Consider the following 43614-nt stretch of genomic DNA (forward strand, 5'->3'; position numbering starts at 1 on the left):
CGGCGCTTCGACTCCGTCTCGCTCGCCCGCATCCAGGCCCTCAGTGAACTCCCGCCGGGGGAGGCGCTGTTCGACAGCATGACGGTCTTCGAGAACTACCCCTTCGACGAGGCGGCCACCACGGAGGCGGGCATCCGCATCCAGGACGTCCGCGCCGAGGACGCCACCAACTTCCCGCTGTGCCTGCGCGCCTACCTCGCCGACCGGCTCGGTTTCGACCTCGCCTACGACGGGACGCTGTTCGACCGGACGACGGTGGAGCGGGCCGCGGCCCACCTGGAGACCCTGCTCACCGCGCTCGCCGACGGCACCGCCCGCTCCCTGGACGACCTCGGCCTGCTCACCGCCGCCGACCGTGCGGTGCTGGACCGGTGGAACACCACCGCACGCCCCGCCGCGGGCGGCTCGCCGGTGGACCTGTTCGCCGACCGGGTGCGGCGCACCCCCGACGCCACGGCGCTCGCCCACGCCGACGGCACAGAGCTGACCTACCGTCAACTCGACGACTGGTCGGACCGGGTGGCCGCCCGGCTGGTGGCGGACGGGCCGGCCCCCGAGAGCCGGGTGGCGCTCCTCATGGACCGCTCGGCGGAACTCGTGGTGGCCCAGCTGGCGGTGCTCAAGGCGGGCGGCGCCTATGTGCCCGTGGACGGCCGCGCGCCCGACGAGCGCCGGCGGATGCTGCGCGAACAGGCGGGAGTGACGGCGGAACTGACCGCGGAGGCGGTGGCCGCCGCCCGTACCGGTGGCCCGGCCGGTGCGCCGGAGCTGCCGGCCGCCGACCCGGACCGGCTGGCCTACGTGATGTTCACCTCCGGATCGACCGGCGTCCCGAAGCCCGTGGGCGTGCGCCACCGCGACGTCGCGGCGCTCGCCACCGACAGCCGCTTCACCGGCCCGGCCTGCGCACGGGTGCTGCTGCACTCCCCGGTGGCCTTCGACGCCGCCACCTTCGAGGTCTGGGCGCCGCTGCTGAACGGCGGACGCGTCGTGGTGGCCCCGCCCGGCACGGTGGACGCGGCCCTGCTGCGGCGCCTGGCCACCGGGGGAGAGGTCACGGCCCTGTGGCTGACCGCCGGGCTCTTCCGGCTGCTGGCCCAGGACGCGCCCGACTGCTTCGACGGGCTGCGCCAGGTGTGGACCGGCGGCGACGTGGTCCCGGCGGCCGCCGTGCGCCGGGTGCTGGCCGCCTGCCCCGGCCTGACCGTGGTGGACGGCTACGGACCCACCGAGACCACCACCTTCGCCACCTCCTTCCCCATGACCGACGCCACGGCGGTCCCCGGCACCGTGCCCATCGGCCACCCGCTGGACGACATGCGCGTCCATGTCCTCGACGCCCGGATGCGGCCCGTACCGCCCGGCACCGCGGGCGAACTCTTCCTGGCGGGCGAGGGCGTGGCCCGCGGCTACCTCGGGCGCCCCGGCGCCACCGCGGACCGTTTCGTCGCCGACCCCTCCGGCCCGCCCGGCACCCGGATGTACCGCACCGGTGACCTGGCCCGCCGGCGCCCCGACGGCATGGTGGAGTTCCTCGGCCGCGCCGACGACCAGGTCAAGATCCGGGGCTTCCGGGTCGAGCCCGGCGAGGTGGAGGGCGCCCTCGCGGCCCACCCCGGCGTCGTGGACGTCGCGGTGGTGGCCCGCGAGGAACGCCCCGGGACGAAGCGGCTGGTCGCCTATGTGGTGGGCCGCGACGGCCTGGACACCGAGGCGCTGCGGACCCACGCCCGGCAGACGCTGCCCGACTACCTCGTCCCCGCGGTGTTCGTGCCGCTCGCCGCGCTCCCGCTCAGCACCAACGGCAAGGTGGACCGGGCGGCCCTGCCCGCACCCGCCGCCGGTACCGGCCGGCCGGCGCCGGTCGCTCCGCGCACCGAGGCCGAACGCCGCACGGCCGAGGTCTGGGCCGAGGTCCTGGGTGTGGCGGACGTCGGTGTGGAGGACGACTTCTTCGCGAGCGGCGGTGACTCGATCCTGAGCATCCGGCTGACCTCACGGCTGGCGGAGGCGTTCGGCACCGAACTCACCCCGCGAGCGGTGTTCACCCACCCGACCCCGGCCGCGCTCGCCGCCCTGCTGACGCAGGGGGAGGGGGCCGCCGTACCGCGCGCCGCCATCCTCCCGGCCCCCCGGGACACCGCGCCGCCGCTGTCCTTCGCCCAGCAACGCCTGTGGTTCCTCGACGCGTTCGCGCCCGGCAGCACCGAATACATCACCCCGCTGGCACTGCGCCTGCGCGGCCGGCTCGACACCGCCGCGCTCGGCACCGCCCTGACGGCGCTGGTGGCCCGGCACGAGTCGCTGCGCACCACCTTCGACTCCGTGGACGGCCAGGGCATCCAGGTCATCCACCCGCCCCAGGACGTGCCGCTGCCGCTGCACGACCTGTCGGCGCTGCCCGCCGGCGAGCGCACCACGCGGCTGGACGAGCTGCTGACCGAGGACCGCACCCGGCCCTTCGACCTGCGTGAGGGCCCGCTGCTGCGGGCCGGACTGATCCGGCTGGCCGACGACGACCACGTCCTGACGCTGACCCTCCATCACATCGTCACCGACGGCTGGTCGACCGCCGTCCTCACCGGCGACCTCGCCCACCTCTACCGGGCCGCGCTCGACGACACCACTCCCGCACTGCCGCCGCTGCCGGTCCAGTACGCCGATGTCGCGCACTGGCAGCGCACCGCCCACGGCACGGCCGCCGAGGAGCAACTGCGGTACTGGCAGGAGCGCCTGGCCGGTGCCGAGCCCCTGAACCTGCCCACCGACCGGCCCCGGCCGGCCGTACAGACCAGGAGCGGCGCCACGGTCCCGCTGGTCCTCGGGCCGGACACCGCCCGACGGCTGGCGGAGTTCGGCCGGGCCCGGCAGACCACCCTGTTCACCACGCTGGTCGCCGCCGCGCAGACCCTCTTCGCGCGGCTGTCCGGACAGCGCGACATCGCCGTCGGCACCGTCACCGCGGGCCGCGACCGCGCCGAGACCCAGCGCCTGATCGGCTTCTTCGTCAACACGCTGGTCCTGCGCTCGGCCGTCGACCCGGACGAGCCGTTCCCCGCGTTCCTGACCCGGGTGCGGGACACCGTCCTCGACGCCTTCGCGCACCAGGACGTGCCGTTCGAGCAGGTGGTGGACGAGGTCCAGCCGGTCCGCGACACCAGCCGCACCCCGCTCTTCCAGGCCATGGTCGTCCTCCAGAACGCACCCGGAGCGGACCTGGACCTGCCCGGTCTCCGGGTGAGCGACATCGAACCGGACACCCACCACGCCGGCTTCGACCTCACCCTGGAGTTCGCCGAAACGGGCTCCGGCGCCCTCCACGGGCTGCTCACCTACAACACCGACCTGTTCGACGCGGTGACCGCCGCGCGGATGGCCGACCAGCTCACCACGCTGCTGACCGGCATCGCCGAGGACCCGCACCGCCCCCTCGGCGCCCTGCCGCTGGCCCCGGACGGCGAACTGCGCCGCCTGCTGGCCCACGGCAGCGCCACCGGCGGCGCGGCGGCCCCGGCCACCCTGCCCGAGCTGTTCCAGCGGCAGGCGGCCCGGACACCCGACGCGGTGGCGCTCGCCGACGGCACCCGCGAGCTGACCTTCGCCGAGCTGGAGCGCGCGGCCAACCGGCTGGCCCACCACCTGATCGGCCGCGGGGTCGGTCCCGAGAGCGTGGTGGCGCTGGCGCTGCCCCGCTCGGCGGGGACGGTGGTGGCCCAGCTCGCGGTCAGCAAGGCGGGCGGCGCCTTCCTGCCCGTGGACCCGGCCTACCCGGACGGGCGGCGGGAGTTCATGGTCCGCGACTCCGCGGCCACGGTGGTCCTCGACGACCCGGCCGCCGTCTGGCGGACCGACGGCCCCGACGCCGCGCCCACCGACGCGGACCGCCGCACACCGCTGACCGAGGCGCACCCGGCCTACGTCATCTACACCTCCGGATCGACCGGCACCCCCAAGGGCGTGGTGGTCACCCACACCGGCCTCGCCGGCTTCGCCGCGGCCGCCGCCGACCGGTACGGCGTACACGAGGGCGACCGGGTCCTGCAGTTCGCCTCACCGAGCTTCGACGCCTCCGTCCTGGAGCTGTGCGTCTCGCTGCTCGCCGGAGCGACGCTGGTCGCGGGCGAGGAGGGACCGCTGCTCGGCGACCGGCTGGCCCAGGTGCTCGGCGACCGGCGGATCACCCACACCCTGATCCCGCCCGCCGCCCTGGCCACCGTGCCGCCCGAGGCCGCCGGTGCCCTGCCCGACCTGCGCACCCTGATCGTCGGCGCCGAGGCCTGCCCCGCCGACCTGGTGGCGCGCTGGGCCCCCGGCCGCCGCATGATCAACTCCTATGGCCCGACCGAGGCGACGGTGGTGTCCACCTGGACCGGCCCGCTGACTCCGGACGCCGGCGCCCCGCCCATCGGCCGCCCCGTCGACGGCACCCGGGCCTACGTCCTGGACGCCGCCCTGCGCCCCGTACCGGTCGGCGTGACCGGCGAGCTGTACGTCGCCGGACCGGGGCTCGCCCGCGGATACCTGGCACGTCCCGGGCTGACCGCCGCCCGCTTCGTCGCCGACCCGTTCGGCGCGCCGGGCGAACGGATGTACCGCACCGGCGACTTGGTGCGGTGGGGCGCCGACGGCGAGCTGCGCTACGCCGGCCGCGCCGACGACCAGGTCAAGGTGCGGGGCTTCCGCATCGAACCCGGCGAGATCGAGAGCGCGCTGCGCAGCGGCCCCCATGTGCGCGACGCGGTGGTGGCCGTACGCGCCGCGGCCGGCCACCCCCCCGCCGGCCCGGCCCGGCTGGTGGCCTACGTCGTCCCCGCCGACGGCGCCCCGGACCCGCTGCCCGTCCCGGAGCTGCGCGCTCACCTGGCCGGCCTCCTGCCGCCGCACATGGTGCCGTCGGCGTTCGTCCCGCTGGCGCGGCTGCCGCTCACCCCGAACGGCAAGACCGACCGGCAGGCCCTGCCCGACCCCGGCCCGGTCTCCGGCACCACCGGCCCGCACCTCGCGCCGCGCACCGACACCGAACGCCGGATCGCGGAGATCTGGGGCGACGTCCTGGGCCTCGACACCGTCGGAGCCGACGACAACTTCTTCGAGCTCGGCGGCGACTCGATCCTGAGCATGCAGGTGGTGTCGCGGCTGCGCCGGGACGGACTGCACCTGGCCACCAAGGACCTGTTCACCCACCAGACGGTGGCGGCCCTGGCCACCGTCGTCACCACCGGCCCGGACCGGACCGACAGCGGCCCGGTGACCGGTGACCTGCCCCTCACCCCGATCCAGCAGTGGTTCCTGACCACCCCCCGGGCCAACCACCACCACTTCAACCAGTCGGCACTGCTCGAACTCGACGGCACCCCCGACCCGGCCGCCCTCGGCCAGGCGCTGGCCGCCCTGCTGGAGCACCACGACGCGCTGCGGATGCGCTTCACCGAGGAGGACGGCCGCTGGCACCAGCACAACCCGCCGCCCACCACCCCGCACCAGCTCCTCGTCCGGCACGACCTGACCGGCCTGCCGCCCGAGGAGGCCGACACGGCCATGGAGAAGGCCGCCGACGACCTGCACACCGGCTTCGACATCGGCCACGGCCCGCTGCTGCGCACGGCACTGTTCACCGGTGACCCCGGCCGCCCCGCCTTCCTGCTCCTGGTGGCCCACCACCTGGTCGTCGACGCGGTCTCCTGGCGCATCCTGCTGGACGACCTGGAGACCGCCTACCACCAGGCCACCGCAGGGCAGACCGGCACCCTCGGCGAGCGGACCACCGCTTTCCGGGACTGGTCCAGGGGCCTGGCCGCACTCGTCGCCGACGGCGGGCTCAACCACGAACTCCCGTACTGGGAAGAGGCGGTCACCTCCGCCCCGCTGCCCGTCGACCACGACACCGACACCCCGTCCGGCACCTCCCGCACGGTGTCCGTGACCCTCGACGAGCCGGACACCGCGGCCCTGCTGCGCGCCGCCCCCACCGCCTACCGCACCCGCATCAACGACGTCCTGCTGGCCGCCCTGGCCCTCGCCCTGGCGCGCTGGACCGGTCAGGAGCGGGTCTGCATCGACCTGGAGGGACACGGCCGGGAGGACGTCCTGGACGGCGTGGACCTCTCCCGTACTGTCGGCTGGTTCACCACCGTCTACCCGGTCGGCCTCCAGGTGCCGGACGCCGCGGAACCCGGTTCCTCCCGGGACTGGCGGGCCCTGGTCAAGTCGGTCCGGCGCCAGCTGCGCACCGTCCCCGGCAACGGCCTCGGCTTCGGTGCCCTGCGCACCCACGGCCCCGACGAGGTGCGCGAACGCCTGGACCGCACCGGCCGCGGGCAGATCGTGTTCAACTACCTGGGCCAGTGGGACGCGCGGCCCGACGGCTCCGCCGGTGCCCTGGTCCGTGCCGAGCACGGTTCCTTCGGCCAGGACCACGACCCCCGCGACGGCGGCTCCCACCTGCTGGAGGCCGTCGGCGCGGTCCAGGACGGCCGGCTCGCCTTCACCTGGCACTACCGCCCCGACGTCCACGAGGAGACGACCGTACGGGCGGTGGCCGAGGACTTCGCCGAGGCACTCCGCCACATCGCCCGGCACGCCAGGGACAGCGCATGAGGGGCCACCCGTCCGGGCGTTGCCCCCCGCATCGCGCCGTGCGGGGGCGGGCGGCGTTCTTCCGAAAACCGCCCCCGCACGGCCCGGTCGCGGCAGCCTTGGGGGAGACCGAACTCCCGCACCACACAAGGCGACCGCACACCAAGACCACACACCCCACGACCACACACCACGACCACCACCAACACCGCACACCGTGACCACCGGTACCGGCACCGGCCCCCGCGGCCGCCCGCCGCACCCACCCACCAGACCCGCCCGATGAACAAGTCAACCCACGATGGGAGAGCGTGACATGGACGAGAACGCCCGCTACCAGGTGCTGCGCAACGACGAGGAGCAGTACTCGCTGTGGCTGGCCGACCTGGAGGTCCCCGACGGCTGGCACGCCGTGGGCAAGGAGGGAACCCAGGACGAGTGCTCCGCCTACGTCGACGAGGTGTGGACCGACATGCGCCCCCGCAGCCTGCGCGAGCGCATGGAACACGCCGGCTCCTGACCTGAACCACCCCGCAGGGCGCGGCCGACCGCCGCGCCCTGCCCCTTCCCACAACACCCGGCGGTGTGGGCCGCGGCCACGGCCCGCACGGCGTGGCCCCACGACACCACCGGGTGCGGAGACTCCCCCTGCACGTCACCAGCCCCACCCGCACGTCACCTGAGCGCGCCCCACACCGCGCCACAGCACCGGGCCGTACCCGACACCGCCCGGACCTCCTCGCGCGGCCGCGCCTCTCATGGCTGTCACGCCGTCATGCCGCCGCAGAACCCCCGCCGCCGCCCGCCGGATTCACCGTCCGGACGGCCGCCGCCGCCTCCCTCACCAAACAAAAAATAACAAACAGCGTACGCCTCAATTACCGGTCATATCGGATGTGGCGCCAGGTGATGACGATAGGCGATTATTACGCTATACCAGTCATGTGCACCGGGCAGACCGGATGTCCGAAAGCGAAGTCCGGGACTTTTACGGGGTGGGGGAACTGTGATCGCGGGGGAATTTCTCAGCAGCCGGTCCATGCCGTGTCCCCATTCCGCACGGCCGCGGAGCCGTCCACCGCTCCGCACCGCCGGCGGCCCGCCGCGCCCGACGGCCTGAGCGCACCACAACTCCGGCCGCACGCGCCCACGTTCACACAGGAACGAACACCCTCGCGCACACCTCACGCACGCCCGCATACGGCCGCGTACCCACGCGCGGACTGCGCACATTCCGCAATCGCCAAAGCGCCTGCCGCCTATCGGCGCCGCTGCTCGCCCCACCGAGATCATTTGGCTTTCCTCATGAGAAGGGACCACGGAAATGACCCCGATCTTGCGCACCGACCGACTGATCCTTTCGCCCTACCGGCCCGAGGACGAGGACGCCTTCGTGTCCCTCCTCGGCGATGAAGGGGTCTGCCGCTGGATGGGCCAGGAGCGAGCACCCGAAGAAGAGATCCGGGCGATATTCCAGTCGATCCTCAACGAGGTCTACACCAAGAACCTGTTCGACATCTGGGCCGTCTGGGCCGACGGCGTCTTCGTGGGCCACGCGGAGCTCAAGAAAACCGGCAACGTCGACGGCTACGAGGTGATCGCCGCCCTGGTCGAGGAGAGCCGCGGAAAGGGCGTGGGCAACGAGCTGATACGCGGCCTGCTCCACTACGCCGCTGACACGCTCCAGCTCACCGAGGTCTACGGAATGGTGGGCGCCGAAAACGCCGCCAGCCTGGCCCTGGGCAAAAAACTTGGCTTCGCCCACGTCCGCGACGTCGTCGCAGAGGACGGCACGGTAACAAAAATGCTGGTCATGCCCACCGGCAAGGCCCGCTCCCCGGGCGCGACACCGGCGCCCGTCTCGTCTCCACGCTGAGTGGGCCCCTTCACCGCTGCTCTTGGTGAAGGGGCGCCGGCCGCCGCTGAACCTCACCGCGGCGGCCGGCCTTCCCACAGTGCTTTGCAAGGGGGCTCAGCGCTGCGGGGGTTCAGGGCGGCGCAACCGTCTCGGGTCGCCAGGGGAATGGACACCGGCGGGTCGTGCGTGCACGCGCGCTACGCCGTCCGGGAGCGGGGGCCCGGCCGACTTGGGGTCGCAGGCGCCGCAGCAGCTGACTGCCCTTGCAGGCCCGTCGCGGTGTCGACCTCCACGACACGGAGAACGAGAGCAGAACCGCAGGCGCATCGGCTATCCACGATCGCCCCCGATGCTGCCGACCACGATCACGCACACGATTGCGGAGACGCTCATCCAGTACATGAGGGTGCGTCGCCGGCGGAGCGTCACGGGGCTGTCGCCGCAGTGTGCATGGCCAGCAGGTACTGGCAGTCGCGGGCGATGATGCCGACCTGCGAATGGGCTGCGAGGATGTCGGGGCGGAGCGACTGCCCCGCGCGTTCCGCGATCCCGGCCAGCCGGGCGGCCACCTGGTGCGCAAGGGTGCTGTCGGGCGGCAACTGGGCCTCATGCTCACGCACCAGAGGGAGTAGGAGCGCGACGTGGCCCCGCAGATCCTCCTGCGTGGCGGTGAGTTCGTGCAGCTCGGGCCGGGCGGCACCGAGGCGTAGAGCCCGACGGATCGTCGCGCTGATGGTCTCTGTGTCCACCGCCTGCGCATCAAGAGTTGCTGGTGGATTGTCCTGCGAGACTGGTTGCACAACGAACCCCTAGCGTCTGAGGTGACCTGTTTCATTGACGTTAGGGGCCGCTGAGTGACTAAAGGGCTACGGTTTGTAGTCCCAGGCTTCACACGACACCGAGACGGATTCCCAGTTCGGCCAACCGTCCTCGCTTCTGAGTGCGAATCATGGTGCCTACTGTTTCCCGGACGCCGACGTGCATCCTCGTAGCCTGAGGCGCCAGCCGCTCAGCCTTCAGGAACGCGTCCAGCGCCAAATCCCGCTGCCCGTTGTAGAAGTGGGCCCGCCCCACGTCGATGTAATGGTGGCTGCGACGCTCGCGACTGTACGAGTCAGGCAACTTGACGTCCTTCGCGCGGTCCACCGCAACCCGCCCCCGGCCCAACTCCACGGGCAGACTGACGCCCCAGATTGCCACGTTGGTGGGCCCGAACTGCAGGTGCCAGTCGTCACGGTCCTCACCCAGGAGATCCGCGGCGAGGACCGCACGCTGCCAGTGCTGCTCGGCAGCGTCCTTCTCCGATGCGCGCGCGTGGTTCAGCGCCGCCTTCAGCTCGAACGCGCCTCGCAGGGAAACCGCTTCGGGCGACGGCGCCCGACGGCGGGTCAGGCCGGTCAAGGCCTCGTCGATGATGGCGCCTGCCTCGTCATGCTCGCCAATGCTCAGGAACTCCCCTGCGTGGTACCAGCGCGCCGCCAGCACCCGCAGCGGGTCGCCCGTGGCCTCCGCAGACCACAGCACCCGCTCGGTCGCCAAAGTGGCGTCCGAGACATGACCAAGCTTGTACAGGTACTGCATGGCGCACTCATAGGCCGTAGCCAGCAGCGAGTAGACGTCCCGGCGCTCGGGCCCATCCGTTACCTCGGTCGCCACCTGCAGATCCCGCAGCAGCGCAGGTAGCGTCTCACCGGCCTGAGCCAGCCGTGCGGCATGCCGATCGGAGTTCGCCACGGTGGTGCGCACCCGCAGCTCGTCCACGTCGACGCTCGCCACCTCCTCGTCGCTTGGGCGAGTCGGCCGGTCATGTCGGAGCAGTGCCCGTCGCACTGGCGCCACAGCGGCCACGGCTGCTTGTCCATCAAGGTCTGCCTGGGGCGGGATCACAGGTCCTCCGGTGACCTCTGTTGGGTGGCAGTCGAGCGCCCGGCAGAGCGGCAGGATGGTTGCGGGCCTGTCCAGGGCGCGCCGCCCCTGCTCAAATGCCTTGATGGCCGCCAGGCTGTATCCGGTCTCCGTAGCGAGGCGTTGCTGTGTCCAGCGGCGCCGCATACGGACCCGCGCCAGGCGCTGGCCGTTGCTGTCGCCCTCGTGGGTGTCGGTGAAGTACGCCATAATGGGCCTCCGTTCTGACCTCAGCACTCAGAACGGTACGCCTGGCTGGGCCTGGGGCGCGGCCAACGGCCCCCGCGTACATCGCGGAGGCCGCTTTCGTGAGTGCGTGTTTCGGTGGCTGGCCGTACGATCTCGGCACGGCGCGACCCCTACGTCCCCGACGCCGCCGAGGTGATACGCCGGTCCATGACCTCTCTCGCGTCGGATGCCCCTTCTTCGCGGTGAGCAGTCCGAGTACGAGCGGCTGCTCGCAGCGGTGGCCGCTGCGGGTGTGACGGCCCCCACCCGTCAGGCGTCGACGATTTCCTGAATACGCTTCAGGCGCTCGTCGGCCGTCAGCGCGGACAGGTCCCCGCCGGCGAGCCCGTCGAGGACGGCGCGAACGTTTGCCTTCTCCGGGTACAGGACGGCATCCAGCACGCGGGCCCGGGTGCTGTTGTCCCGCACGTAGATCCAGATCTCCTGCCATTGCCGGGGTTCGGTGTTGCACCGAGGGTCGAGCGTGGCGCGGGGGAAGAAGCCCAGGCCCTCTGATTCGAGGCTGTCGCCGATCTCGCCCAGGATGAATTTGCCGAGCTTCTTGTAGCCCAGCTCCTCCCGCAACGCACCCAGCGTGATCCTGGTGAGCCCTCCGCCCTCTTCGGCCGCAGCGAACGCACCCGTCAACTCCGCCATATTCAACGCCCCCTCATGTTCTGTTGTGTGGTGCTGCGCACCATATTGAGGGGTTGAGGATAAAAGCTAGAGGTGTGCACGACGAAACGCCCCACCCCTGCACACGTCAGGAGTGGGGCGTTGTCACGTGGGGCAGTTCGTGGTTCCTACAGGCAAAGCGGTCTTGAGCACTTCTCGGAGCACTCGCCAGGCTCCGCGATGGGCCTGACCCCCAAGCCGGTCAATTGGTTGATCGAAATCCTAATTCTGGCCGGGTGAGTCAGTCACGATGCGACAGGTCTACCGCTTGGGAATCAGATCAGAGCCGAGTTTGGTTACCGGCGTCATGCGGTCGTAGATCGTGGGGTCCAGAATGCCTGCGACGAAAGCAGCTGCGACCATAAATGGCGCCGCCGCGGCCGGGCTACTGAGCCCCTGTGTCCAAAAGAAGGGGCGTACAAGAACGGCGAGAATAGCTGCAATGAGCACGGCCAGAGCAAGCACTCTACGGAGAAGTTTCATCAACCGCTTGCTGAGTACCTCGCGTGCCGACACTTCGCTAGCAAGTAGATCCCAATCCCCGTCCGCACAGTTGACTACGGCAATCGAAAAAGCATCCCTCATCTCCTTCAGGTTGATAGCGCCCCCTACTGCCGCAGCACGCTTCCATCGACGAACGGCAGCAGCGATACCCTCTGCGACACGCTGCATCTCAACATTGACGACATGGTCTGAAACGCGAGCGGTCTTACCCCAGTACCCTTCGGCGAAGCGAGCCGTGGTTTCGAGAAGTCTGATGACGTTTTCTCGATCCGGTAGCCATAAGTAAGAATGTGCGGTGACGCCATCTCGCCCCGGTGGGCCTGCGGGTTCTCGATCGAGACGACACACCAGCGTTTCGAGCTGCGCGGCTATCTCCAGTACCGAATTCAACAGTGTCGCAGATGCGTACTCCATTGACTTCGCTGTCTGTCCAGCCATTACAATGGCGCGCCCGACCTGATAAATGAGGATTAGGGTGGCGATCCGGAGAAGGGCAGTTGAAGACCTTTCAAGCATCGCCGACCCTGCCATGTCAGCGATGGGTCGCGCGCCCGGCTGCCAAGCTTGAACGGCGGGAATGGCTGTTACCTTCAGCACCTGCTCGATCCACCATTCACGCGTGGCAGCAAGGGCTAAGGTAAAGCAAAAAATGCTGGCTGCGACGTGAATCTTACCCGAATACCCTTCGCGGCGGCTAAGTAATCTGCGCGCCACGAAGAATAGGATGAACAGTGTAACCGCCGTTACGAACATGGCATTCGACTGATCCGCCTGCGGGATCTCCTTTAAGGGGAGCGAAAGGGACCACCAGAAAACTAACCAGTAGAAAAGTAAGGCTACAGCCACATTTGAGATCCAACGAAACCAGCGGTGTTCGGACTGGAACTCTCGAAATGTGGACACCCGATTCTCGCGCATATGCGCATTTCGGGCTGCGCCCGAGACTACCGGCTCGATACGCGACCTTGTTTCGGCGCTTATAGAACTCAGCGACCTGAGCCTCTCCACGCGCTCGATGGCGTACTCCTCCAGCCGCCGCTCTTCTTCCTGGGGAAGCCCCATGAGTTGACCTATTGTCGCTCGCGCCTGGGCGGGCAAGGATCGCACCCGCTGAAGAACGCCCTGTCGAGGGTCGCCTGACGCCCCGCCTGTGTCGACCAAGTCAGAACCTCGCTAACACGATCGCCTTGTTCTGGTGAGAGTGTGCTGTGCCGAGAGCGAGCGCCGCAGCCCTTCTTGAGAAGTCTTCGCTGGAACTCGCAGGAGGACTGGCCTCCAAGCACGATTCACCCCGCTCCAGTCGGCGCTTCTGGCGGCGCTGTCTCCTTCGGTGTTCGGTCCCGGTAGATCCGTTGACGTCCGTCGAGTTCAGAGAGTTTGACTGACCGGCGCTGGTGCGCATTGGGCGGATAGCCGCGGACGTGCTGGCCGCGTAGCGAGAAGAGAGCTGTGCCTCGGGTGGGAGGCGTGTGGGTGGCGCGATCAGCAGAAGCCGCACCGACGGCACGGCCCCCGTCCGACCGGCCAGGGGGTCGTGCTGTCGCTCGCTCGGCACTTCTGAATACTCATGCGTCGGTCTGCGGCACCCAAGTACGATCCCCTCGCCGCTCGTACGTCAGTGCGTATCAGCGCACTGCCTGCGGGCGCCAAACGGGAGGGATCACTTGACCATGTCCTTAGGCGCGAGACCCCGTGCCGTCCTCGCTTTTCTGGGAACCCTCGGTCTGGCCCTGGCCGCCGCGACGTCCCCCGCGAGCGCGGCCGACGCGAGGCCGACCACACCGACTCAGCTGTTCAACGGATACCAACACTGCTCGACCGATGCGAACCGGCCCTCGTACCACTCGACCGGCGACGGCCTCGTCGTCGAGGGCATCCCCGGGATCACCGACACCACTGACACCACCGGCAACCCCCGGGTCGGCGTGCGGTATCAGGCCTGGCCGGTCACCGATCCGACGCGGATCACGACGGTCACCCGCGACCGCGTCCACCCTGGCTTCGAGGCCCCCGCCACCCTGCCCGCCAGTGCCCTCGCCGATGGGCAGACGTACGCATGGCAGGCGCAGACAGTGGCCGGGGGCGCGGCCTCGGACTGGTCGGCCCCCTGCTATGTCACGACCGACAAGACGTCCCCGGCCAATGCGCCCACCATCACCTCGCCGAACTACTCTCCGGACGCGTGGAACAAGGGGGGCGAGCCGGTCGAGTTCACACTGAGCGCGGGCGGTGCCGACGATGTCGAGGGGTTCGAGTTCTCCTGGCAGCAGCAAGTGCCGGTGATCGGCACGAACATCGGTGACCACGGCATTCCGCAGCCCGTCGACCCGTACTCCCGCACGGAATACTTCAAGCGCGCCGACAAGCTCGGCGGTTCGGCCACGCTCAGGCTCGTCCCGCCGGGCGGCGACGGCCTGAAGACGCTGTGGGTGCGCAGCCTGGACCGGGCCCACAACTGGTCGCCGATCGCCCGCTACGACTTCCGCATCAGCTCCACGACGCCCACCGTCACCCCGGCCGTCCCGGAGCCCGAATTCGGTGAGCCGACCAAGTTCACGTTCCGTCCCGACCCCGAACTCCAGGCGAAAAGCCCGGTCGTCAGCTACTCCGTGCGGACCAGCGGACTTCAGAACGACAGGACCTTCGAGGTGGCTGCCGCGGCGGACGGCACGGCGACCGTGGATCTCACGCTGGACGGTATCTACGGCGGGCACCTCCAGGTGAAGAGCAAGAGTGCGAACGGCTGGGTCAGCGATGAGGCTTGGTGGAGGACCAGCTACGACACCACTGCCACCGTCGCCTCGGAGGCCTACCCCGAGAACGGTTCGGGCGGCGGTGCCGGCGTCCCGGGCACGTTCACCTTCACGTCGAAGGTGAAGGATGTCGTGAGCTACACGTACACCTTCAACAACGGTGACCCGGAGGTCACGGTCCCCGCGGACGCCCACCACACCGCGAGCATCGACTGGACCCCGGCCTCGGACGGCTGGCACAACCTCACGGTCTACGCGACAACCCGCTCCGGCATCCAGCTGGCACCCTACGACTACTTCTTCACCGTGAAGTGAAGCCCCGAACCAATCACGAATCGGCATGGCCAGGGCCCATCGGAGCCGCCGGTGGGCCCGGACAGCCGCGATACACCGTCATCAGCCGTTCAGCGTGAGTCTGGCCGTCGCACCCATCGACCGCGCCACGCCCTTGGTGGTCCGCGGCCTCATCGCCCGCTGTCACGTCAGGGGTTGGGCAGGCCGGCGAGATGGCGGGTGAGGGTGGCGAGGGGCTGGTAGGTGGCGCCGAGGAGGGCGACATGCTTCCAGTGGAGGACGCCGTCGGCTCCGAGGAGGAACACCGCCCGGCGTACACCGATGCCGGGGGCGGCGATGCCGAAGGCGCGGGCCACCCGCCGGTCGGTGTCGGCGAGCAGCGGCATCCGCAGCTCGTGCCGGCGGGCGAACCGCTCGTGGCTGTCCACGTCCTGCGGGCTGATGCCCCAGACCTCCGCGTCCTGGTCCTGGAACTGCTCCAGGCCAGTGGAGTAGGAACACAGCTGCTTGGTGCACACGCTGGTGTCGTCCCCCGGGTAGAAGGCCAGCACCAGCGGGCGGCCGCGCTGGAGGGAGAGGGTGTAGTCGCGGCGCTCGAAGCGGTCGCCGGTCAGTACGCCACCGGGCAGGGTGAAGTCGGTGACGTGTGTGCCGATGTGGGGGGCAGAAGGAGCCATCGGGTTTGTCCCATCCGGAAGAGGCGGTGTGCCTGAACGGTGTGGTCGTTCTCTGCTTCGCTGTGGTGTTCTGGGCATGGAGCGCGGTGGCGGTCCGGCCGCCGACGCAGCCGATCCGCCCCTCTCCGGTTCTTCGTCGCCGGTCGCAGCGCGGATTGGTCCTTCCTGCGCCCGTCAGATCAGAAGAGTACGAGGTCCACGGAGGGGCCAAGTCGCCAGGTAGCGCAGCTGGTTGCCCTTGGTGGCGGGGTGTTCACGAGGTGGAGCGGGCCAGCGGGTTGAGCAGGGGGCGGCTTCTCCAGAGGGCGAGGGCGCAGCCGAGGGTGTAGAGGAGGGCGGCTTCACCGGCGCCGAGGACGGAGCCGGGTTCGTGGAGGGGCCATGCCCAGGGCTGGGCGGAGCCGCCCGGTCTGCGGCCGGCGGCGGCACAGGCGAGGGGGAGGGCCGCGACGCAGATCGCGGCGATGCCGGGCCCCAGCACCGTGCGCACGATGAGTGCCGTTCCGAGGAAGCCGACGCAGTTGCGGGCGAGGGACAGGGCTTCGGGCCGGTCCCACAGGAGGTGGACACCGCCCGCCGGCAGCAGGGCCAGCAGGGCGAAGGCACCGCAGAGGGCCAGGTCGCGCCGGCCCTTGTGGCGCAGTGCGACCTGTTCGGTGAGGGGGTCCCCGCGGTCGAGCCCGTGCAGGAGCAGGACGACCGGCAGCACCCCGAGGATCTGGGTGACCAGGAGCTGCCCCGAGGGGCCCGCCACCGCGGGTACCGGAATGGCTTCCTGACGCACCACGAGGGCCACGAGGTACGTCGCGAGCAGGGCCACTGCGACGCCGAGGGCGCCGGTGGCCTTGAGCCACCAGATCATCGTGACGTCTCCTGGGTGCGGCGCGGGGGGAGTGGCGCGGGGCGCGTCGTGCAGTCCCGCAGGGCCTTGTCGTTGCGCTGGAACCAGGCCAGTTGGGTGCGGTGGGAGGACTGACGGACACGCGCGGCCATCGCGGTTTCCTTCTCCCCGTGGTGCCGGGCGACGTCGTGCGCGGTGGCTCCCGCGGTCAGCGCGAGCCACGCGGCGGTGGGCCCGTAGGCGTCGGCGCCGGGAAAGGAGCCTGTCGACCGGGCACACGCGGGCGGGCCGGACGACAGCAGCGCGGTGCCGACACCCGCGCGTACGTCGGAGGGTGTGGGGTCGGGCCAGGAGCCGATGAACAGGGCCCGGTGGCCGGGGTGTTCCTCCATCGTGAGCTTTCCGGGAACGGTGAGACCGGCCTGCTGGAGCCGGTGTCGGGCGTCGGAGGCCTGCTCGCGGACCATGGCCGCGCGACCGGACAGCTCCGGCCACAGACACACCCGGGGAGCGTCCCCGGCGCACCGCAGCTCATCGGCGGGACGGGCGGACGCGGGGTCGGCGGGCAGCCCGTGGGCGAGCCCCGCGCTGCCGACGAGGCCGGCCGCCAGCGTGCCGCTGATCAGGAGAGTGCGCCTCCGCCGGGGCGCCGTGGCCAGAGTCAGCGCGACCGCGCCCATGGCGCCGAGGGCCAGTACGAGGGCGCTCGCCGGGGCGCGCCACCCGGGGGTCTGGTCGAGGGCACAGCATGAGGACATCCCGCCGGTGACCATGTGGCGCAGCCAGACCGGTTCCAGGGCGGCCGGGTAGGCGGTCAGCACGAAGCTGAGGACCAGGGCCGAGGGAGTCGCCACGACCAGGGGCAGCCGCCTGCCGAGGAGGAAGCCGGCCATGGCATGGGCCGCGAGGATCACCAGCCAGACGGCCACCATGCCGGCCACCATGCCGACCGGCGGCCCGCCGGCCTCAGGCCGGCCCGCGGAGACGGTCAGCGCGGCGGCCACCGCCATGCCGACCGCCCCCAGTAAGAAGACGGGTGCCAGAAGCGGCAGGGCGACACCGAGGCCGGAGCGGGTCGGGGCCCAGTGCTCGGCCCCTCCGCGGGTGAGGCGCGCACCTTCCCAGGCGCCGGCGGCAGCGCACGCCGGGGCGACGAAGGGCAGCGCGAAGGCGGCGGCGCCCAGGGCACCTGGCCAATAGCCGCGCGTTACCCCGGAGGTGAGGTCGTCCGAGAGGAGCAGCGCGACGAAGGCGGCCAGCGGGGGAGCCAGCCAGGTGGCGGAGGAGGAGCGCAGGACGGAACGCCAGAGCACGGTTCACACCTCCTGAGCGATCAGCTGGGTGTAGGCACCCTCGGCGCGCCGGCCCTCGGGGACACCCGGGGCGGCGAGAGCCAGGAAACCGTCGGTGTCGCCTTCGAAGCGGACCTCGCCCTGGTCGAGGATGACGACGTGGTCATACATCGTGTCGAGATCCTCGGTCTGATGGGTCGACACCACGACCTGGATGTCCGCCAGCAGGTGCGTCACGAGGTCGCGGAAGATCTGCCGCTGCGAGGGATCGAGCCCCGCCGTCGGTTCGTCGAGCAGGACGACCTCGCTGTCGTGGACGAGCGTGCCGGCGATTCCCATGCGCCGCAGCTGGCCACCGGAGAGCTGGTGGCTCTTCCGGTCCGCCAGGCTGCCCAACTTCACCCGCTCCAGGGCATCCTGTGACCGGCTCCAGGCATCGGAGCGGGACAGTCCTTTCAACCAGCCTATGTAGGCGACGTTCTCCCGCACGGTCAGCCCCGGCATCGGCTTCACGTTCTGCGGAAGCCAGCCCACCGCCCTGCGGTACGCGGCACGCGACCTGGGCTCAGCGGGGTCCACCCCACGCCAGCTCACGGTGCCCTCGGTCGGGGAGATCCAGGAGGCGGCGAGGCCCAGGAGGGTCGACTTCCCCGCACCGTTCGGCCCGAGCAGGACCGTGGCCCGGTGGCCGAGGGAGAGATCGAGCCGGTGGAGAGCGGGCGTCTTCCGGCCGTACCGGAAGGAACATCGATGGAATTGTAGGGACATGCCGCCCCAGCCTATCCGGGTACGGCGATACGGCTGGTCAGTCGGCCCCGGCCCCCGGCCCCCGGCCCCGGCTCCCGGCGCAGGTGCTGCGCGCCGGGAGCGGGCGCTCCAGGAGGAGGGGGTGGCCGCGTGGCCGTCCCCGTCCTGAGCGGGCTAGCTCCCTGAGCGGCCGAAGAATTCCAGCTCGGCGATGGCCACCTGCTTCTCCCCGGTGGCGCCGTAGGCGGTGCGCAGGACCAGCCGTACGGTGACCGCGTTGCGGACCGTGACGTCGATCTTCTGAGGGCCGCCGTCGTTCAGCCGGGGGTGCGAGACGTGCCGCTTGCCGGCGGAGTCGGTGACGATCAGGTCGAACTCGCGCGGGCGGGCCGGGTCGGCGGCCTGCGGGGTGCGGGCGGACGCTCCGGGGGTGATCAGGACGTTGAGCAGGTTGGTGGGCTGGCCGAACGAGGCCTGGAGGTACTGGCCGTTGGAGTCGCCCGAATAGCCCGTCCCCCACCAGGTGTTGGAGTAGGTGTCGAAGGCGAGCTTGGCGGCGTGGCCGGGGCCGTTGTGCGAGGCCTTCCAGTTGGCGGCGGGGACGGGGATGCGCTTGGCGAAGTGGTCCTGGATGGCCCGTGCGGCCGGAGGACCCCCGATGATGCCGCCGACCACGACGGCGACGACCACCGCCGCCACCACCGCGCGGGCGATCCACCGGGCGCGGGTGCGGTTGAGCCGCGGCCGCTGCCCCGCGTACGGGCCCTCGGCGGTCTCGGCCGCGGTGTCGACGAGGGGGATGGCGCAGCTCCGGCAGAAGTGCCGGCCCGTCGCGTTGAGGGCGGCGCAGCTGCGGCACGGTGTGCCGTCCTCGGGCTGGTCAGCGTGCGGGGTACGGACCCGGGGCCGGGCCGCCTCGGGCCGGCCCGGGAGCACCCCGGGCGTCTCGGGCGGCGGCGCGGCGGAGGCGCCCGGTACCGGGACCAGGAGGGCGCGGATGCCGGTCTCGGAGACACCGCGTTCGCCGGCCGGGCGGGGGGTGGCCGCACCCGGACCGTCCTGGCGGCCCTCCGTGTCGGGCCGGCCGTTCCCGTCCCCCTGTTGCGGGGCGGTGGACGGGAGCGGGGCGGTCGATTCCGCGTCGGGGTCCTGCTGGGCGGCGGCCGGGTGGCCGCCGGCGGGGGCCCCGGTGGCGGGCTTCGCGGGCGTGGCGGCGGACCCGGCGGCGTGGTGTGCGGCGTCCGGGCCGGGCGCGGAGGCCGGGGGAGCCGGGGCCGGCGGGTGCTCGCCGGCCGTCGCGGAAGACTGCTGTGCCGGGTGGTCCCAGCGCAGGAAGGCTCCGCAGGAGTCGCAGAAGGACTGGCCCGCCTTGGAGACGGGGGAGCCGCAGTCGGGGCAGAGGGTGGGGTCGGTGGGCATGGTCAGGTTCCTTCAGGAGTGGACAGACGGGTCACCTCGGTCGCGAACGGGAGGTGCGCGGGGCGGGCCGCCGCGACGACGGCGTGCAGACGGTGCCGGTCGACGGTGGCGGGGTCGTGGACCCGCAGGGTCACCCGCAGACCGGGGTGCGGCGAGCCCGGGAAAGGGCCGAGCGGGCGCGCGGACCAGGTCGCACCACCGCTCTCGACGATCTCCGGCGGTACCCCGAACGCCAGGTGGACGGCGTCCGCCAGCCCGCGCCGGGTGCCGCGCACCCGGTGCAGCGAGACGGCCGTGGCCACCGCACGGCGGCGGGTGGCCGGGTGTTCCGTCCCGTCGAGTTCGGTGCCTACCCAGGTGGTCAGCCAGTCGACGAAGTCCTCGGGCGCGAGGGCCGGCGTGAAGTAGCTCTCCAGACAGTCCAGGACGTTGAAGAGGGGGGCGAGCACCACGTCGAGGCCCTCGACGAAGCGCTGGGCGAAGTCGTCGTCGGCGTAGACCGCGGGGAGCTGTTCGCCCAGCGGGTGCGGGGAGGCCATCCCCGTGGGTGTGCCCCTCATCGGGCCTCGATCACACGGACGCGGTGGTCGAACGGGAACAGCAGCGCGGAGCGGGCGAGTTCGATGCGGTCGGTGGCGTCACCGCGGCGCCCGGTGAGCGGGTCGGCGGGGTGCAGGAGGACCTCGTCGACGAGCTCCACACCGGGGACCCGCTGGAGGGCCGCGAATATCTCACCGGAGCGCAGCGGGCGGCCGAAGGGCCAGCCGTCGCCATGGGCCCCGCCGGTCAGCGGGTCGAGGTAGGCGTAGAGCGCGTCCAGGGCCTCGGCCTTGACGCGGTCGGCGCGCGCCGCGCGGAAGGAGTGCAGCGTCGCGACGACCGTCACGCCCTGGTAGAAGGGCGGGCCGACGGCGAGGCGGGTACCCACCGGGCGGCGCTCGTCGAGGAACTGGGTGACCCGGCCCAGGAGTTCCTCACCCGGCACCAGCTGCTCGAAGCGCAGCCGGCCGCCGCGGTCGGGGACGGCCTGCGGGACGACCAGCACCCGGACCGCGTTCTCACCGGTCCGGCCGGTCTCACCGGCCTCGGCGCCCGGCGCGCTCTGCGCGGTGCTCGTCGCGCGCTCGGCGGGATCGACCGCGAGACAGGCGATCCGGGCGGCCTCGGGGGCCGCGCGCCGCGCCAGCTCCTCGTAGTCGCGGGCGGTCACGGCCCGTTCCTGCGCCCGCAGCGCGATCGGCGCGCGGACCTTCGCCTCCTGCACCGTCTCGCCGTCGACCCCGCCGCGCGCCGCCTCCCGGTTCTCCACCCGCGCCACGTACGGGATCGAGCTGCGCAGCGCCTGGATCGCGCCGCGCGCCACATTGCCGTCCCGCCCGCCGCCGGTGCGGTAGTGCGGGACCCGGAGCACCGCGCCCTTGGCCGGTACGGCCCCGAACTGCCGTATCGAACCGTCCGGTTGGCGCACCGACGGGCCGAAGGCGATCTCACCGGTCGACTCGTCCAGCGTGAGGTGGCGGTCGTCCGGCCCGGAGGCGGCGAAGTCGGGGACGACCTGCCACTCCTGCCAGCCGTCCCCGTCGGAGACCTCCAGCCGCAGCGGCGGGCGGTCGGCGACGACCGGCGCGTGCGCCAGCCGCATCCGCTGGCCGGGCACCCCCGCGGACTCGCCGAGCATCTCGTCCCGCACCACGTCGGCGTGCGCGACCCTGGTCGTGCCCCCGATGGTGAACGCGGAGGCGGACCGCACGGTCGGTGAGGCGCTGTAGAACGGCTGGCCCTGCTTGGCCTCGACGACCCGGCAGCGCAGCCACGCTGCGTCCGTCCTGCCGACACGGGTGCCGGTGTGCCCGGCCGGGATGTGCAGCACGACCTCGCCGGGCCGGTTGAGGCCGCCGGTGGAGTCCTCCTCGACCTCGCACTCCGTCCAGCCGTCGGCGGTCCAGGCCTCCCAGCGCAGCGGCGGCTGACGCGGGTCGACGCCGACGCCGTCCACCCGGCTGTCCAGCTGCAGGACGGCCGCGCACCGCGGCACCGCCGCCGACAGCCCGAACAGCAGGGTGTCGCCCGGCTGCGGGGCGGCCGTGAACACGGCCACGTCGGTGCCGCCGAAGATGTCCTGGCCGCAGTCCTCGGGGGTGCTTCCCGCCTCCTGCCGCAGGACGGCGGTCAGTTCGCAGGGCACGACGGTCAGATCGTCCTCGGTGGCGAAGACCACCGCCTCCTCGGTCTCGGTCCGGCCGGTGGCCACCTCGGTCCCGGCGGGCAGCACGACCGGCTCGGCCTGCGGCGCGGAGAGCCAGAAGGTGACGTCGGCGCGGGCGGCGGAGGGCGGGAAGAGGGTGACGCCCAGCAGGTCGAGGAAGGCCAGATGGTTCTTCTCCGGCACCCGGTTGAGCCGGTAGACGATCTGGTCGGCCATGTGCGCGACGGCCTCGATGAGGGTCACCCCGGGGTCCGAGACGTTGTGGTCGGTCCACTCGGGGCAGCGCTGCTGGATGTAGCGCTTGGCGTCGTCGACGAACTGCTGGAAGCGCCGGTCGTCGAGATGGGGTGCGGGCAGGGCCATCAGGCTTCGCTTTCGGTGGACGGGATCACATAGAAGGGGAAGACGAGGCTGCGCGGGTTGTTGGTGCCGCGCACGCTGTAGCGCACGTCGATGAACAGCACGGACGGATCGTCGGCCGCCGGGCTGACCTCGACCTCCTGGACCTCGATACGCGGCTCCCAGCGGTCGAGGGAGTACCGCACCTCGTAGCGGATGCGGCCGGCCGTCGCCTCGTTGACCGGCGCGAACACCATGTCGTGCACGGCACAGCCGAACTCCGGCCGCATCGGCCGCTCGCCGGGCGCGGTGGCGAGGACGAGCCGGATGGACTCCTCGATCTCCCGCTCCCGGCGGGCCAGTGCGATACCGCCGCCCGCGTCGGTACGCAGCGGGAAGCTCCAGCCCGCACCGACGAACTGTTCACTCATCTCCGGTGCCCCCCTTGAGACACATGTCCCTCAACTTCCTCAAGTTCCCTAGAAAGGAATGCCGTTGCGTAGCACGGCCGGCGCGTTCAGCGTGACCGTGGCCGGCGAGCTGATGGCCGCCGCGGCGCCCGCGTTGACGGCCACCGCGCCGACCGCGGACACGGAGACCGCGCCGACCGAGTTGACGGCCACCGCGCCGGCCGACTTGAGGCTGATCGCGCCGGTCGCGTTGATGTCCGCCACGCCCCCCGCCGCGACGCCGAACTTCGCGCCCGCCTTGATGTCGACCGCCCCGCCGGCGCTCATCGTCAGCGAGCCGCCCGCGGTCAGCGACAGGTTGCCGCCCGCCTTGATGCTCACGTTCCGGGTCCCCGTGATGGAGACGGAACCGTCGCTGCGGATGGTGACGCTGGTGCGCGCCTCGTCCATGTGGACGGTCATCCGGCCGTTGCCGGTCTGCAGCCGGATACCGCTCTTCATCCGGGTCTTGGCGTCCAGCAGCTCGACGATGTGACCGCTGCGCGAGGCGAAGCTGCGCCAGTTGACCCGCCCGCTGGTCGGGTCGACCGCGGGCAGACCGTCCGGTTCCTTCGGCGGCTTGTCCCGGCCGTTGTAGAGCCCGGCCAGCACATACGGATGCTCCAGCGAGCCCCGGTCGAAGGCGCACAGCACCTCGTCGCCGACCTCCGGCAGGACCAGCCCGCCGCCCCGGACACCGCCCAGCTGCGCGACCCGGCACCAGTCGCTCTCGTAGGTGTCCGACAGCCACGGGAAACGCAGCCGGACCCGGCCCAGCCGCAGCGGGTCCTTGGCATTGCTGACCAGCGCCATCGCCACACCCGGCATGGGCGGCGCCGCCTCGGCGCCGCCGGAGGCGAGCCCGTACAGCGACCGGAACTGCCGCCCCGAGACGGTCAGCCAGGTGGTGAACGGCCGCCCGGACTCGAAGACATGGCGGACACCGGTCGCGGTGTACTTCCCCTCGAAGGGGAACCCGGCCCCCTTCAGCGCCACCGGCTGCCCCGGCTTCAGGTCCGGATTGCCGGTGACCGCCACCTCCAGCTCGGCGAACGACCCCGCCGCGTCGTCGGCGAGCGCCCGCGCGGCATGGGTCACCTGGGCCTGGCTGGTGAACGGGGTGTCCGTGGCGGTGAGTTCGGCCTTCCCGAACGGCTTGCTGAGCTGCCCCGGCGTGATGTCCGCGACGATGTCCTTGCTCGTCGTGGCCGGGGACTGCGCGGACAGCGCACGCTTGGCCCGCATGTCCCAGCCGCGCGCACCCGCCCTGTCGACCTGCCCGGCGGCGGTGACGGCGATCCGGCTGTGCATCGCGTTGTGGCCGAACTCCAGGACGTACGGGCTCTGCGCGGCCGGTGTGCTGTCGGCGGGCGCCGACGAGGCCGGGGAGAGCTTCCCGAACTGGAGCTTGCCCTTCGGGTCGAAGGAGAGGTGGGCGTCGTTCTCCTGGGCGAGGCGGAGCAGGAAGTCCCAGTCGGTGATGTTGGGCTGGGTGGCCAGCTCGTAGACGGTGCGGGTGGGCTCCACCTTGCCGAGGGACAGCTTGTTGAGACCGGCGAGACGGCGCACGATGTCGCTCGCGGTCATGTTGGGGTAGCCCGCGACCCGGCGGTTGCGCAGCAGCCGGTGCCCGGGGTCGTATCCCCGCACGACCAGGTACTTGCCGCTCGCGTCCGCGTCCACTTCGAGAGCGGTGATCTCGCCGGTCAGCATGGGCGTACCGCGCCGCCCGTCCGTGAAGGGCGACAGCACCGCCTTCGCCCCGACCTTGATCTGGGGGAAGGTCTTGAGGATGTCCGACCCCGTGTCACTGAAGGTGAGCTGGAAGGCGGACGGCACATTCACGCTCGCGTCCACCCAGCCCTCGATGAGGAGGGTGGCGAGCTTGTCGGGCAGCGGCGTGCCGCCGATCTCGGCGTACAGGACGCTGGTGTACGTCTTCTCACTCATCGGATGCTCTCGCTGCTCATCGGGCGGCCTCGTGGGTTGTGGGATGCGGGGGAGGGCTCGGGGGACGGCCTTCCGGCGCGTCCTCGTCGGCGGCGGGCAGCAGTAGCTCCGTGCCCGGCCGCAGCCGCATCGGATCGTCGATCCCGTTCGCCTCCGCGATCAGCCGCCAGCGGGTCGCGTCCCCGTACTCCCGCCAGGCCAGCGAGGCGAGCGAGTCCCCCGCGACCGTGCGGTGGATACGGCGGGCGGAGAGCGCGCCGGAGGTCGGGTTCTGCCCCTTGGTGGGCATGGCCACCTCGGTGAGGGACAGCGTGCAGGTGGCGCGGATCGGTTCGCCGGTGGGGTTGAAGAGGGTGTACGTGGCGTTGACGCTCGTTACGTACGCCACGAACTGCACCGTGTTGAAGGACCCCCAGGAGAACCGCACCCAAGGTGGCGAAGGCCGCTTGGAGTTGACGCTCTGCGCCGTCACCTCGCAGCAGGACAGCAGCAGTTCGATCTTCTTCTGCACCTTGCCGGAATTCGGGGTGCCGGAGGCGTCCAGGAACACCTCCAGCTGGAGTGTGGCGGGCCGGGTGCCGGTGAACTTGGGCGGCGCGCCCCGCGTGTAGGCGACCGCGGTCTGGGTGTGCCACTCCGCCTCCCGCCCGAGCTGCAACTGGGTCGGATTGAACTGGAACTCCACCTCACCGATCCGGCCGCCGAGGGAGCCGCCGAGGTCGGTGGGGGGCTGGTGAATCGCGAGGGCGGCCCGTACGAGGCTCGCGCCCGCCTTCCCGCCGGTCGGGGCGGCCACCTCAGGCACCTCCCGCGTCGGTGAACCCGTGGTGCGCGATCTCCAGCGTCTCGGTCGCCACCCCCGGGCTCGCCGGGTCCAGACTCGGCCCCTGCCAGCGCACCGGCAGCACCTCCACCAGCCCCCACTGCGCGACGATCGAACCGTCGGCGCGGAGCGCGGCGATCTGCGCGGTGGGCCGGGTGATGCCGGTGGCGAGGGACGAGATCCAGGCGGCCACCCGGGAGGTGTCGGCGGTGAGCGGGCGGGTGAGCCGGATCGTGGAGAACGTGACGCGGGTGGGCAGCTGCCAGACGAAACCGTTGTTGCCGCCCTCCTGCCGCTGCTCCACCTCCACCTCGGAGGCCAGGCCGTCGCAGCCGTTGAACAGGCCGAGGTCCTGGCCGTCGATGGTCAGCTTGAAGAAGACGGTGGAACCGGGGTCCTGGGCCTTGGGCATGGTGGCTGGTCTTTCGGGTGGAGTGGTGGCGGGGCGGGGTCGGAGTCGGTGGAGGCGGAGTGGGACCGGACGTCGGCCGGACGGACGGGCGGGTGCGGGTCAGCGGCCGTGGTCGCGCAGCCGCCCGATGCGCTCACGGTCGCCGCGCAACTCGGCACGGAGCAGCCGAGAGAGGGGCGCGACCAGACGCCGGGCCAGCGCGTCCAGGGCGGCGGGGTCGGAGGGGTCGGGTGAGGTGGCGGGGTTGGCGGGGCTGGCCTGGTCGGTGGCCGCGGGGGTGGCGGCGGCCCTCTTGGCTGGCGTGGTGGTGGGGGTGGACCTCGGGGCGGCCGCTGTGGGGGAGTTGGGGGTGCGCTGGAGGGGGCTGGAGGTCTGCGCCGGAGCGGCGGCGGGCGGAGTCGCCGAGGCCGGGCGTGTGGGCGGGGCGGTGGACGAGAGGGGCTGGGGGGAGGACATCGGAGGTGAGGCCGGGGACGCGGCCGGGTGCGGAGCCGGACCCGGGGCCCCGGGGGTGGCGGGAGGTGCGGGGGCTCGCTGGACCATGGGCATGCCGGGGAGGGCGGCCGGTGCGGTCCGGACGGTACGAGACGGCGTGGACGACGGGAGCGGCGTGCGTGCCGGTGCCGACGCCGATGCCGGTTTGTGCAGGGCGACGGCGGGCACGCCGGTCGCCCGCCGGGGTGCGGGGCCTGCGGGGTGGGGAGGGGGCGCCCCCGTGCCTGCGGTGTTCGCCGTGCTTGCGGTGTTCGCCGTGCCCGCGGTGTGCGGGGTGCTCGCCGTGTGCCGGGTGCTCGTCACGGGGCGGAGGGGGACGGCGGTGGGTGCCGCGGCGGGCACGCTGGAGCGCTGGACCGCGGCCGGACCGGCGGCTGCGGCCCGCGTGGCGGACCGCTGCACCGCCGCGGGCGCGGCGGCGTCCGCCTGCTGCCCGGTGGGCTGTTGACGGGACACCAGGTCCAGCGCACGCGCCGACGCGAGCGGCGCCCGCCGGGTGACACGGGGCGGGCGGTCGGCGCCCGCCGTCCGTATGTCGCGCGTGAGCGACTGGGGAGCCTGCTTGGCCTGCTTGGCCTGGGAGGGGCCCGCGCCGGCCTCCCGTAGGCGGGATTCCGCCGCACCGCGCTCCGGTGCGTCCGATGCCGGCGTACGGGGTTCCGTCCCGGGCGACTGCGGCGTACGAGGTGCCGCCGCGCGGGGCGCCCGCACGGGGCTCTCCGAAGCACGGCTCACCGACGGGGGTGTGGTCGGCAACGGTCCTACGGGGGAGGGCGATGGGGCAGACGAGGCCGCGCGCTGCACCGGGGCCGGGGCCGGGGTCGGGGCCGGGGACGGTGACGAGTACGGGGTCCGGGGCGAGCGCGGAGCCGGTGTCGAAGTCGGGGGTGAGGGTGGTGTGTGGGTCTGTGCGGGTGCTGACGGTGGTGCTGGTGCTGGTGCTGGTGCTGGTGCCGGTGCCGCTGCTGGGTTCGGTGCCGATGTGGGCGTCGCTTCGGACGCGGACATGGGTGTGGGTGCTGACGCAGACGTGGGCGTGGACCTGGACGCGGACGTCGGCGTTGGTGCGGCCGCCTCGTGGCGGATCGGGGTGGACTCGGTGGGTGCGCCGATCAGTGGCTTGCGCTGGACCGCGGGTTGCGAGGGCTGACCGGGGGCCGGCGTACGGCCGGGACCGGGGGCCGCCGTACGGCCCTGACCGGCCGGCGGCCGGACCGGCTGTGCGTCGGACGGAACGTCCTTGGCCGGGCCACCACTGTCCGCGTCGGAGAGCAGCGGGGCGCCAAGTCCCAGGCGCTGACGGTCTGTTCCCGTGGTCCGGCGCGCAGGCGGTTGGGCGGCCTTGTCCGCCGCCCGCTGGACCGGCCGGCTCGTGCGGTCGCCGTCGCGCGGGGGCGCGCTCGGGGCCGGGCTCGGGGCCGGGCTCGCGGGAGTGTTCGTGACCGGACCCGGGGCCGTGTGTTCGCTGGCCTTGGCGTCCGCGCGCGGCGGTGTGCTCTTGGCCGGAGAGGCAGAAGAGGCGGGTCGAGGCGGCGAGGCAGGAATCGGGGCCGGGTTCGAGGCAGGCCTCGCGCTCGGTGCGGTGCCTGGAGCCGGCCGCGTCGAGTCACCGCTCGGCGCCGGGCCGCCGCCGGGCGTGGTGTCCGTGGTCCGCGGCGCCTCCGGTGCGCTGCTCCGGTTCGGGGCGGACCGACGTGGGCCGGTGGCCCGCCGCTGTACGACACGTTGGGGGATGTCGGGCCGCACAGCGGCGGGTTCCGGTGCCGCACCCTTGCTCGCCGGTTCGGCGGCGGAAGTGCGGGGTGAGGGGGCAGAGACCGGGGGCGCCGCGTGCGGAGCCATGGGCGTCGCTGCTGCTGTTGTAGACGCGGGTGCCTCGGTGCGCTGCACGGGCGCGTCAGCGGGCGAGGGGGCGGTGCCGCCGCTCGCCGGTCGCGACGCGGTGGCAGGCCGCAGCCGGCGCGGCGGCATCGGGACCCTCTCCGCCGAGGTGAGCGGGGACCGTGCGCCGGCCGGCCTCCGCACGGGCATGGCCACGGGCAGGCCGGCGGGCGCCGCTCCGCGCGACGCGGAGCGAGCGGTCTCGCCGCCACCGCCAGGCACGGCCTCGGCACCCGGGACGCCCATAGCACCGGGCACGGCCCCGGCACGGGGCACGTCCGTGCCACCCGCACTCCTGGCTGCCGTACCGCCGCCCCCGGAAGCCGACTTGGCCACCACGGGCCCCGGCCGACCACCACGCGCGGCACCCGAAGGCGCGGCGCCTGAAGTCGCGGCCGACGGTGTGACCGACGGCGTGACCGACGGCGTGCCGGACGCCCCGGCCGACGGATTGCCGGACGGGGGGACAGCAGAGGAAGTGATGCTCGGCGAGACCGACGAACCGGCCGTCGGGGCAACCCGAGGCGTACGCGCCGACTTGGCCGACGGCGCACCCGAGACGGCGCCCGGCGCCTCGTTCCCCGGGTTCGCGGACGACCTCGCGCCCCCCGAATCCGACGGACGAGGAGTACGCGCGGCGGCCGTCGAGGTGCGCGGCGCCCCCAGCCCCACCGCCCGCTGCACGGCCGCACCCCGGGATTCGCTACCTGCCCCACCCCGGGCCGCCTCGCCGGCCGCCGTACCCCGGCGGCCCTCTGCACGTGCCGCACGGCGGCTCTCGCCACGAACCGCACGAGGACTCTCAGCCCGCGCCCCACCCTGGGACGCCGCACGATCCACGCGATCCGCACCCTGAGCCTCAGCCCGGCCCGCACCCTGAGCCTCAGCCCGGCCGGCACCCTGAGCTTCCGCCCGCGCCGCACCTCGGGACTCGGCCCGCGCCGCATCCCTCGACGCCGCACGATCCGCCCCCCGGGACTCGGCCTGCGCCGCCCCCCGGGTCTCCGCCCGCACCGCACGCTGAGCCGTCATCCGCGCCCCGGTCCCGCCGGAACGATCGGCCCGCCCACCGGGGCTCCGGCCCGTACTCGCCCGTCGCCCCGGACCCGAACCCGGACCCGCACCCGCCGTGGCAGCACTCCCGAACCCCGCCGCCGGGTCCTTGGCCGTCGGCTCCTGCGCCCGGTCCGCGACCGGAAGCCGCAGGACCGGCAGCCCCAGGTCGACGGGGCGGCCGGTGACGGGGACCAGGGCGTCGCGCAGTACACCGCCGGGGGCGGTGGCCTGCACGTCGTGCCCCAGTTCCCCGCCGAGGGACGGGTTGTGGTGTGCGCTCAGCGACGCGGCGAAGCCGGCTTCCGCGACGGTGCGGGGCGCCGCCAGGACCCGCTGGATGGGGGGCACGGCGGACCAGCCGCCGTCGCCACCACCGTCCGCGCTCCCGGCATCCGCACCCGCGGTCGCCCCGGCCTCAGGCCCCTGCTGCGCACGCTGTGCGCTCCGGGCATCCCGCGCCCCCCGCCGCCACCTGAACAACCCCATCCTCCGTCACTGCTTCCCTTCAGCCCGCTCCACCAGGGCGGCGATCTGTGACACGTACGCGCGCCGGTCGGCATGTTCGAGATCGAGGATGTCGTCCACGCCCCAGTGGAAGTGGTAGGCGAGATAGGCGACTTCCTCCTCGATACGCCCGGTCGCGTACGTCACGATTCCCCCAGGCGGCTCCCGGCCAGTTCCACTTCGAAGGACTCCTCGCAGTGCGGACAGGACACCGCGGCGCGCGTGTGCCCCTCCGCGTTGATCTGCCGGTAGAAGTCCTGGAGAAAGGCCAGATCGGAGGCGAACATGTTCTCCACCGTTCCGTCGTGCACGGAGGCGAGCGTGCCGAGCCGGGTGATGACCCGGCCCAGCAGCACCACCGACAGATATGCCGGGTTCTCGCGCACCCGCACATCCCGCAGCGGGATCAGTTCGTCCCGTGCCGTCGCCAGCCGCATCGCGCCGTTCCGGTGGACGGCCCCGGACTCGTCCACGAATCCGCGGGGCAACTCGAACTCGAATTCCGTCCGCAGGGGCTCACGTTGCTGTTGCGTCCCCGCCGGGCCGTCGCGCCGCATTATTCGATGACCAGCTCTTCGAAGACGATGGTGACCTGCTCGGTCAGCGCGGCGGCGTCGCCCGCCTTGACTCCGCTGGTCTCCACCTTGCTGCACCAGGCGTTGCGCATGTTGTAACGCTTCACCGGGTTGTTCTGGTAATCCATCATCATGATGGTGGCGTTCTTACGGGCCGAACCCATGTCGCCCGCAATGGACTTGTTGATCCACTCGCTGAACGAGCTGCTCTCCGTCATACCGCGGGTCACGGTGCACTCGCCGGCCTTCTTCGTGCCGGGCATCTTCTTCACGACGGGCTTTCCGTCCGCCGAGACCTGCTGGTACTCGATGACGTCCTGCTCCATGGTCAGACCGCTGACCTCCTGCAGATACTCGACCATCACGCCGTCGATCTGCAGGCCGAAATTGTGTGTGGCGATCGCGTCACCGGGCTGAAAGGACAAGGTGGTTCACTCCTGTGCTGGGAAAGAAAAACGTGACGGATGAGAGGTGACAGGTGAAGCGGAGGGGAAAAGCCCCGGTGGTGGCTTCTACTCCTCCAGCTCCCCGCCGCCGCCCGAGAACTGGGCCAGCCGGAAGACCACGAACTCGGCGGGCTTGACCGGCGCGATACCGATCTCGCACACGACCCGTCCCACGTCGACGGACTCCGGAGGGTTGGTCTCCGCGTCACACTTCACATAGAACGCGTCCTCGGGGCGCTGCCCGAACAGGGCGCCGGAACGCCACTCGTTCACCAGGAACGCCGAGATGTTGCGCCGGATACGGGCCCACAGCGCCGCGTCGTTCGGCTCGAACACCACCCACTGGGTGCCGATGAGAATCGACTCCTCCAGGTAGTTGAAGTAGCGCCGCACGTTCAGGTAGCGCCAGGCCGGGTCGGAGGCCATGGTCCGCGCGCCCCACACCCGGATACCGCGGCCGGGGAAGGCCCGGATGCAGTTCACGCCGACCGGGTTGAGCAGGTCCTGCTCACCGCGGGTGATCTGCAGCTCCAGGTCGACGGCGCCGCGGACGATCTCGTTGGCGGGGGCCTTGTGCACGCCGCGCTCGGAGTCGTTACGGGCCCACACACCGGCCATGTGCCCGGACGGCGGGACGGTGCGGGTCTGGCCGGTGGCCGGGTCGAAGGCCTTGATCCACGGGTAGTAGAGCGCGGCGTAGCGGGAGTCGTAGCCCGCGATCTCCTGGCGCCACTTCCGGATGTCGCGTGCGTTGAGCGCCGGCGGCGGGTCGAGGACCGCCATCCGGTCACCCATCAGCTCACAGTGCGCGATCAGGCCCAGCTGGACGGCCTTGACCTGCTCCAGGTCGATCAGGCCCTGCTGGTAGGCGGCCATCAGGTCGGGTACGGCCACCATGTTGACCTCGTCGAGCGCCTCCAGACCGCCGAAGCCGGTGCGGTCGGCGGAGTCGCCGATGAACTGGCCGGAGGCGATCCGCTCGACCGCGCCGTTCGTGGCGGGCGCCGCGGGGGCCGCGGTGGGCGGGGCCAGCGTGACCTGCTGGGCGTCCGGCTTCGCCAGCTGCGCTGCCGGGGCGGCCTCCTCGACGGCGATGGTCTTGGACCGCTGCTTGACCTGCGTGACGACGTAGTTCCGCGAGCTCTTCTTCGCGCTGACGTCGAAGCTCTCGACGACCTTGTCGCCGTCCTTGACGGCCAGCTTGAACCGGTCGGAGTTGCCCTCGCCCTCGACGTCCTGCACCTCGACGGTGAGCGCCCCGCCGGCGGTGGAACCGGCCGCGATCGCCGAGACCTTGAAGGCGCCGAGCGCGGTGGGCTCCCCGGCCGTCAGCGCCCTGGGCGCCTCGGGGGCCGCGGCGGTCTGCGACTCGCGGTCGTCGGACCCGCCGACCCGCACCACGTACGCGGCGGTGCCGCCGTTGTTGAAGAACCCGTACACGGAGTGCGCGAGGTAGTACCCGTCCGTGAACTCACCGAAGGCGGCCACGTACTGGGACCAGTTCGTCACCAGCGTCGGCTCGTTGAGCGGGCCGGTGGGAGCGAGCCCCACGAAGGCCGCCACCGACGTCCCGACCCCTTCGATGGGCCGCGATCCGCTGGCGACTTCCTCGACGTAGACGCCGGGGGACAGGTAGCTGGGCATGTTCTGTTACTCCCTGGAATTGCGAACTGGCCGGTTCGGTGGTTTCTGGTGCTCTGCGGTGAGGAGGAAAGGCTTACGCGCGGGCGCCGACGGACCCGGCCGAGGCAGGGGCGGAGGTGCCGGTGTGCAGGGTGTGTCCGCGGCCGGGCCCGTGCCGACGCCGCTCCGCACCGGCCATGACGGCCGGGAACGCCGCGTCGCCCACGGCCCGCCGCGGGACGGCGGCGGCCTCCGGGGTGCGACGCTCCGCCTCACCGGCCGCTGTCCGCCGCACCGCGCCGGAGGGGGGAGAGGACGTCGTACGGACGGTGCGCGCCGTCGTCGCGCGCTCGCTTCCCGGGCCGGGCCGCCGGTCCTGTGCTCGCACGATGTTCCTCCCCCGCCACCACACTGCTGCTGCTTCTGCTCCCTACGCTCTCGACCCTGGCCGACGGGCGAGCCGGGCTGTAGAGACGAACGGGCCCCGTCGGGGGCAGAGCGGGCTGCCCGTTCGGTCACGCCGGGGGCGCCGACCGCTCCGCGTAGGTCCGGTTCCTGTCACCGACGACGCTGCCGAAGGACTGACCGGTCCCGGCTCGGCCGGACAGATCGAAGGGGCCGGGGGGCTTGCCCTGACGCAGCACGCCGGTGCGGTCGGCGGCGGTCTCGTACGTGAGGCTGTCGGGGCTGTCGCGCAGGATGACGGCCGCGATGCGCATGGCCAGCGCGAAAAGCTGCGCTGCACCTGCCGGTGCTCGTGAGCCGGAGCCGGGATGTGGGCGTGGCCAGGTCCGCGGGACGCGGGTGCGGGCGGCTAATTCCCCTTCCGCGCCCCGCCGTTCGTGTGTGCGCACGAGGGCTCCCGTTCCGGCGTCCGGCAGGTTCGTGGGGGCCGTGGTGGTGGCGCCCCACCGCCGATTTTCGGCCGCAGCGCGAAACGTGGCCAGAGCCGGAAGGGGAGCCGAAGGGGCAGTGTGGTTGCCCTGGCGAACACCGCAAAGTGTCAGCCCGCACGGTGAACCAGCGGTACAGCACACAAGAGCACCGGTGTGAAGCCCCAATGGCCGGAGAAAAAGGGGGGATTGGCCGTTGGGTCATTATCAGTCATTTTCCGGCCTGCCCTGTCAGAGGGCTGAGCTAGTTTGGTAAGGCCGGTACATCCGTGCTGGTCCAAGGGGTGGCGTGTAGGTCGACAGGGGCAGGGGAGCGAGCTGGCGGTGCACGGCGACGCGGGCGATATGGACGACTTGACGTGCCCGGCGGAGGCGAGCGCCCCGGACCGGGGCGACGGGTTGCGGTTTCAGGTGCTCGGCCCGGTGCGGGCCTGGCGGGGGGACCGTCCGCTGCAGCTCGGCCCGCCGCAACAGCGCGCCGTGCTGGCCATGTTGCTGCTGCACGCGGGCCGGCCGGTGTCCGTACCGCAGCTGGTGGACGCGCTGTGGGACGAGGAGCCGCCACCACGGGCGGTGGGCACCCTGCGGACCTATGTCTCGCGGCTCCGCGTCCTGTTGGAGCCGGACCGCGGGCTCCGGCAGCCCGCACGCCTGCTGGTGTCGTCGGGCGGCGGCTACGCCCTGCGGGTGCCCGACGGGACACTGGACGCCGCCGCGTTCGAGGAGCGGCTGGTCGCGGCAGGCCGGCTACGGGCCGCCGGCGACACCGCGGGCGCGTACGAGCAGCTGAGCGCGGCGCTGGCGCTCCCCGAGGGCGTGGCCCTGGCCGGACTGCCCGGCCCGTATGCCCAGCGGCAGCGCGACCGGCTCACCGAACTCCGCGTCACCGCCCAGGAGGAACTCTTCGCCTGCGTGGAGGAGTCGGGCGGGCGTGCCGGGTCCATGGCGGACCCGGTCGCCGCGCTGCGCGCCTTCGCCACCGAGCACCCGCTGCGGGAACGGGCCCAGGCGCTGCTGATGCTGGCCCTGCACCGCGCGGGCCGCCGGGCCGAGGCCCTCGCGGTGTACGCGGCCACCCGCCGTACCCTCGACACCGAACTCGGCACCGAACCGGGCCGTGAACTCCGCGCGCTGTACGAAGCGTTGCGGGCGGGTGCGGGGCGCCATGGACCCGAGGCCGGCGCGCGGCCCCAGCCCGGCACAAGACCCGGGCCCGGCACCGGTTCCAGATACGGCCCGGGCCCCGGCCCACGGCCCGCTCCCGGTCCCGGCCGCGACACCCGCGAGGGCCACGACAGCCGTGACCGCCGGCTCGCCCCGTCCCGGCCCGCCCGGGACCCCTCCTGCCCCGGCCCGCCACCGCCCGTCCCGGCCCAGCTGCCGCACGACATCGCCGACTTCACGGGGCGGACGGAGGCCGTGGCCCAGCTGACGTCCGCGCTGCGCGGGGCGGAGGGCGGACGGGCGCCGGTGGTGGCCGCGCTCAGCGGGCTCGGCGGGGTCGGCAAGACGGCGCTGGCCGTGCATGCCGCACACGCCGTACGGGACCGCTTCCCCGACGGGCAGCTGTACGTGGACCTGCGGGGCACCGGCCCGGCCCCGGCCGACAGCGGCGCCGTACTGACCCACTTCCTGCGCGCGCTCGGCGTCGCGGAGAGCGCGGTCCCGCACGGACTGGAGGAGAAGGCCGCCCTGTACCGCTCGCTGCTCGCCGGCCGCGGGGTCCTCGTCCTCCTCGACAACGCCCGCGACGGCGCGCAGGTGCGGCCGCTGCTGCCCGGGGCGCCGGGGTGCGCGGTCCTGGTCACCAGCCGTGCGCGGACGCTCGCCCTGCCCGGTGCCGGCGGTGTGCATGTGGAGGTGATGGCCGAGGGGGAGGCGCTGGGGCTGCTCGGCGCGATCACGGGAGCGGAGCGGGTGGCCGCCGAGCCGGCCGCCGCCCGCGAACTGATCGCGGTCTGCGCCGGGTTGCCGCTCGCCGTGCGCATCGCCGCCGCCCGCCTGGCGTCCCGGCCGGGGTGGGCCCTGGCCGACCTCGTGGCCCGGCTGAGCGAGGAGCGGCGGCTGACCGAGCTGCGGGTGGGCGACCTGGGCGTGGAGGCCACCTTCCGGCTCGGCTACGAGGCGCTCGGCCCCGGCCTCGCGCACGCCTTCCGGACCCTCGCCCTCGGCGGCCTGCCGGCCTTCTGCCGGGCCGCCGCTGCCGCACTGCTGGACACCACCGACGACGCGGCGGACGCGGCGGTCGAGACGCTGGTGGACGCCGGGCTGGTCGAGCCGCACGGCGACGACGGCTACCGCTACCACGAGCTGGTCGGGCTGTTCGCCCGGCGGCTGGGCGAGCGCCATGACGGCCCGGGGGAGCGGGAGGCGGCACAGCGCCGCTACTTCGGCCACCTGCTGGCCACCGTCCTGACCGCGGCGCGGCTGAGCGCACCGCGACACCTCCCGCCAGCCCTGCCGCACCACCCGGACGTGCCGGGCCGACCGCTCGCCGACGCGGCCGCCGCGCGCGCATGGCTCCAGGACACGCACACCCGGCTGTACGCGACCGTGCGGCGGGCCCTGGACACGGCGCCCGGACTGCTGGGCCCCGCCGTGGACCTCCTCACCGCGTGGTCGTACGCGCTCCGCGGCACCACGCGCCACCGCGCCCTCGAACCGCTGGTGCGCCACGCCGTGGACAGCGCCCGGCGGCACGGCGACGAGGCGGCCGCGGCGCGCGCCCGGCGCCTGCTCGGCGGCCCGCGCCCCGGCACCGACACGTTCGGCCGGACCGTGCGCATGCCACGGGAGGGCCTGCGGCCGGTCCTGGTGCGCCCGGTACCGCCGGGCGAATCCGAGGCGGCACACGGGGCGGTGGCCCCTCCGTGGCCGGTGTGGCGGCAGTGCCGGTATGAGCGGAACCCGTGCCGGGCGGCGCTGGCCCGGGCCCGGCTCCTCTCACGCGAACCGGCCGGGCGGAGGCGGGAGCGGCCGAGGCGGCGGACGGTGCCCGGCTGTTCGCGGAGCCCTCCGGAGGCAGCCGGACGGGCAGGAGTCGATGCCCCCGTCCCGGCACTTTCGTACCACCGCGGGCGGCGTACACGGGCCTAGCCTGCGGGTATGGCACGGTGCGCCGCTCCGGACCCGTTCCTGTGACCGTGGTGCGTGGTCCCGGCCGCCGTGGGCGCAGCTCCGTCCCTGGTCGGCGGGTGTGTGAACCGGCCTGGGCAGCCTGGCCGGTGGCCGCAGGGCCGCCGGGTGAGCGGCCCGGGGGAGCCCGCGACGGTGCGCATGGTGCCGCCGGGGCCGCACGGGGCTGCCACGGGGTGTGAAGAGCCGTAAGGACATCGCACTCTGCCCCCGGCTCTGCCCTTACGCACGCTGCGCCGGACCGCCGTCGCCGGTTGACTGCCCTGGTGAGCATGTGGACTTCACTGGAACCGGCCGCGATCACCGTCGACCCCGGTTCCGACGCGAGGGTAAGGCTGCGGGTACGCAACACGGGCGACACCGTGGAGGAGTACCGGCTGCAGCCCGTCGGCGCCGCAGCGGGCTGGACACGGGTGGAGCCGGACGTGCTGCGGCTGTATCCCGGGGCCGAGGGCACGGCGCAGGTCGAGTTCGCGCCTCCGCGCACGCCCGATGCCGCCGCCGGTCCGACGCCCTTCGGCATCCGTGTCGAGCCGGCCGAGCACCCCGAGATCCGCGATGTGGTCGAGGGCCAGGTCACGGTGGGGCCGTTCACCGAACTCCGTTGTGAGCTGGTGCCGTTGACCGTACGCGGCCGCTGGCGGGCCAAGGCGTCGGCGGCCGTCGACAACCTCGGCAACCAGCCGCTGACGGTCTCCCTGTCCGGCCGGGAGAACGGCGACGCCCTCACCGTCGAGCCCGAGCCGACCTCGGTGCAGATCGCGCCGGGCCGCGCCGGTTTCGTCGACCTGAACATCCGCCCCGGCGCGGTGAGCTGGGTCGGCGGCGAGCACAAGCACCCCTTCACGGTGTCCGTGACGCGGGCCGGCACCTCGGAGCCGACCGAACTGCGCGGCACCTACCTCCAGCCGTCCGTGCTGCCGCGCTGGGTGATGGCGCTGCTGTCACTGCTGCTCGTGGCGGCGCTGGCCTTCGTGGCGCTGTGGTTCAGGGCCGTGCCCAAGGTGGCCAGCAGCGCGCGGGAGAAGGCCAGCCAGTCCCACAAGCTCCCGGCGAAGGAGGAGAAGCCGTCCAAACCGGCGCCTTCCCCGCCCCCGGAGAAGGAGCCCGAGGAGAAGCCCGAGGAGCCGGCGCCGGAGCCGCCCGCCGATGACGGCGGCGGGGAGCCCGAGGCGCCGCAGCAGCAGACCATCCGGTCCAACGCCAACGGCGGCTGGTACCTCCAGGCCAACCAGGGCGGCCAGGAGGACGGCACCCAGGTCGGCCAGAGCGCCACCTGGACGGATGACCAGTTCGGCCGCAACCAGTGGTGGATCATCCACCACTACGCCGAGGACAACACGGTCTCCCTGGAGCCGGGCAGCTCCCCGGGCAGCGTCGCCCAGCTGAAGCCGAACACGAACGAGGTCGAGCTGATGGCGGCCGACGCGGAGCAGCTGGCCTCGGGCAAGCTGCCGCCCCATCAGAAGTGGCGGCTGGTGGACACGGGCGACGGCCGCACCCGCATCGTCAACGTGAGCAACGACGATTGTCTGACCGACATGCAGAACGACAAGGGCGCGGTGTCCTACAAGTGCGCCGACGGGCCCTACGACCGGCAGGACTGGAAGATCGCCGAAGGGCAGTGACCCGGGCCGGGGCCGGGCACACCGCCCGGCCCCGGCGGCACCCGGACCCTCAGTCCCACAACGGCGAGGCGTCCGGCACCAGCCGCCCCATCTTGCGGTACTCGCGCCGCGCCCCGGCCCGTACGTCCTCGGCCGTCACCGGCCCGCCGCGCCCCGCCGCGAGATAGCCCGCGGTCACCGCGGCCGACCGGATCGCCCCGCCGGCCAGCTCGAACTCCTTGGCGCAGACGTCGAGTCCGAGGTCCGGCGCGCAGGGGGTGGCCGCCAGACAGGAGCGCCACAGGGCGATCCGCTGCTCGACGTCCGGGAACGGGAAGTCGACCACCAGGTCCAGCCGCCGGGTGAACGCGTCGTCGATGTTGGCCCGCAGGTTGGTGGTCAGCACGGCGATCCCGTCGAACGCCTCCAGCCGCTGGAGCAGGTACGCGCTCTCCAGGTTCGCGTACCGGTCGTGTGAGCTCTTGACCTCCGAGCGCTTGCCGAAGACGGCGTCGGCCTCGTCGAAGAGCAGCACCGCGTCCGTGCGGTCGGCCTCGGAGAAGATCTTCTCCAGGTTCTTCTCGGTCTCCCCGATGTACTTGTCCACCACCGCGGACAGCTCCACCACATAGAGGTCCAGGCCCAGTTCACCCGCCACCACCTCGGCGGAGAGCGTCTTTCCGGTACCGGACTCCCCGGCGAACAGCGCCACCACGCCCCGCCCGCGCCCACCGCCGGTGCGCAGCCGCCACTCGCCCAGCACCTTCTCGCGGTGCCGCGCCCGCTGCACCAGCTCGTGCAGCAGCGACAGCGGTTCGGACGGCAGGACGAGCCCCTCGAAGCCGACCGCGGGCCGCACGCGCCGGGCGTGCCGGTCCAGCAGCGGCGCGGACTGCTGGCGCGCGCTGTGCTGGACATGGGCGGCGGTCACCGGCGTCCCGTCGAAGGCGGCGAGGGCGGTGGCCGCACGGGCCGCCCGCCGGATCTGCGCGGCGCCCAGCCGGTACGGGGCCACGGCCGCGCCGAGGTCGAAACCGGCGTCCACGGAGCCGAGTTCGGCGCTCCAGACCTCGTCGGCCGCCGCCCCGCCGTCCGGCGCGTCCAGCGCGAACAGCCCGGAATCCGGTGCCCAGCCCGGGTCGTACGGCTCGCTTCCGAAGAAGGCCACCGGCACGTCCCCGCCCGCCAGCGCCCGGACGAGCCCCTCGGGCCGCTCCGGCAGCGGTCCCACGACGACCGCGGCCCCCCGCAGCCGGGCCTCCCTCAGCAGCGCGCCCGGGAGGCCCGCGCCGTCCTCGGGCCGGCCCTCCGGCCGGTAGCGCAGGACGGGCAGGCCGGCCCGCCGCAGGCCCTCGGTCACCGGCTCGGCGGCGGTACCCGGCCGGCGTTCCCGCAGGTGGACGGCGACCGGCCGCGCGGCCGCGAGCGCGGCGAGCCGCTCGGCGAAGGGCTCGCCCCCCGCGCGGGCGTCGCTTCCCGTCGCGCCCGCGGAACCCTTGCCCGGCGACAGCAACTCCACCTCTCCGCCGCTGAGTTCGGGATCGAGGCCGTCGTCCCCCAGCAGATGCGCCACCACCCGCTCCGGGACCCGCAGCGCCCGCCCCGGCAGCGGCCGGTCCTCGTCCTCGATGACCAGCAGCCCGCCGGACAGCAGCGGCGCGGCGGGGTGGAAGCGGGCGCGGGCCGCGGGCGCGTACGGGCCGGTGCCCGCCAGGTCCAGCGTCAGCGCGACCGTGGCCCGCCGCCGCCCGACATCGTCGTTGAGGTAGCCGTACAGCGGCTCGAAGCCCCGGTCCACGTCGGGCGCGAGCGCGGCCAGGAGGATGTGCAGGTCCAGGGCCGACAGCCGGAACCGCGCGGCGAGCGCGGCCGCGCGGTCCGGCGCTCCGGAGGAGTCCGCCGCCCCCTCGGCCGCCGCCCCCTCCACCGGCGCGCCGGTGGACGCCGTGTCCGCGGATCTCTCCTCCGGGTACGGCGCGTTCGTGCCCGTCGTCGGAGGCTGGGCGGCCAGCCGTCTGGCCGTCTCCGGGGTCACATACAGGCCGCGCAGCGGGTCCGAGGCCGTCGGATCGTCGGCGCTGCGCCGTTCGACCAGGTCCGCGACGCGTGCGCGCAGTCCCGCCAGCCGGGCGAGCAGTGCGCCACCGGCGTGCCCGGGCGTCTCGTTGCCGCTCACCGCTTCTCCCCGCTGTCCGTCGTGGACGGCGCGGCACCCAGGGTGGACCGGAGCATCCGGGGCTCGGAGTCGCCGGGGACGCCGTCGATTCCCCGCACGATGGCGACCGCGCCCTCGGTGACCGGCGGCGCCACGTCGTACGACGGCGTGACCGGGAACGGCACGGTGAGCACCACGTCCAGGGACGGCTTGAGTTCACCGCCGAGCGCGGACCAGATGTCGGCGAGTGAGCGGGACTCGGGGGGCGGCACCGCGACCGTCAGCGGAAGGGTCGCCTCCAGCGCGCGCAGCGCGTCCGGCAGCGCGGCCGCCGGCAGCACCTCGTGCGAGAGCAGGCACCCCAGCGCGGCGGACAGCAGCCGGTGCTCGTCCTCCGGGCGGGTGGTCCACGCCGTGACCAGGTAGGACAGCCGGAACCAGCGCCGCGGTTGCCGCCGGCGCACGACGACACCGGTGGCGTCCCGCTCGGCTATCGCCCCGCGTTCGCGGCGGGTGACCTCCTCGCGTATGTCGTAGAGATAGGCGTTGAGCGTGGGGGCGTTGCGCCGTGCCGCCCAGTCCCGGGTCGGTGCCTCGAACGCGACCTCCCCGGAGCCCTCCGGCAGGACCCCGCCGCGCAGCACGCTCCGCATCGCCTCGTCGACTTCGTGGATCATGCCTGTGCCTCCGCCCGGTGGCCTGCCGCCCGCATGTCCCTGACCATCTCCGTCACCGCTTCACCCTCTGTTGTCGCCTGCGCACCCGTCCGTGCGCCCGCACCCGTCACCGTGCCTGCTTCCGTCCCCATCAGATGTAGCCCTCCCGCAGCGCGTAGGCGACGGCGTGCGCCCGGTTGTGCAACTGCAGCCGCGTCATCAGGGCGTGCAGCACGTTCTTGACGGTGCGTTCGGAGTAGGCGAGCTTCTCGGAGATCTGCCGGGTGTCCAGCCCCTCGGCGACCAGCCGCAGCACATCGACCTCGCGCGGCGCCATCCCGAGCGTCGGGACGAACCCCACGGGGGCGGATGTCGTCACCGACCGCCGCAGCTGCCCCACCTGGGTGAGCAGCGTGCTGATCAGGTCCGGCGGCAGGTCGCCCTCACCGCGCGCCGCGCTCTGCACCGCCCGCAACAGCCGCTGCGGGGTGGTCTGGTGGCGCCACAGGATGGCCCGTACGCCGTACTCGACGACCGTCATCAGCTCCGGCTCGCGCAGGTCCCGGGCGATCAGCACCACCCGCTGCTCACCACCCCGTACGAGCCGTCTCAGCTCGGCCGCGGTGATCTCGTCGAAGCGGTCGATGGGCATGATCGCCACGGTCCCGACCGCCTCACCGCCGTCCTTCCCTCTTCCGCGCTCCGCCTGTTCCGTCCGCTCCCTGACCGCCGTCGCGGTCTGGTTCTGGACGATCTCGACCGCGGGCTGGTGCTGTAGATGACTGACGACTCCGGCCCGACTGAGCGGGTCGGAGGCGTGCACCGTCACGGTGACACGTGTATCCGGCACTTGAGTTCCTCGTCTCGCCCCCGTTTACCGACTGCCGCAGAGTGCGTGAAGGCAATCAACAAACGTTTACCGGGCAATCAACGCCGGTGGCGCACCCGTTCCGGAGCCGGGCGAAGGACGGCATGACCACCGGAAACACCGCGAAGAAGGCGAGGAAGCAGCCGGGGTGACGCGCCGTCGGGAACGGACGCGTCACCCCGTGGCCGGAGGGGCTTGCCTAGCGCGAGGAGGAGGCCGTCCGCTCCGGCGCCGGCGTCCGTGACGGGTTGCTCCGCGGGTGCTGCGGGTTGAGGAACCACTTGCGGGCGGAGACGAGCCACCAGGTGCCGGCGAAGACCAGCACCACACCCACGGCGAGCGGGGCGTAGTTGAACGTCTCCAGGGTCACCGGGCTCTGCTGGGGCAGCATGAACAGCACGGTGATGACCGCGACCCAGCCGACCGCGATCAGACCGACCGGCCGGGACCAGCGCCCCAGGTGCCAGGGGCCGCGCCGGAAGTTCTCGCCTTGGCGCAGCCGCAGCAGGGTGGGCACCACATAGGCGATGTAGAGGCCGATCGTCGCGATGGAGGTGACGGCGGCGTAGGCGGTCGTGTTGAACAGGTACGGCAGACCGAGCACGAACGCCCCGCCCGCGGCCAGCCACACGGCGTTGGTCGGGGTGCGGGTCCCCGGGTGGAGCTTGTGCCAGACGGCGGAGAACGGCAGCGCCCCGTCGCGCGAGAAGGCGTAGATCATGCGGGAGTTCGCGGTCACCGACGCCATGCCGCAGAACAGCTGGGCGCCGATGATGACCAGCAGCATCAGCTTGCCGGTGGTCGCGCCGAGCGCGTCCAGGAAGATCTGCGCCGGCGGCACACCGGTGCCCGACTCCAGGGCGCCGTTGTACGACTGGATGGCGAAGGTCAGGCCGAAGAGCAGCACGAACCCGGCCGCCCAGGACACCACGATCGAGCGGACGATCCCCTTGGGCCCCTCGACCGAGGCGTTCTTCGTCTCCTCCGTCATATGGGCGGACGCGTCATAGCCGGTGAAGGTGTACTGCGCCATCAGCAGCCCGATGAGCGCGACATAGACCGCGGAGCCCCAGCCGGTGTTGTTGACGAACTCGGTGAAGACGAAGGCGGGGGACCGGTGCTTGTCCGGGATGACCAGCAGGGCCCCGACGATCACCACGACGCCGATCAGGTGCCACCACACCGAGACGGTGTTGAAGAAGCCGACCACGCGCACCCGGAAGGTGTTCACCACGGCGTGCAGCAGCAGGATCACCCCGAACAGCGTGATCGTGTGGGCGGGGGTGGCCGCGTAGTCGAACTGCAGGTTCAGGTAGGCGTTGAGGAAGGACGCGGCGCCGAAGTCGATGCCGGCGGTCACGGCCACCTGCCCCAGCGTGTTGAACCAGCCGGTGAACCAGGCCCAGGCCGGTGCGGACCGCTGCGGGGCGAGCTTGTGCGCCCAGAAGTAGAGGCCGGCCGAGGTCGGGTAGGAGGAGCAGACCTCGGCCATGGCCAGGCCGACGAACAGGGTCATCAGACCGACGAGCACCCAGCCCCACATGATCAGGGCCGGGCCGCCGGTGTTCATACCGAAGCCGTACATGGTGAGGCAGCCGGACAGGATGCTGATGATGGTGAACGAGACGGCGAAGTTCTGCCGCCCGGACATCGAGCGGTCCAACGTCTGCGCGATGCCGAGTTCGGCCAGGCGCTCCTCCTCCGTCTGCGTGACGCTTGGAATGTCCAGTGGCATGGCTGAGCCTCTCCTGTTGGTGGCGCGGTACATGCGG

Annotated in this window: 33 protein-coding genes (1 of these 33 cut by a window edge); 7 read left to right on the plus strand and 26 right to left on the minus strand. The window is 72.6% G+C overall.

Going from position 1 to position 43614, the window contains the following annotated elements:
* The 3 genes from ACWC9R_RS20050 to ACWC9R_RS20060 all read left to right on the plus strand — a co-directional run.
* Nucleotides 1-6597 carry the 3' portion of a non-ribosomal peptide synthase/polyketide synthase gene (locus tag ACWC9R_RS20050; RefSeq protein WP_450733252.1) on the plus strand. It extends 13425 nt beyond the left edge of the window, so only the last 6597 of its 20022 coding nucleotides appear in the window; the start codon falls outside the window, past its left edge; its stop codon occupies nucleotides 6595-6597.
* Nucleotides 6598-6892: 295 nt separating this feature from the next.
* On the plus strand, nucleotides 6893-7096 hold the full coding sequence (locus ACWC9R_RS20055; RefSeq protein WP_362607067.1) for an MbtH family protein: 204 nt from the start codon (nucleotides 6893-6895) through the stop codon (nucleotides 7094-7096).
* Between the two features lie 804 nt (nucleotides 7097-7900).
* Entirely contained in the window at nucleotides 7901-8452 is a 552-nt protein-coding gene (locus tag ACWC9R_RS20060; protein WP_450733254.1) for a GNAT family N-acetyltransferase, read from the plus strand.
* Nucleotides 8453-8859: 407 nt separating this feature from the next.
* On the opposite strand, the gene ACWC9R_RS20065 is transcribed toward ACWC9R_RS20060, so the two are convergent.
* From ACWC9R_RS20065 to ACWC9R_RS20080, 4 genes are all read right to left on the minus strand, one after another.
* Nucleotides 8860-9183, minus strand: a complete 324-nt coding sequence (locus tag ACWC9R_RS20065) for a DUF6415 family natural product biosynthesis protein (RefSeq protein ID WP_450733256.1) — start codon at nucleotides 9181-9183, stop codon at nucleotides 8860-8862.
* Between the two features lie 139 nt (nucleotides 9184-9322).
* Nucleotides 9323-10549 carry a helix-turn-helix domain-containing protein gene (locus ACWC9R_RS20070; RefSeq protein WP_450733257.1) on the minus strand — a complete coding sequence of 409 codons (1227 nt, stop codon included), beginning with the start codon at nucleotides 10547-10549 and terminating at the stop codon, nucleotides 9323-9325.
* A gap of 288 nt (nucleotides 10550-10837) precedes the next feature.
* A complete protein-coding gene (locus ACWC9R_RS20075; RefSeq protein ID WP_450733259.1) occupies nucleotides 10838-11224 on the minus strand; it encodes a hypothetical protein in 387 nt (128 codons plus the stop codon).
* A gap of 279 nt (nucleotides 11225-11503) precedes the next feature.
* The gene (locus ACWC9R_RS20080) at nucleotides 11504-12808 is read right to left on the minus strand and encodes a hypothetical protein (protein WP_450733261.1); all 1305 of its coding nucleotides are present in this window, start codon (nucleotides 12806-12808) and stop codon (nucleotides 11504-11506) included.
* Nucleotides 12809-13416: 608 nt separating this feature from the next.
* Between ACWC9R_RS20080 and ACWC9R_RS20085 the strand changes: the two genes are divergently transcribed.
* A complete protein-coding gene (locus ACWC9R_RS20085; protein ID WP_450733263.1) occupies nucleotides 13417-14814 on the plus strand; it encodes a hypothetical protein in 1398 nt (465 codons plus the stop codon).
* 167 nt (nucleotides 14815-14981) lie between these two features.
* On the opposite strand, the gene ACWC9R_RS20090 is transcribed toward ACWC9R_RS20085, so the two are convergent.
* The 12 genes from ACWC9R_RS20090 to ACWC9R_RS20145 form a co-directional block, all read right to left on the minus strand.
* Nucleotides 14982-15470, minus strand: a complete 489-nt coding sequence (locus ACWC9R_RS20090; RefSeq protein WP_450733265.1) for a peroxiredoxin — start codon at nucleotides 15468-15470, stop codon at nucleotides 14982-14984.
* A 253-nt stretch (nucleotides 15471-15723) separates the two neighbouring features.
* Entirely contained in the window at nucleotides 15724-16332 is a 609-nt protein-coding gene (locus ACWC9R_RS20095) for a hypothetical protein (RefSeq protein WP_450733267.1), read from the minus strand.
* Nucleotides 16329-17624, minus strand: a complete 1296-nt coding sequence (locus ACWC9R_RS20100) for a DUF7224 domain-containing protein (RefSeq protein ID WP_450733269.1) — start codon at nucleotides 17622-17624, stop codon at nucleotides 16329-16331. The genes ACWC9R_RS20095 and ACWC9R_RS20100 overlap by 4 nt, the downstream gene beginning before the upstream one ends.
* A 3-nt stretch (nucleotides 17625-17627) precedes the next feature.
* Nucleotides 17628-18371, minus strand: a complete 744-nt coding sequence (locus tag ACWC9R_RS20105) for an ABC transporter ATP-binding protein (protein ID WP_450733271.1) — start codon at nucleotides 18369-18371, stop codon at nucleotides 17628-17630.
* A 153-nt stretch (nucleotides 18372-18524) separates the two neighbouring features.
* Nucleotides 18525-19769 (minus strand): NADase-type glycan-binding domain-containing protein, encoded by a 1245-nt coding sequence (locus ACWC9R_RS20110; protein ID WP_450733272.1) that lies wholly within the window; start codon nucleotides 19767-19769, stop codon nucleotides 18525-18527.
* Nucleotides 19770-19771: 2 nt separating this feature from the next.
* A complete protein-coding gene (locus ACWC9R_RS20115; RefSeq protein ID WP_450733274.1) occupies nucleotides 19772-20329 on the minus strand; it encodes a phage tail protein in 558 nt (185 codons plus the stop codon).
* The gene (locus tag ACWC9R_RS20120) at nucleotides 20326-22338 is read right to left on the minus strand and encodes a putative baseplate assembly protein (RefSeq protein WP_450733276.1); all 2013 of its coding nucleotides are present in this window, start codon (nucleotides 22336-22338) and stop codon (nucleotides 20326-20328) included. Before ACWC9R_RS20120 ends, ACWC9R_RS20115 begins: the two co-directional genes overlap by 4 nt.
* Nucleotides 22338-22745, minus strand: coding sequence for a GPW/gp25 family protein (locus ACWC9R_RS20125; RefSeq protein WP_450733277.1), 408 nt, complete (start codon nucleotides 22743-22745; stop codon nucleotides 22338-22340). The genes ACWC9R_RS20120 and ACWC9R_RS20125 overlap by 1 nt, the downstream gene beginning before the upstream one ends.
* Before the next feature lie 48 nt (nucleotides 22746-22793).
* The gene (locus tag ACWC9R_RS20130) at nucleotides 22794-24713 is read right to left on the minus strand and encodes a VgrG-related protein (RefSeq protein ID WP_450733279.1); all 1920 of its coding nucleotides are present in this window, start codon (nucleotides 24711-24713) and stop codon (nucleotides 22794-22796) included.
* Nucleotides 24714-24729: 16 nt separating this feature from the next.
* The gene (locus tag ACWC9R_RS20135; RefSeq protein ID WP_450733281.1) at nucleotides 24730-25509 is read right to left on the minus strand and encodes a CIS tube protein; all 780 of its coding nucleotides are present in this window, start codon (nucleotides 25507-25509) and stop codon (nucleotides 24730-24732) included.
* A gap of 1 nt (nucleotide 25510) precedes the next feature.
* Nucleotides 25511-25948: a phage tail protein gene (locus ACWC9R_RS20140; RefSeq protein WP_362607046.1), complete on the minus strand. Its 438-nt coding sequence runs from the start codon at nucleotides 25946-25948 to the stop codon at nucleotides 25511-25513.
* 99 nt (nucleotides 25949-26047) lie between these two features.
* A complete protein-coding gene (locus tag ACWC9R_RS20145; protein ID WP_450733283.1) occupies nucleotides 26048-26404 on the minus strand; it encodes a hypothetical protein in 357 nt (118 codons plus the stop codon).
* Between the two features lie 259 nt (nucleotides 26405-26663).
* Between ACWC9R_RS20145 and ACWC9R_RS20150 the strand changes: the two genes are divergently transcribed.
* A complete protein-coding gene (locus tag ACWC9R_RS20150; RefSeq protein WP_450733285.1) occupies nucleotides 26664-26891 on the plus strand; it encodes a hypothetical protein in 228 nt (75 codons plus the stop codon).
* Between the two features lie 2981 nt (nucleotides 26892-29872).
* Here the strand turns inward: ACWC9R_RS20150 and ACWC9R_RS20155 are convergent.
* The 6 genes from ACWC9R_RS20155 to ACWC9R_RS20180 form a co-directional block, all read right to left on the minus strand.
* A complete protein-coding gene (locus ACWC9R_RS20155; RefSeq protein ID WP_362607040.1) occupies nucleotides 29873-30031 on the minus strand; it encodes a DUF6760 family protein in 159 nt (52 codons plus the stop codon).
* The gene (locus ACWC9R_RS20160; RefSeq protein ID WP_362607038.1) at nucleotides 30028-30441 is read right to left on the minus strand and encodes a hypothetical protein; all 414 of its coding nucleotides are present in this window, start codon (nucleotides 30439-30441) and stop codon (nucleotides 30028-30030) included. The genes ACWC9R_RS20155 and ACWC9R_RS20160 overlap by 4 nt, the downstream gene beginning before the upstream one ends.
* Entirely contained in the window at nucleotides 30441-30884 is a 444-nt protein-coding gene (locus tag ACWC9R_RS20165) for a phage tail protein (protein WP_450733287.1), read from the minus strand. The genes ACWC9R_RS20160 and ACWC9R_RS20165 overlap by 1 nt, the downstream gene beginning before the upstream one ends.
* An 87-nt stretch (nucleotides 30885-30971) precedes the next feature.
* Nucleotides 30972-32549, minus strand: coding sequence for a phage tail sheath subtilisin-like domain-containing protein (locus tag ACWC9R_RS20170; RefSeq protein WP_450733289.1), 1578 nt, complete (start codon nucleotides 32547-32549; stop codon nucleotides 30972-30974).
* A gap of 73 nt (nucleotides 32550-32622) precedes the next feature.
* Entirely contained in the window at nucleotides 32623-32916 is a 294-nt protein-coding gene (locus ACWC9R_RS20175; protein ID WP_450733291.1) for a hypothetical protein, read from the minus strand.
* Between the two features lie 127 nt (nucleotides 32917-33043).
* Nucleotides 33044-33247 carry a hypothetical protein gene (locus ACWC9R_RS20180; RefSeq protein WP_450733293.1) on the minus strand — a complete coding sequence of 68 codons (204 nt, stop codon included), beginning with the start codon at nucleotides 33245-33247 and terminating at the stop codon, nucleotides 33044-33046.
* Nucleotides 33248-33766: 519 nt separating this feature from the next.
* Between ACWC9R_RS20180 and ACWC9R_RS20185 the strand changes: the two genes are divergently transcribed.
* A complete protein-coding gene (locus ACWC9R_RS20185; RefSeq protein WP_450733295.1) occupies nucleotides 33767-36517 on the plus strand; it encodes a BTAD domain-containing putative transcriptional regulator in 2751 nt (916 codons plus the stop codon).
* A 311-nt stretch (nucleotides 36518-36828) separates the two neighbouring features.
* Nucleotides 36829-38184, plus strand: coding sequence for an RICIN domain-containing protein (locus ACWC9R_RS20190; protein WP_450733296.1), 1356 nt, complete (start codon nucleotides 36829-36831; stop codon nucleotides 38182-38184).
* Nucleotides 38185-38233: 49 nt separating this feature from the next.
* Here the strand turns inward: ACWC9R_RS20190 and ACWC9R_RS20195 are convergent, their stop codons facing one another.
* From ACWC9R_RS20195 to ACWC9R_RS20210, 4 genes are all read right to left on the minus strand, one after another.
* Nucleotides 38234-40339, minus strand: a complete 2106-nt coding sequence (locus tag ACWC9R_RS20195; protein WP_450733298.1) for an ATP-binding protein — start codon at nucleotides 40337-40339, stop codon at nucleotides 38234-38236.
* Entirely contained in the window at nucleotides 40336-40995 is a 660-nt protein-coding gene (locus ACWC9R_RS20200) for a DUF4255 domain-containing protein (RefSeq protein ID WP_450733300.1), read from the minus strand. The genes ACWC9R_RS20195 and ACWC9R_RS20200 overlap by 4 nt, the downstream gene beginning before the upstream one ends.
* A 130-nt stretch (nucleotides 40996-41125) precedes the next feature.
* A complete protein-coding gene (locus tag ACWC9R_RS20205; RefSeq protein WP_393359906.1) occupies nucleotides 41126-41824 on the minus strand; it encodes a helix-turn-helix transcriptional regulator in 699 nt (232 codons plus the stop codon).
* Between the two features lie 217 nt (nucleotides 41825-42041).
* Entirely contained in the window at nucleotides 42042-43577 is a 1536-nt protein-coding gene (locus tag ACWC9R_RS20210) for an amino acid permease (RefSeq protein WP_450733302.1), read from the minus strand.
* Between the last annotated feature and the right edge of the window lie 37 nt (nucleotides 43578-43614).

The sequence above is a fragment of the Streptomyces sp. NPDC001219 genome, assembly GCF_053597915.1.

Coding starts and splice junctions, on each gene's coding strand:
- ACWC9R_RS20125 (WP_450733277.1), bottom strand. CDS start 22,745: ATGAGTGAACAGTTCGTCGGTGCGGGCTGGAGCTTCCCGCTGCGTACC.
- ACWC9R_RS20095 (WP_450733267.1), bottom strand. CDS start 16,332: ATGATCTGGTGGCTCAAGGCCACCGGCGCCCTCGGCGTCGCAGTGGCC.
- ACWC9R_RS20085 (WP_450733263.1), top strand. CDS start 13,417: ATGTCCTTAGGCGCGAGACCCCGTGCCGTCCTCGCTTTTCTGGGAACC.
- ACWC9R_RS20075 (WP_450733259.1), bottom strand. CDS start 11,224: ATGGCGGAGTTGACGGGTGCGTTCGCTGCGGCCGAAGAGGGCGGAGGG.
- ACWC9R_RS20115 (WP_450733274.1), bottom strand. CDS start 20,329: ATGAGGGGCACACCCACGGGGATGGCCTCCCCGCACCCGCTGGGCGAA.
- ACWC9R_RS20080 (WP_450733261.1), bottom strand. CDS start 12,808: ATGGGGCTTCCCCAGGAAGAAGAGCGGCGGCTGGAGGAGTACGCCATC.
- ACWC9R_RS20130 (WP_450733279.1), bottom strand. CDS start 24,713: ATGAGTGAGAAGACGTACACCAGCGTCCTGTACGCCGAGATCGGCGGC.
- ACWC9R_RS20160 (WP_362607038.1), bottom strand. CDS start 30,441: ATGCGGCGCGACGGCCCGGCGGGGACGCAACAGCAACGTGAGCCCCTG.
- ACWC9R_RS20060 (WP_450733254.1), top strand. CDS start 7,901: ATGACCCCGATCTTGCGCACCGACCGACTGATCCTTTCGCCCTACCGG.
- ACWC9R_RS20210 (WP_450733302.1), bottom strand. CDS start 43,577: ATGCCACTGGACATTCCAAGCGTCACGCAGACGGAGGAGGAGCGCCTG.
- ACWC9R_RS20105 (WP_450733271.1), bottom strand. CDS start 18,371: ATGTCCCTACAATTCCATCGATGTTCCTTCCGGTACGGCCGGAAGACG.
- ACWC9R_RS20200 (WP_450733300.1), bottom strand. CDS start 40,995: ATGATCCACGAAGTCGACGAGGCGATGCGGAGCGTGCTGCGCGGCGGG.
- ACWC9R_RS20120 (WP_450733276.1), bottom strand. CDS start 22,338: ATGGCCCTGCCCGCACCCCATCTCGACGACCGGCGCTTCCAGCAGTTC.
- ACWC9R_RS20180 (WP_450733293.1), bottom strand. CDS start 33,247: ATGCGCATCGCGGCCGTCATCCTGCGCGACAGCCCCGACAGCCTCACG.
- ACWC9R_RS20070 (WP_450733257.1), bottom strand. CDS start 10,549: ATGGCGTACTTCACCGACACCCACGAGGGCGACAGCAACGGCCAGCGC.
- ACWC9R_RS20170 (WP_450733289.1), bottom strand. CDS start 32,549: ATGCCCAGCTACCTGTCCCCCGGCGTCTACGTCGAGGAAGTCGCCAGC.
- ACWC9R_RS20090 (WP_450733265.1), bottom strand. CDS start 15,470: ATGGCTCCTTCTGCCCCCCACATCGGCACACACGTCACCGACTTCACC.
- ACWC9R_RS20140 (WP_362607046.1), bottom strand. CDS start 25,948: ATGCCCAAGGCCCAGGACCCCGGTTCCACCGTCTTCTTCAAGCTGACC.
- ACWC9R_RS20185 (WP_450733295.1), top strand. CDS start 33,767: ATGGACGACTTGACGTGCCCGGCGGAGGCGAGCGCCCCGGACCGGGGC.
- ACWC9R_RS20145 (WP_450733283.1), bottom strand. CDS start 26,404: ATGTCCTCCCCCCAGCCCCTCTCGTCCACCGCCCCGCCCACACGCCCG.
- ACWC9R_RS20055 (WP_362607067.1), top strand. CDS start 6,893: ATGGACGAGAACGCCCGCTACCAGGTGCTGCGCAACGACGAGGAGCAG.
- ACWC9R_RS20190 (WP_450733296.1), top strand. CDS start 36,829: ATGTGGACTTCACTGGAACCGGCCGCGATCACCGTCGACCCCGGTTCC.
- ACWC9R_RS20110 (WP_450733272.1), bottom strand. CDS start 19,769: ATGCCCACCGACCCCACCCTCTGCCCCGACTGCGGCTCCCCCGTCTCC.